This window comes from Neptuniibacter marinus (genome assembly GCF_965223595.1).
Classification (GTDB): domain Bacteria; phylum Pseudomonadota; class Gammaproteobacteria; order Pseudomonadales; family Balneatricaceae; genus Neptuniibacter; species Neptuniibacter marinus.
The window spans coordinates 3,682,804-3,740,474 of record NZ_OZ245004.1; the positions used below are offsets into that span (position 1 = coordinate 3,682,804).

The 57,671-nt window shown below is 43.5% G+C and carries 57 protein-coding genes (2 of these 57 only partly in view); 13 read left to right on the top strand and 44 right to left on the bottom strand.

Annotated features, from left to right (window positions below; all coding sequences use genetic code 11):
- Positions 1 to 163, bottom strand: partial view of an acetolactate synthase small subunit gene (gene ilvN, locus ACOQOE_RS17450; RefSeq protein ID WP_067862709.1) — the start only. Its footprint begins 332 nt before the window's first position; only the first 163 of its 495 coding nucleotides appear in the window; the start codon lies at positions 161 to 163; its stop codon lies beyond the left edge, outside the window.
- A gap of 2 nt (positions 164 to 165) precedes the next feature.
- Entirely contained in the window at positions 166 to 1,887 is a 1,722-nt protein-coding gene (locus ACOQOE_RS17455) for an acetolactate synthase 3 large subunit (RefSeq protein WP_067862711.1), read from the bottom strand.
- Positions 1,888 to 2,346: 459 nt separating this feature from the next.
- Here ACOQOE_RS17455 and ACOQOE_RS17460 point away from each other — a divergent pair, with 459 nt between their 5' ends.
- Positions 2,347 to 2,613, top strand: coding sequence for a hypothetical protein (locus tag ACOQOE_RS17460; RefSeq protein WP_067862713.1), 267 nt, complete (start codon positions 2,347 to 2,349; stop codon positions 2,611 to 2,613).
- Positions 2,614 to 2,696: 83 nt separating this feature from the next.
- Here the strand turns inward: ACOQOE_RS17460 and ACOQOE_RS17465 are convergent, their stop codons facing one another.
- Together ACOQOE_RS17465 and ACOQOE_RS17470 are read right to left on the bottom strand one after the other, a co-directional pair.
- Positions 2,697 to 3,473 (bottom strand): response regulator, encoded by a 777-nt coding sequence (locus tag ACOQOE_RS17465; RefSeq protein ID WP_067862716.1) that lies wholly within the window; start codon positions 3,471 to 3,473, stop codon positions 2,697 to 2,699.
- A 126-nt stretch (positions 3,474 to 3,599) separates the two neighbouring features.
- Entirely contained in the window at positions 3,600 to 4,280 is a 681-nt protein-coding gene (locus ACOQOE_RS17470; protein WP_067862718.1) for a hypothetical protein, read from the bottom strand.
- 424 nt (positions 4,281 to 4,704) lie between these two features.
- Here ACOQOE_RS17470 and ACOQOE_RS17475 point away from each other — a divergent pair, with 424 nt between their 5' ends.
- The 4 genes from ACOQOE_RS17475 to ACOQOE_RS17490 all read left to right on the top strand — a co-directional run bounded on the left by ACOQOE_RS17475 (position 4,705) and on the right by ACOQOE_RS17490 (position 10,635).
- Entirely contained in the window at positions 4,705 to 5,589 is an 885-nt protein-coding gene (locus tag ACOQOE_RS17475; RefSeq protein ID WP_067862720.1) for a helix-turn-helix transcriptional regulator, read from the top strand.
- Between the two features lie 311 nt (positions 5,590 to 5,900).
- On the top strand, positions 5,901 to 7,145 hold the full coding sequence (locus ACOQOE_RS17480) for an MFS transporter (protein ID WP_067862722.1): 1,245 nt from the start codon (positions 5,901 to 5,903) through the stop codon (positions 7,143 to 7,145).
- 158 nt (positions 7,146 to 7,303) lie between these two features.
- Positions 7,304 to 9,385, top strand: a complete 2,082-nt coding sequence (locus tag ACOQOE_RS17485) for a TonB-dependent receptor (protein ID WP_420554576.1) — start codon at positions 7,304 to 7,306, stop codon at positions 9,383 to 9,385.
- Between the two features lie 53 nt (positions 9,386 to 9,438).
- Positions 9,439 to 10,635 (top strand): SIP domain-containing protein, encoded by a 1,197-nt coding sequence (locus tag ACOQOE_RS17490; protein ID WP_420554577.1) that lies wholly within the window; start codon positions 9,439 to 9,441, stop codon positions 10,633 to 10,635.
- A 130-nt stretch (positions 10,636 to 10,765) separates the two neighbouring features.
- On the opposite strand, the gene clpB is transcribed toward ACOQOE_RS17490, so the two are convergent.
- The 8 genes from clpB to rluD form a co-directional block, all read right to left on the bottom strand.
- The gene (gene clpB / locus ACOQOE_RS17495; protein ID WP_067862726.1) at positions 10,766 to 13,345 is read right to left on the bottom strand and encodes an ATP-dependent chaperone ClpB; all 2,580 of its coding nucleotides are present in this window, start codon (positions 13,343 to 13,345) and stop codon (positions 10,766 to 10,768) included.
- 168 nt (positions 13,346 to 13,513) lie between these two features.
- A complete protein-coding gene (locus tag ACOQOE_RS17500; RefSeq protein ID WP_067862728.1) occupies positions 13,514 to 13,840 on the bottom strand; it encodes a hypothetical protein in 327 nt (108 codons plus the stop codon).
- Positions 13,824 to 14,780: a GTP-binding protein gene (locus ACOQOE_RS17505; protein WP_067862730.1), complete on the bottom strand. Its 957-nt coding sequence runs from the start codon at positions 14,778 to 14,780 to the stop codon at positions 13,824 to 13,826. The genes ACOQOE_RS17500 and ACOQOE_RS17505 overlap by 17 nt, the downstream gene beginning before the upstream one ends.
- Before the next feature lie 201 nt (positions 14,781 to 14,981).
- Positions 14,982 to 15,332, bottom strand: coding sequence for a hypothetical protein (locus tag ACOQOE_RS17510; RefSeq protein ID WP_067862732.1), 351 nt, complete (start codon positions 15,330 to 15,332; stop codon positions 14,982 to 14,984).
- The gene (locus ACOQOE_RS17515; protein WP_420554578.1) at positions 15,329 to 16,291 is read right to left on the bottom strand and encodes a GTP-binding protein; all 963 of its coding nucleotides are present in this window, start codon (positions 16,289 to 16,291) and stop codon (positions 15,329 to 15,331) included. Before ACOQOE_RS17515 ends, ACOQOE_RS17510 begins: the two co-directional genes overlap by 4 nt.
- Positions 16,292 to 16,607: 316 nt before the next feature.
- Entirely contained in the window at positions 16,608 to 17,234 is a 627-nt protein-coding gene (locus tag ACOQOE_RS17520; protein WP_420554579.1) for a M15 family metallopeptidase, read from the bottom strand.
- Between the two features lie 47 nt (positions 17,235 to 17,281).
- Complete coding sequence (gene pgeF / locus ACOQOE_RS17525) at positions 17,282 to 18,013, bottom strand: peptidoglycan editing factor PgeF (RefSeq protein WP_420554580.1); 732 nt, start codon at positions 18,011 to 18,013, stop codon at positions 17,282 to 17,284.
- Positions 18,014 to 18,019: 6 nt separating this feature from the next.
- Complete coding sequence (rluD, locus tag ACOQOE_RS17530) at positions 18,020 to 18,988, bottom strand: 23S rRNA pseudouridine(1911/1915/1917) synthase RluD (protein ID WP_067862740.1); 969 nt, start codon at positions 18,986 to 18,988, stop codon at positions 18,020 to 18,022.
- Positions 18,989 to 19,143: 155 nt separating this feature from the next.
- On the opposite strand from rluD, the gene ACOQOE_RS17535 reads away from it, so the two are divergent.
- From ACOQOE_RS17535 to nadE, 3 genes are all read left to right on the top strand, one after another.
- Positions 19,144 to 20,067 (top strand): outer membrane protein assembly factor BamD, encoded by a 924-nt coding sequence (locus ACOQOE_RS17535; RefSeq protein WP_420554581.1) that lies wholly within the window; start codon positions 19,144 to 19,146, stop codon positions 20,065 to 20,067.
- Between the two features lie 147 nt (positions 20,068 to 20,214).
- On the top strand, positions 20,215 to 20,649 hold the full coding sequence (locus ACOQOE_RS17540) for a copper chaperone PCu(A)C (RefSeq protein ID WP_420554582.1): 435 nt from the start codon (positions 20,215 to 20,217) through the stop codon (positions 20,647 to 20,649).
- A 188-nt stretch (positions 20,650 to 20,837) separates the two neighbouring features.
- Positions 20,838 to 21,644: an ammonia-dependent NAD(+) synthetase gene (gene nadE / locus ACOQOE_RS17545; RefSeq protein WP_420555497.1), complete on the top strand. Its 807-nt coding sequence runs from the start codon at positions 20,838 to 20,840 to the stop codon at positions 21,642 to 21,644.
- 104 nt (positions 21,645 to 21,748) lie between these two features.
- On the opposite strand, the gene thiO is transcribed toward nadE, so the two are convergent.
- The 13 genes from thiO to murJ form a co-directional block, all read right to left on the bottom strand.
- On the bottom strand, positions 21,749 to 22,834 hold the full coding sequence (thiO, locus tag ACOQOE_RS17550) for a glycine oxidase ThiO (protein ID WP_420554583.1): 1,086 nt from the start codon (positions 22,832 to 22,834) through the stop codon (positions 21,749 to 21,751).
- An 80-nt stretch (positions 22,835 to 22,914) separates the two neighbouring features.
- Positions 22,915 to 23,460 (bottom strand): GspH/FimT family pseudopilin, encoded by a 546-nt coding sequence (locus ACOQOE_RS17555; RefSeq protein ID WP_420554584.1) that lies wholly within the window; start codon positions 23,458 to 23,460, stop codon positions 22,915 to 22,917.
- Positions 23,461 to 23,519: 59 nt separating this feature from the next.
- Positions 23,520 to 23,930: a type IV pilin protein gene (locus ACOQOE_RS17560; protein ID WP_420554585.1), complete on the bottom strand. Its 411-nt coding sequence runs from the start codon at positions 23,928 to 23,930 to the stop codon at positions 23,520 to 23,522.
- A gap of 11 nt (positions 23,931 to 23,941) precedes the next feature.
- The gene (locus ACOQOE_RS17565; protein WP_420554586.1) at positions 23,942 to 27,400 is read right to left on the bottom strand and encodes a pilus assembly protein; all 3,459 of its coding nucleotides are present in this window, start codon (positions 27,398 to 27,400) and stop codon (positions 23,942 to 23,944) included.
- Between the two features lie 9 nt (positions 27,401 to 27,409).
- A complete protein-coding gene (locus tag ACOQOE_RS17570) occupies positions 27,410 to 27,919 on the bottom strand; it encodes a pilus assembly PilX family protein (RefSeq protein WP_420554587.1) in 510 nt (169 codons plus the stop codon).
- Positions 27,916 to 28,962, bottom strand: a complete 1,047-nt coding sequence (locus tag ACOQOE_RS17575; RefSeq protein ID WP_420554588.1) for a PilW family protein — start codon at positions 28,960 to 28,962, stop codon at positions 27,916 to 27,918. Before ACOQOE_RS17575 ends, ACOQOE_RS17570 begins: the two co-directional genes overlap by 4 nt.
- Positions 28,959 to 29,486, bottom strand: coding sequence for a type IV pilus modification protein PilV (gene pilV, locus ACOQOE_RS17580; protein ID WP_339890639.1), 528 nt, complete (start codon positions 29,484 to 29,486; stop codon positions 28,959 to 28,961). Before pilV ends, ACOQOE_RS17575 begins: the two co-directional genes overlap by 4 nt.
- Entirely contained in the window at positions 29,474 to 30,034 is a 561-nt protein-coding gene (locus ACOQOE_RS17585; protein WP_420554589.1) for a GspH/FimT family pseudopilin, read from the bottom strand. Before ACOQOE_RS17585 ends, pilV begins: the two co-directional genes overlap by 13 nt.
- A 164-nt stretch (positions 30,035 to 30,198) precedes the next feature.
- Positions 30,199 to 30,627, bottom strand: a complete 429-nt coding sequence (locus tag ACOQOE_RS17590) for an FKBP-type peptidyl-prolyl cis-trans isomerase (RefSeq protein ID WP_067862766.1) — start codon at positions 30,625 to 30,627, stop codon at positions 30,199 to 30,201.
- Complete coding sequence (gene lspA / locus ACOQOE_RS17595) at positions 30,628 to 31,170, bottom strand: signal peptidase II (protein ID WP_420554590.1); 543 nt, start codon at positions 31,168 to 31,170, stop codon at positions 30,628 to 30,630.
- Positions 31,170 to 33,989, bottom strand: a complete 2,820-nt coding sequence (ileS, locus tag ACOQOE_RS17600) for an isoleucine--tRNA ligase (RefSeq protein WP_420554591.1) — start codon at positions 33,987 to 33,989, stop codon at positions 31,170 to 31,172. The genes lspA and ileS overlap by 1 nt, the downstream gene beginning before the upstream one ends.
- A gap of 17 nt (positions 33,990 to 34,006) precedes the next feature.
- Positions 34,007 to 34,939, bottom strand: a complete 933-nt coding sequence (gene ribF, locus ACOQOE_RS17605; protein ID WP_067862772.1) for a bifunctional riboflavin kinase/FAD synthetase — start codon at positions 34,937 to 34,939, stop codon at positions 34,007 to 34,009.
- Between the two features lie 121 nt (positions 34,940 to 35,060).
- Positions 35,061 to 36,560 carry a murein biosynthesis integral membrane protein MurJ gene (gene murJ, locus ACOQOE_RS17610; RefSeq protein ID WP_420555498.1) on the bottom strand — a complete coding sequence of 500 codons (1,500 nt, stop codon included), beginning with the start codon at positions 36,558 to 36,560 and terminating at the stop codon, positions 35,061 to 35,063.
- A gap of 254 nt (positions 36,561 to 36,814) precedes the next feature.
- Between murJ and rpsT the strand changes: the two genes are divergently transcribed.
- Positions 36,815 to 37,078 (top strand): 30S ribosomal protein S20, encoded by a 264-nt coding sequence (rpsT, locus tag ACOQOE_RS17615; RefSeq protein WP_067862774.1) that lies wholly within the window; start codon positions 36,815 to 36,817, stop codon positions 37,076 to 37,078.
- A 57-nt stretch (positions 37,079 to 37,135) separates the two neighbouring features.
- On the opposite strand, the gene proB is transcribed toward rpsT, so the two are convergent.
- The 4 genes from proB to rplU all read right to left on the bottom strand — a co-directional run bounded on the left by proB (position 37,136) and on the right by rplU (position 40,265).
- Positions 37,136 to 38,260 (bottom strand): glutamate 5-kinase, encoded by a 1,125-nt coding sequence (proB, locus tag ACOQOE_RS17620; protein WP_420554592.1) that lies wholly within the window; start codon positions 38,258 to 38,260, stop codon positions 37,136 to 37,138.
- Between the two features lie 55 nt (positions 38,261 to 38,315).
- Positions 38,316 to 39,515, bottom strand: coding sequence for an Obg family GTPase CgtA (gene cgtA, locus ACOQOE_RS17625; protein WP_420554593.1), 1,200 nt, complete (start codon positions 39,513 to 39,515; stop codon positions 38,316 to 38,318).
- Positions 39,516 to 39,669: 154 nt separating this feature from the next.
- The gene (gene rpmA, locus ACOQOE_RS17630) at positions 39,670 to 39,927 is read right to left on the bottom strand and encodes a 50S ribosomal protein L27 (protein WP_420554594.1); all 258 of its coding nucleotides are present in this window, start codon (positions 39,925 to 39,927) and stop codon (positions 39,670 to 39,672) included.
- Positions 39,928 to 39,953: 26 nt separating this feature from the next.
- Complete coding sequence (gene rplU / locus ACOQOE_RS17635) at positions 39,954 to 40,265, bottom strand: 50S ribosomal protein L21 (protein ID WP_067862785.1); 312 nt, start codon at positions 40,263 to 40,265, stop codon at positions 39,954 to 39,956.
- A 290-nt stretch (positions 40,266 to 40,555) separates the two neighbouring features.
- Between rplU and ispB the strand changes: the two genes are divergently transcribed.
- Positions 40,556 to 41,524, top strand: a complete 969-nt coding sequence (ispB, locus tag ACOQOE_RS17640; protein WP_420554595.1) for an octaprenyl diphosphate synthase — start codon at positions 40,556 to 40,558, stop codon at positions 41,522 to 41,524.
- Here the strand turns inward: ispB and ACOQOE_RS17645 are convergent.
- The gene (locus ACOQOE_RS17645) at positions 41,521 to 42,159 is read right to left on the bottom strand and encodes a thiopurine S-methyltransferase (protein ID WP_420554596.1); all 639 of its coding nucleotides are present in this window, start codon (positions 42,157 to 42,159) and stop codon (positions 41,521 to 41,523) included. The two genes, ispB and ACOQOE_RS17645, sit on opposite strands and share 4 nt — an antisense overlap.
- A 127-nt stretch (positions 42,160 to 42,286) precedes the next feature.
- On the opposite strand from ACOQOE_RS17645, the gene fabA reads away from it, so the two are divergent.
- Positions 42,287 to 42,802, top strand: coding sequence for a 3-hydroxyacyl-[acyl-carrier-protein] dehydratase FabA (gene fabA / locus ACOQOE_RS17650; protein WP_067862790.1), 516 nt, complete (start codon positions 42,287 to 42,289; stop codon positions 42,800 to 42,802).
- 128 nt (positions 42,803 to 42,930) lie between these two features.
- Entirely contained in the window at positions 42,931 to 44,148 is a 1,218-nt protein-coding gene (gene fabB, locus ACOQOE_RS17655) for a beta-ketoacyl-ACP synthase I (protein ID WP_067862792.1), read from the top strand.
- Positions 44,149 to 44,213: 65 nt separating this feature from the next.
- Here the strand turns inward: fabB and ACOQOE_RS17660 are convergent, their stop codons facing one another.
- The 7 genes from ACOQOE_RS17660 to moaA form a co-directional block, all read right to left on the bottom strand.
- Positions 44,214 to 44,954 carry a lysophospholipid acyltransferase family protein gene (locus ACOQOE_RS17660; protein ID WP_420554597.1) on the bottom strand — a complete coding sequence of 247 codons (741 nt, stop codon included), beginning with the start codon at positions 44,952 to 44,954 and terminating at the stop codon, positions 44,214 to 44,216.
- Position 44,955: 1 nt separating this feature from the next.
- On the bottom strand, positions 44,956 to 45,207 hold the full coding sequence (gene moaD, locus ACOQOE_RS17665) for a molybdopterin converting factor subunit 1 (RefSeq protein ID WP_067862795.1): 252 nt from the start codon (positions 45,205 to 45,207) through the stop codon (positions 44,956 to 44,958).
- Positions 45,208 to 45,209: 2 nt separating this feature from the next.
- Positions 45,210 to 45,689 carry a cyclic pyranopterin monophosphate synthase MoaC gene (moaC, locus tag ACOQOE_RS17670; protein WP_303416113.1) on the bottom strand — a complete coding sequence of 160 codons (480 nt, stop codon included), beginning with the start codon at positions 45,687 to 45,689 and terminating at the stop codon, positions 45,210 to 45,212.
- Between the two features lie 2 nt (positions 45,690 to 45,691).
- Positions 45,692 to 46,801, bottom strand: coding sequence for a 1-acyl-sn-glycerol-3-phosphate acyltransferase (locus tag ACOQOE_RS17675; protein WP_420554598.1), 1,110 nt, complete (start codon positions 46,799 to 46,801; stop codon positions 45,692 to 45,694).
- Between the two features lie 89 nt (positions 46,802 to 46,890).
- Positions 46,891 to 48,108: a gephyrin-like molybdotransferase Glp gene (glp, locus tag ACOQOE_RS17680; RefSeq protein ID WP_067862800.1), complete on the bottom strand. Its 1,218-nt coding sequence runs from the start codon at positions 48,106 to 48,108 to the stop codon at positions 46,891 to 46,893.
- An 11-nt stretch (positions 48,109 to 48,119) separates the two neighbouring features.
- Entirely contained in the window at positions 48,120 to 48,656 is a 537-nt protein-coding gene (moaB, locus tag ACOQOE_RS17685; protein ID WP_067862802.1) for a molybdenum cofactor biosynthesis protein B, read from the bottom strand.
- Between the two features lie 44 nt (positions 48,657 to 48,700).
- On the bottom strand, positions 48,701 to 49,702 hold the full coding sequence (gene moaA / locus ACOQOE_RS17690; protein WP_420554599.1) for a GTP 3',8-cyclase MoaA: 1,002 nt from the start codon (positions 49,700 to 49,702) through the stop codon (positions 48,701 to 48,703).
- A gap of 176 nt (positions 49,703 to 49,878) precedes the next feature.
- On the opposite strand from moaA, the gene ACOQOE_RS17695 reads away from it, so the two are divergent.
- Complete coding sequence (locus ACOQOE_RS17695; protein ID WP_067862804.1) at positions 49,879 to 50,256, top strand: SirB2 family protein; 378 nt, start codon at positions 49,879 to 49,881, stop codon at positions 50,254 to 50,256.
- Positions 50,257 to 50,261: 5 nt separating this feature from the next.
- On the opposite strand, the gene rfbD is transcribed toward ACOQOE_RS17695, so the two are convergent.
- From rfbD to ACOQOE_RS17730, 7 genes are all read right to left on the bottom strand, one after another.
- Complete coding sequence (rfbD, locus tag ACOQOE_RS17700) at positions 50,262 to 51,179, bottom strand: dTDP-4-dehydrorhamnose reductase (protein WP_420554600.1); 918 nt, start codon at positions 51,177 to 51,179, stop codon at positions 50,262 to 50,264.
- Positions 51,180 to 51,662: 483 nt separating this feature from the next.
- Positions 51,663 to 53,117 carry an NAD-dependent succinate-semialdehyde dehydrogenase gene (locus tag ACOQOE_RS17705; RefSeq protein ID WP_420554601.1) on the bottom strand — a complete coding sequence of 485 codons (1,455 nt, stop codon included), beginning with the start codon at positions 53,115 to 53,117 and terminating at the stop codon, positions 51,663 to 51,665.
- A gap of 162 nt (positions 53,118 to 53,279) precedes the next feature.
- Positions 53,280 to 54,440: an iron-containing alcohol dehydrogenase gene (locus tag ACOQOE_RS17710; protein ID WP_067862808.1), complete on the bottom strand. Its 1,161-nt coding sequence runs from the start codon at positions 54,438 to 54,440 to the stop codon at positions 53,280 to 53,282.
- Positions 54,440 to 55,102, bottom strand: coding sequence for an ATP-binding cassette domain-containing protein (locus tag ACOQOE_RS17715; protein ID WP_420554602.1), 663 nt, complete (start codon positions 55,100 to 55,102; stop codon positions 54,440 to 54,442). Before ACOQOE_RS17715 ends, ACOQOE_RS17710 begins: the two co-directional genes overlap by 1 nt.
- Entirely contained in the window at positions 55,095 to 55,877 is a 783-nt protein-coding gene (locus ACOQOE_RS17720; protein ID WP_420554603.1) for an ABC transporter ATP-binding protein, read from the bottom strand. The genes ACOQOE_RS17715 and ACOQOE_RS17720 overlap by 8 nt, the downstream gene beginning before the upstream one ends.
- Positions 55,874 to 56,812, bottom strand: a complete 939-nt coding sequence (locus ACOQOE_RS17725) for a branched-chain amino acid ABC transporter permease (RefSeq protein ID WP_420554604.1) — start codon at positions 56,810 to 56,812, stop codon at positions 55,874 to 55,876. Before ACOQOE_RS17725 ends, ACOQOE_RS17720 begins: the two co-directional genes overlap by 4 nt.
- Position 56,813: 1 nt before the next feature.
- Positions 56,814 to 57,671 carry the 3' portion of a branched-chain amino acid ABC transporter permease gene (locus ACOQOE_RS17730; RefSeq protein ID WP_067862815.1) on the bottom strand. It continues 39 nt past the right edge of the window, so only the last 858 of its 897 coding nucleotides appear in the window; its start codon lies beyond the right edge, outside the window; its stop codon occupies positions 56,814 to 56,816.

A 57,671-nucleotide genomic window follows, 5' to 3' on the forward strand; every position in this document is an offset into this window, starting at 1 on the left:
GATCATCGCCAATCGTTGTTACCGTCAAACGAGACAATGTTTCATCTTCGGTCGGCGCAACGGTTAACGACTCAATATTGAAGTTGCGCTGAGAGAACAATCCAACTACACGGGATAATGCACCCGGTTCGTTTTCCATCAATACAGAAATAATATGACGCATGATTATGTTCTCTCCGTTTTGCTTAGCCACATGTCACGCATAGAACCACGCGGTACCTGCATAGGGTAAACGTGCTCAAACGGATCTACTGCGATATCCATGAATACCATACGATCTTTCATAGCGAATGCTTCACGCATAGCGCCTTCAAGATCCTCATAACGCTCAACCTTAATGCCTACGTGACCGTAAGATTCAACCAGTTTGACGAAATCAGGTAACGACTGCATATAAGATTGCGAGTGACGAGACTCATAATTCATATCCTGCCACTGACGCACCATGCCTAATGACTGGTTATTCAAGCAGATAACCTTAACTGGAATACCATATTGGCTAATGGTAGATAGTTCCTGAATATTCATCTGGATACTACCTTCACCCGTTACGCACACAACTTCCTCTTCAGGGAAATTAAGCTTAACGCCCATTGCAGCAGGTAAACCAAAGCCCATAGTTCCTAAACCACCGGAGTTAATCCAACGGTTAGGTTTATTAAACTTATAATACTGAGCAGCAAACATTTGATGCTGACCTACATCAGAACAAACATAAGCATCACCATTAGTGACTTTGCTTAGCATTTCGATAACCTGCTGAGGCTTCATCTGCTTGGAGTCATCTGTTTTATAACGACCGCCATGACGACCACGCCACTCTTCAATCTGCTCCCACCACGTTTTCAGGCTTTCAGCAGATGGCTTAGTCTTCGCCGCTTGCAGTTGCTCTAACATCTCTTTTAAGACCGCTTGGGCAGGCCCTACGATTGGCACATCAGCTTTGATCGTTTTCGAGATCGATGCAGGGTCAATATCAATATGTACAATTTTTGCTGTCGGGCAGAACTTATCAGTACCATTAGTTACACGGTCATCAAAGCGCGCGCCTACTGCTAAAATCATGTCGCTGTGATGCATTGCCATATTAGCTTCATAGCTACCATGCATACCCAACATACCAATAAACTGAGGGTCCGTGCCTGGGAAACCACCTAAGCCCATCAGTGTATTTGTAACCGGACAACCTAACTCTTTAGCGAGTGCGATCAGTTCATCACTCGCATCACCCATAATGACACCGCCACCAGAATAAATAACGGGGCGTTTAGCCGCCAGTAACATATCCACAGCTTTTTTAATTTGGCCGCTATGTCCTTTAGAGATAGGATTGTAAGAACGCATTTTCACGCTCTTAGGATATTCATACTCATAACGATCTGTGGGTGTTGTCATATCTTTAGGGATATCGACAACAACAGGGCCTGGACGGCCACTCTCAGCAATATGAAATGCTTTCTTAATAATCTCTGGGATATCTTCCGGACGTTGAACACTGAAGCTGTGTTTCACGATAGGACGAGAGACACCGATCATATCGGTTTCTTGGAAAGCATCTTCACCGATCAGGTGTGACATAACCTGACCTGTAATAACAATCATTGGGATTGAGTCCATATAAGCGGTCGCAATACCGGTTACGGCATTGGTCGCCCCTGGACCTGAAGTTACAAGTGCAACGCCCGCTTTACCGGTTGCACGTGCATACGCATCTGCCATATGAGTGGCAGCTTGCTCATGGCGGACCAAAATGTGTTCGACGTCATCCTGAGTAAAGATTGCATCGTAAATGTGCAGTAATGCACCGCCAGGATATCCGTAGATAAATTTAACGCCTTCATCACGAAGTGCGCGAACAACCATTTCTGCGCCTGAAAGTAATTCCACTTTATTCACCCTCTAACGACGTCAGTGTCTCGTTACTGACGAAATTAACAGTTTTTGTTTCTGTAACGTTGAACGTGCCTGTACCAGACAATATTTTTTGACTCTCTAGCGATCTCACTCTGAACCATTCCAGGGGTAGAGCCGAAGGTTCACGTTCGGGTGTGTGCCGGTGTTAGGGATCTCCCAACCGACAGACCTTTGAGAAACGGCTCACAGAAAGCTGTCTCCCTGAGTTTCGGGGTTACCTACACACTCAAGGTCTCAAAATTCGAGGCGGTAATTGTAGCCCATACAGGTTGATTTTTTCAACCCAAAGGAATGAAAACTGAAGCACTGTGCTTGTTTGTAGTAATCTACTACCCAGATTAGCAAGATCGCGTTATAGTTTTGCTATATAAAACTCAGAGGCGGAGCGCTAAAATCCAATTCGCTCCAACTATACGTGTACAGGAGATCCCTATGAGTATTGCTGAGATTAAAAATAAAGAACGCGTTATTAATGAACTGATGTCGTTCATACGAAAAGTACTTGTTGAACCAGAAATTTGTGAAACAGCTCTAAAAATAGCTCGAGAGCACCTAAATGATGAAAATGCCGCCACAGTTATTGCTGATGAACTATCATCTACTACCAATATTAAAATACCTGTAGAGCACAGCGAGGCCGATCGCCTTTTTCTTGAGGTGTTAATCGACGTGATTAAAGATGAGAAAGCATTATATTAGAGAACAGCGGCGCCTCTTAATTGATAGGAAGGCTGCTTAATTGCAGCCTTTACTACGCCAGAACCCCCTCAGCATTAATCCGACTATTTAGTCAAACTCGCAATATAATGCGTTAATACTTCTAGTTTTTCGGGATCATTATCAACAAACTGAATATCAACACTAATAAAGTTTGCCTGTGTGCTTTTTTCGTTTGCCTGTAAACCTGAGATAAAACCATTCATCTGAGCAACACTATTACCATTCACCTGCTCAATATCAACAACTGACTGCTCAAGAAGCAGAGGAATTCCATCCTCCCGCTTGACCACGACTTGCACTGATTGCAATGTCACCTCTTTAATAGCACAACGCAACACACCAGAAGCAACACGTAGCTGAGCTAAGCCTTTAGGTTTTTTCGCCGTCTTTGCTATGGCAGCGGTTTTTCCTGCCGCTAACATTTGAGCTGCCTTTCGACGTGATTCTGCGCTAGTAGTAAAACGCTTACCGATGTATTTCTTAACTTTCTCAACTAACTGCTTATCTTCGAAAGGCTTACCCATATAGTCGTTAACACCAGCTTGAATCGCCTTAAGCACATAATCTCGTTCCCCACGGCTGGTAATCATGATGAACGGTATATCCACATAATTAGCTTGCTGGCGAGCCCATTGCAAAAGATCCAAGCCAGACATACCCGGCATCTCCCAATCACAAAGAATAAGATCGTAATTTTCATTATTCATCTGCTTGCGTCCAGCTTCACCATCGTCAGCAGAATCAATCTGATATTCAGGGAAGTGCTCTTTTACAATCCGTGACACGTGATCACGAATAAAGCGAGCATCATCAACAATCAATACTTTAATTTGACTCATTCTTCCCCTCTACAACATCAACCCATTAACTAATGGCTGAACCATTCACTAGAAACGACCTTTTAGCTTATCAGGTATAACAAACACATTGTTTTCCGTCCAGTTAGGCTGCTTAAAAACAGAAAATCAACGCCCTATGGTCGGCACAAGTAATTGAGGGAATTGATATTTAAGTGCTAGGGCAATCTGCTGTAGTTGACCTCGCGAACGAAAAACCAAAACCGTATCTTTTTCATCAACATAGGGGCCAAGTAGACCCGGCAAGCCTGAGCCTACTTTATAAATACTCTTATTGGTCAATCCAGTACATTCAAAAAAACCGGGGGATTCATTAAATATCCACTGTCCCTGTGTAAACACAGGCAAGCCTTTCGCTTGAGTCGCTAAGCAAAGCTTCGTCTGCTTTAACACTAATGCATAAACGGTCCCAAGAGGGCTATTCTCAATAATAAATCCATTAGCAATAGGTGAGCGACCCACACTCGTTGTTATATAGCCCCATTCTCCACCAGCCTTATTTGTATATGCATAAACCGTTTTCTGTGGGTCATTAGCACTAATTTCATCACTATAGCGGTAGTAATTAACCAGTAACTGGGGATTACTCAAATGATAGAAAGGTTCTTGATTAAAATTGGATAAAAGAGGCAATAGGTAATCAGCATAAGGTGAATAGGCATAGTGTGCGGGTAAACCGATCTCAATGGGCGTAACGGTTATAACCTTTGAAATGGGCGGAGCCTGCTCTTGCGGTTTTTGTGTTGCACATCCAGTCAGGAATAAAAAAGCTATAAACCATAATCGCATCAAAACTCTACCTTATCTCAAAGTAATAACAGACACTTAGCATAACTGATCACCGCCAATAAAAAAGCCTACCAATACAGCACAAAAAACTTTTTAAAATTTTATGCTCTACCGTAAAAGGGCCGAAAACACCCTACCTAGCCTTGTGAGTCTTGGCTAATGTGTAAGTTTTTCAAGCCACATCTAATCGTTAGCTATCCAATCAATACGTTAAGCGATAGTAATGAACAACTGTCTACACCTTCTTGAATCTTGATTAATCAAAATGCAACCGCACTTGCCTTAGTTAGATTAATCAGCATAAGCGGAACATTACTCAAAACTGTTAGTGATAATGATAACTATTCTTAATTGTATATTTTTGTTACTATGCCCCCTAACTTACTTTTATTTAAAGCTTTACACCTATTTAGGAGGTATCCTCGTGTCACAACACTCTCTTGAGAATGTTACTACATTCGAGCATTTTAACCTCGGTTTAGATGCTCAAAGCTCTGTTCGACTCGTTAATCATCGGTTTGCTGAAGATACAGTAGTTGAACATATTTACCCCCCTGGCCTTTATATTTCGATGCTTGGCCAATGCCAATGTGAAACACTCAACGAAGGCATAGGCAAACAGCGTAATTATAATCATCAGTATGTGATTGCCTTAGTTGATCAATCGAGCACTAGTCGAATACACTTTGCTAACAACAGCGTTTGGCAAACATTTGCTATAATGCTACCGCCCAATAAACTTAATGAAAGTTCCATCCTGCCTAAACACCCCAGCAGTGCTTCTCTCGCAATTCCTAATATTCGCTTTGCCGAGCTAGGCCCCATTCCAGCGGATATTCTACGTTGCTGCGAAGCTGTTTGGGATTGTACATTTGAAGGCTTTGAGCGTGAGCTATTTATTAAAGCAAAAGCCCAAGAAGTATTGGCACTCTTTCTCCATAAAAGACACGAACAACATCAAGTATCCACAACCTCACGAATCACCCAGCTATCGAATGTTTTAAGCCACATCCAGACCAACTTAGCCCAAAATTGGTCACTTTCTTCCGTAGCAAATATGGCAGGAAGTAATCGCACCTACGTAAAACAAGATATCAAAGAGTTAATCGGCACCAGCTTTAGAGATTGGCTCAAAAACATAAGACTTGAAGCGGCTCGCAAGCAACTGGCGGGCAACGAATCAATTGCCCAAATTGCCCACAATGTCGGCTTCAAAAGCCAAGCCCATTTTGCCACTTTATTCAAAAGCGAAGTCGGTGTTACCCCTAGTGAGTATCGACAATCTTTATCAATGCAACGCAGTGCTTAGTAAAAAGCTAAAAGCATTGAACTTAACATACTTAGAGATTGAAGGTAGAAAGCTGTACTAAGGGGTTGAGGCTATACCTCCATTACATTTTAAACTAATAACATCACGTAAAAATTATCTATTTTCGAAAGCTCCATGTCCCTATCCGAAAGATATTAAGACTTTTCATCGATAAACTTCAAAGTTATCAATAATTGAAGACTAGTATTTTCTGGCACTGCACTGCATCGCATCGCATCGCACAAAATAAAACGTTAAAAGAAATCAAACTAGCCTTCCGCCCAAACGGAAGGCACGCAGGATAATGAGTAATGACAAACCGCTTTAAGCTAAACACCCAATACCCTTGGGGGATGCTAGCTAGCATATATATCACCCAATATATCGGCGTGGCATTTATTCTGTCAGCGGCTGTAGCTATTTTACGGCAACAAGGTGTTGCTCTAGACAAATTAGCTTTACTCAATCTTGCAGTCTTACCTTTGATGGGAAAAGTACTTTATGCCCCGTTAATTGATAAGTATCGCTTATCGTTTCAAGGCAAGTATCGTAGCTGGTTAATTATAGCTCAAACCGGTATGGCGCTATTATTGGCCGCGGCAGGTTCAATGGATTTTCAACACCAGTTTGTATGGATAATTGCAATCCTAGCACTTTATGCTTTTTGCATGAGCGTACAAGATGTTGCTATCGATGGTTTATCCTGCAAACTATTTGCCCCAGAAGCTCGTAAACTTGCTAGTAGCATTCAATTCTCAGGAAATTTATTGGGAAACATTATTGGGGGTGGCCTGATCCTGATGTTTTACCCTTGGCTTGAGTGGCAGGGTTCATTATGGCTGTTAGCTGGCCTAACCTGCATCTCATTATTACAAATAACCTTGTTTACCGAACCTGAAGATATCCCTGACAGCAAAACCTATTCAACAGAGTCTAGACATCTTTTTCGAGATATAAAACATTTCATCACAGAGCAAAAACATTGGCTTTTCATCTTGGCACTCTACCCCATCGGCTCAACCTGTGGTTTTGCCTTACTCAATCCCTTGTTAATCGACAGTGGTTGGGCACTAGGCGACGTTGGCTTTGCAGTAAAAATATTTGGCTCTGCCGTGGGCCTATGTGCAGCCTTACTCGCAACACCACTTATTACTCGATTTGGCCGTGCTCATGCTTTTATTGGGGTGCTATTTATTCAAGTCCTAGCGTTATTACTCATGATACCACTAACACTCGGATTTACCGGCAAGGTTATCGTGTACACAGCAATCACCTTACACTTTATTAGCTTCCCTGCTCTATTAGTCGTTTCCTCGACAATAATAATGGACAAAGCAGCTGAATCTTTACACAAGGCTACTTTTTTTACACTGCAGTTTAGTTTTGCCTCCCTGCTCGGCTTTATCTACTCCTCAATAAGTATGGCGATAGCAAAACATATTGGTTACAGCGCCGTCGTGATAGCCGGTATTCTTATCAGCTTTAGTATCGCCTTATTTATCAGCGTTACCCTGAAACGCGTCACCACAACGAAAGAAACCTTAAATACATATTAATATCAAATATTCACAATCACTACTCAGTAAAGCGAATAGTTTTTAAATACCTTATCCGTTTCTATAAAAGAGTGAATAGTTATACCTAACAAAATATAAGAATGAGAATTATTAGTCTTTTTAATACTATTTTATTGCACGTACAGGAAATCTAAATTATGCACCCAATTAGAAAAACGAACACCGTTCTCCCTCATAATCCTCCTACACTTTCGTTTATAGCGTTATCCATTTTGGCCATTAACAGCTTATTAACTTCTCCTATGGCAAATGCAGAAGCTGTAGTACTAGACGCCATTGTGGTGACCGGTGAAAAAATTGATAGAAATATTAAAGATACAACAACAGCGGTCACTGTTTTCTCTGAAAAAACTCTAGGAACAGGAGAGGTTAAGCAGGTCAAAGATATTGCGACAAGCGCCCCTAACGTTACTACCGATACCTTTGGTCATATAGCTATTCGCGGTATTTCTGGTGGGGGAGCTGCAACGGGGGGCGTAGCACTAATGACAGGCGCTCGTGCTCGTATCGCTACCGTGGTAGATGGCACCACCCAAGACTGGTCAGGTTACAATTTTTCACCTACTAATTTATGGGATGTCGAGCAAGTAGAGGTTCTCCGTGGTCCACAGTCTACAACGCAAGGGGCAAGTGCCATAGCTGGCGCGCTTGTCGTTAATACCAATGATCCAACATTTGAAAATGAAGCGGCTATTCGAGCGGGATTAGAAAGCTATAAAAATGGCAACCTAAAACACAATTTAGCAGTTATGTCGTCTGGGGCCTTAATTAAAGATGAGCTTGCTTACCGTATCGCAGTTGATCAAACAAAAGGGGAGGGCTGGCTGAATTACGATATATCTGGCTACAGCGGATATCTTCCTAATCTCAGCGAGTCCACAAGCCTGAACGTACGAAGTAAGTTATTGTGGGAACCCAGAGACATACCCGAATTATCAGCTAAACTGACCGTAAATTACCTTAAAAATAAGGGCGAGCATGCTAATTTCGCCAGCAATACCACCGAAGGTATCGCCACACAAACGATGACGATTGCTGACGCAGGTGGTGCCGTCTCCCGCGTACAAGACTCTAAAGAAAAAAGTGTAGCTACAGATATCGAGTACCAGGTCAGCGACAGCATTACTAACTCTTTACATATTAGCCACATAGATTCAGATATATATGCCGACGGTTACGGCTCGGCTAGTGGCACAACCACCCACAGTTATGATATTGAACAAACCACTACATCATTAGAAAACCGTATTATTTTTAATAATCAAAATACCAAGCTATCTGGTGTAATAGGACTCTTTGCTGCTTATAAAGACTCGATCATCGATGCATCCCAAGGAGTAATTAATATTGATACAAGTTATAACACCACCACAACAGCCCTTTATGGTGAAGGTACTTATGCACTATCTCCTGAGACAAAACTAACGACGGGGTTGCGTATTGAGAATGAAGAAACCGAGAAGGTCGGTTCGTTTTTTTCGAGCACTGAAGTGGTTCAAAACACAGATTCGACCTATTACTTACCGAAACTCGCCATTACGCATGATATCTCTAACACCACCACATTCGGGGCAGCCATTCGCAAAGGCTACAGCCCAAGTGGAACCTATATCAATACGACAGGTGATGTTTTTGCCTTTGATAGTGAGGAAGTGTCCTCCTTTGAACTAAGCAGCAAAAGCGATTTTGGTAAAGGCACAACATTAAGCGCCAATCTATTTTATAACGATTATTCTGACTACCAAGCTCTATCCGGTTTTAGTTTAGTCAATGTAGATTCAGCACATACAATAGGCTTTGAATTAGAAGCCTCTACATGGCTTTCCGACAACCTTGAGCTGCAGGGCTCTATTGGTTTCTTACGCAGTGAAATCGATGAGTACACATCAAACACCGCAAATAAAGGAAACCAACTTTCTGGCGCACCCGAAACGAATTTAGGTTTAGGTTTTACCCAGCACATTGGCAACAAATGGTCTTTCGGTGCCGACATAACTTATGTTGGCGAATATTATTCTGATCTGAATAACACTAATAATGATATGGCCGGTGATTATTTACTTACTAATGCACGTTTCCAATACGTAAACGGTGACTTAACTATTAACGGTTTTATTAAAAATCTAACCGATGAAAATATTTTGTATTACAGAGCAGACTCCTTAGCAGCAGTGGGTCAAGACCTATCTGTAGGTATTAGCGCGACTTACCGCATGTAATAAGGCTATTGTCTCTCAATATCTTAATGATAGAGGCAGCATTGCGCCTCTATATGACTCCTTTCCTATCGAATGAAATACCGAGACCTATGGACACCTACACGCCTATACCGGACATAGATAAAAAAATAGATATTATTGATCATGTTAATCAAGATCATACGGAAGAGCTTTTAGCAATTGCAAAAAGTCACCTATCTCAAATAAAGTCCCTACACGAGGCTACTATTGTATCAGCAAGCGTTTTAGACGTTTTTCAAGAAGGCATGGACATTATCGTTCACTTAAATACGACTCTTCAGAGCACAAAAATTTTTGTGCCTTTCGAAATTGAAGGGGAATTAGAGGATAAAATTCTCTATCAAGCCTATGCCTCTATCGTTCAACAAGGGCGTGATTTTAGCGGCGCGGGCAAACACTTTTTTAAGATCATAGATAAACAAAAAATCACCACAAACATGGTACGTTTAACCATTGAAAGTACGACCGAACTTCCTGCATATTATCCGGGTTACGCTTATGCTTTTTTGCTAAAAACGCTTAAAAAACGCCCTCACTCGGGTACTCTAAAAGCGAATAAAAAACATTGGAGCAAAAAACTTTTCGATCATATTTTTGTCTCATTGATGAAGCACTTATCCAGTAAGAATCGTCAAAAGCTCTTACAAAGCGCGAACAAGGATGTTCGCCTTTATACGCTCCGAAAATCATGGAAAAAAGATAAAAATGCTCGTTTTCATAACCAAGGATATATAGACATCTTCACACATGGAAAAACCCCAGGCAGTCAATGGGCTAACGAACTCAGCGCTGGCGATATTATTATGAGCCGCTCTGAAGCAAAAGATAAGCACCCCCACTTATCGAATGGACAAGCCCTACTGATTGCCGATGAAACCGCTTATCCTGCAATGGCAGGTATACTTGAGCATTGGCTGAATCCATTACCACCCTACATAATTATCATTAGCGAATCCGAAGATGAACAAAGTTATTTTGAGAATAAAGACCTATTAGTTGCCGACCAAGTACATAGAGTAATATGCCCGCCGGAGATTCAATCTACCCGAATATTAGCCATAATAAGACAGATAACTGACATAGATGTCGTGTGGGCCGCTTTCGAATCAGAGTCCGCAAAAACGGTGAGACATTACCTACGAAATCAGCGACAGATAGCCGGAAAAAACAATCACACCAAAGCGTATTGGAACTTAAAATCGAAAAGAGGCACAGCCGACGACCTATAGGGTGGTAAATAAATAACAGCTCTAGACAAACCTACGCGATAACAAATAAAAGGTATAAAAATGCCCGATGCAATACATCGAGCATTTTTATAGAAGCAAGTATCAGCCTTCGTATCGAAGCTGATACAACCTATCTAAAAACAAACTCCCCTTGCTCTACATCTACAGCAATCTCTGTGCCCGGGAGATACTTACCCGCTAATATCTCCTGCGCCAGCGGATTTTCTATCCACTGCTGAATCGCTCGTTTTAACGGCCTTGCCCCATACACAGGCTCAAAGCCTACATCCACCAGCTTATCTAATGCTGTACTTGTTAATGTGAGACTTAGATCCCGCTCAGCCAAACGGTCTTGTAAACGTTGCAACTGAATAGTAGCAATACCTGCCACCTGGCTTTTTTTCAAGCTATGGAACACGACGACTTCGTCAATACGGTTAATCACTTCTGGACGGAAGTGCATACCCACTGACTCCATTACCGCGTTATGCATGAGCTGATAATCATCGTCATCACTGAAGTTTTGAATAAGGTCAGACCCTAAATTAGAGGTCATCACTACGATGGTATTGCGGAAATCGACTGTACGCCCTTGACCATCAGTTAAGCGGCCATCTTCCAATACCTGTAGAAGAATATTAAAAACATCAGGATGGGCTTTTTCGACTTCATCCAACAGTAAAACAGAGTAAGGCTTACGCCGCACTGCCTCAGTCAGGTACCCCCCTTCTTCATAACCGACATAACCGGGAGGCGCACCGATCAAACGTGCAACGGAGTGTTTTTCCATAAACTCTGACATGTCGATACGCACCATCGCATCTTCAGTATCAAATAAAAAGCTAGCTAACGCTTTGCAAAGCTCGGTTTTACCTACACCTGTTGGGCCTAAAAATAAAAATGAACCATTAGGACGATTAGGATCTGACAATCCCGCACGAGAACGGCGTACCGCATTAGAGACAGCAATCACAGCCTCATCTTGCCCGATCACACGGCTATGCAGCTCTGATTCCATACGTAATAGTTTTTCTCGCTCACCTTCCAGCATGCGATTGACTGGAATACCCGTCCAACGAGAAACCACTTCAGCGACCTCTTCCTCAGTCACTTTATTACGCAGTAGTTTAGTTTCCTGTTGCCCCTGTTCTTCTGCTTGGGCAGTAGCGGCAAGCTCCTTCTCAAGCTCTGGAATAAGACCATACTGTAGCTCAGACATCTTCTGAAGATCACCCGCACGGGTATGCTTTTCAAGTTCGATACGTGCTAAATCTAACTCCTCTTTCACTTTTTGAGAGCCTTGCAATGCTAACTTTTCGGCTTTCCAAATTTCGTCCAGATCAGAGAACTCTTTTTCGATATTGCCTATAGTTTCTTCAAGCTCTTTTAAACGCTGTTTCGCTGCAGCGTCTTTCTCTTTTTTTAGCGCCTCTCGTTCCATTTTCAACTGAATTAAACGACGCTCTAAGCGATCCATATCTTCCGGTTTAGAATCCATCTCCATACGAATACGGGAAGCGGCTTCGTCGATTAGATCTATCGCTTTGTCGGGAAGTTGGCGATCTGTGATATATCGCTGGGACAATTTAGCCGCAGCAATAATTGCAGAGTCTGTAATATCAACCGCATGATGAATCTCATACCGCTCTTTTAAACCACGCAAAATGGCAATAGTGGATTCTTCATCGGGCTCATCAACAATAACTTTCTGGAAACGACGTTCAAGAGCTGCATCTTTTTCTACATATTGACGGTATTCGTCCAGCGTTGTGGCACCCACACAATGTAGTTCACCACGAGCCAAAGCCGGTTTTAACATGTTACCGGCATCCATTGAGCCTTCGCCCTTGCCTGCGCCCACCATAGTATGTAGCTCATCGATAAACAGAATAACCTGCCCTTCCTGTTTAGATAGCTCATTCAATACAGCTTTTAGACGCTCTTCAAATTCACCTCGGAATTTCGCACCAGCAATGAGCGATCCCATATCAAGCGAGAGCACTTTTTTACGCTTAAGCCCCTCAGGAACTTCACCATTAACAATACGCTGTGCAAGCCCTTCCACAATGGCGGTTTTACCAACACCAGGCTCCCCTATAAGTACAGGGTTGTTTTTAGTACGGCGCTGTAACACCTGAATTGTTCGACGAATCTCATCATCACGTCCTATTACAGGATCGAGCTTGCCCGATTCAGCACGTTCAGTCAGATCAATACAATACTTATCTAAAGCTTGACGATTACTTTCTGCATTAGGATCTTGCACCGATTCCCCTCCACGAATTTGATTGATAACAGCTTCTAATCTGTCTTTGCTTATACCTGATTCGCGCAGCGCTTTACCTGCATCAGATTTATCATCTAGCAAAGCTAAAAGAATCAGTTCACTGGCAATATATTGATCGCCCCGTTGCTGGGCGATCTTATCTGTTTTGTTAAAGACGCGTGCAACATCTTGAGAGAAACGAATCTCACCATCAGGGTTTTGTACACTTGGTAAACGGTCGATGTACTGTGTCGTTTGATTTTTTAAGCGCTGCATATCAGCACCCGCTTGCGCCAATAGCTGCACAGAACTACCCTGCTGCTGTTCTAATAAGGCTTGTAAAATATGAACAGGTTCAATGTAGTTATGGTCTCGGCCTACAGCTAAAGATTGAGCGTCTGCCAGAGCTTCTTGCAGTTGAGATGTAAATTTATCTGGACGCATATGCCCTCCGCTGATTAATCCAATACACCTCTATCCTCGTGTTATGTAAGGCTAGGGCAATTAAATAATGAATCGTATATCAGAGATATGAGGGTGAAAGTCGTTCGCTTCAAGAGGAAAATAAACAAAAATTAGAGAACTCTTATATTAAAACAAAATGAGCCAACGCTATAATGCTAGAAAGCGCTCTTTGTTTTTACTCACAAACTGTCGAATCTGCAATGTATCGTTATCGTGTTCACTTAAAAAGATAAGTAGCGTATTAGGATCTAGCTGAAAGCCGCTAAATAAGCAGTCTCCAATTTCTAAGTGAGCTTCATCGTGACTTTCAGCGCTTTTTTCAACAGAGCGAAAGATATATGCCAATGCTTGTTTAGCAACAGAGAGCTGTTTTTTAGCTTCAGGAGGGAAGCTAGATGCCTGCACATCCCCATTTTGTAATACACAACCGTAGAGTATTAACCCTTTATCCTGCATCTCATGCCAAATAGTCATTGTCGATACTCCATTGCAGCAAATCACCTGCCTGCTGCTTCAATACAGGCAGCGATATATCCTTATCTGATTTTAAACATAAAGACTGATTTTGATCATTAAAGACCGATAAGGTGTCGACCTTAGGGCCAGCAATAACAACATTATTAACCGCACCTAAAAAACTCGCCTTTTCCGATATAGCATCAGTTAAACGATTAATATTGAGCAACAATGATTTAATAGAGGCATCATCAATATTAGAACACAGTAGATCTTGCCCTTCTCCAATATGCATAGCGCCTAAAACCCCTCGCTTATTCATCGCTGCATCTAAAAGGGTTTCTTCATATAAAGGCTTATAAAAATCAAGGGAGAAACCATTAATATCCAGTAATCGATCCCGAACCTGGTCCCAATCTATATCTCTTTCTACCGCTGAAATTAACTCCTCAATAACACCTAAAATTGCTCGAGGGTCTCTAGCATCGACAAACATAACCGTACTCATAACCCCGAGATCTTTTAACTCGCTTAAGTAACGATTGTAATCTGGGTTAGGTTCCACATCTGAATGAGTAACAGCAATAATTAATCTACGTTTACGCAGGTAATCACCAAACGCTTTCGCATAAAAACGTATATCTCGAAAAGGGTCTTTGCGCGTATTGTCTACTAAAAGGACCATCCCAATAGCATCGTGGGCAAACTCACTGGTTAGCATATCCCACATAAAACGAAATCGTTCTTGCCCTGGTGTTCCATAAAGATGAACACGCGTCTCAGTATTTAAGTCTAAAACGCCGTAATCCATAACTATCGTAGTATTTTTTTTACGCCTAACCGTTACATCACTGGCCTGAGCATCCGTATCAAGTGTTTCAATATCACTGACTGAGCGAATCGCTGTTGTCTTTCCTGAGCAAACTGACCCTGTGAATAGGATCTTATAATCCTTCATTCATGCATTCCTTATTTCAGGGGAACATTAGTAGTATCAGTGTAGCGATACTCAGCTGAACGAAAACTAAAACACCTCAAAAAATATTCAAATTTTCATCTAATAAGGTGATATTTATCGCATGCTTAACACTGGATTGATATGACGAATAAGTCGAACACCTTAGACAGGACGTAATAGATAGAATCTTTTAGCTCCTATCTAGGCGAGCATGCGCTCAACTTCAGCTTTTGCAATAAGATGCTGAACCTGCTGAATATGAGCCCTTACATCGGAGATGTTAGTTTCTTTCTCCGACAAACAAACGAGTACTCTATTTGCTTTTAACAGAAAGCCACTTAAACGTTTATCACCTATTTCTAGGTGAGCCTCGTTATGTTTGCTTTTATGCTTACCAACATTTAAAAATATATAGCTAAACGTCTGCCTTGCAACTGTCTCATAATGTCGATTTGCTTTAGTAAAAGAAGATGTGGTCACCTCTTTCCCTTCAAGAAAACAACTACTTTCAACAACATTAGGTTTATCTATTGTTCCAAGTAATTCATTCATCGCCGACTCCACTGCAAAAGATCCACAGCTTGCTGTTTAACCACATTGATACTTAAATCTTTATGGGAACACAATCCAAGTGCCTGTTCCTCTTCAACAAATACAGAGAGGGTTTCTTGCTGCGGGCCATATAAAACCAAATCATCTATATGCCCTAGAAAAGAAGCCTTAGCTTCTAATGCAGTCACTAAATTAATCATTGAACGTAGTAATTCTTTATTTTGTTTACTACTAACATTAGAGCTCAAAACTTTGCGATCAGCCCCAAGGTGAATTGCGCCTGTAATGCCTCGTGTATTCATCGCCGCTTCAAGTAATGTGACCTCTTCATTAACCCCAATTGCAGGAGAGTCGCCTTCTCCACTTGCCTGAGGCATTGTGCTATTGACGGCCAAACGTTGCTCTAGTTCAGGCCAAGCAATATCTTTTTCTCGTTGCCCCACCAACTCTTTTACTATTTTAAGTACCGAGGAAGGGTCTCGTGCATCAATAAAAATAACGGTTGTAAACAAGCCCATAGCTTTGAGCTCTTGCATATAATAATCATGGTCAGGGTCTGCTTTTTCATCGGAATGAGTGACTGCAATAATCAGGCGGCGACGAACAATAAAATCTCGGAACTCTTCCACATAAAAGCGGATATCTTTAAAAGGATCATTACGCGTATTATCCACCAACAAAACAAGCCCCTCAGCGTCATGCACTAAGTCACTCATCATTACTTCCCACATAAACTTAAAACGTTCTTGTCCCGGCGTCCCATAAAGATGCAGACGGGCGCTATCGGATAGATCAAGAACGCCATAATCCATGGCGATTGTGGTTTTTTGCTTACGGCGAATAGCAGAATCACTTACGCGGGCATCAGTATCAACCGTCTCAATATCACTCAATGAGCGAATAGCTGTGGTTTTACCTGAACACACTGAGCCTGTGAATAAAACTTTATAATCTGTCATTATTAATCCCTTATAGCTTCAAAATAACCAACATGAAGCAATAGACACTGTCACACAGAACAGATTAACTATACCTGAGCCATATCAGTGATAGCCACTTTCACAGCAATTTAGGCGGGAAGTACGTTAGAAGTAAGCTAATTCTTAGCCTAAATAAGAAAAATTGTAAGTTAATCACTTAAGGTTTTAACAGATATCAGCCTAAATAAAAAACAATTATCTAATATTACGAATATAGTAAAAAATCATCTACTCTTCCCGCAAAACATTAGGAAGCCCGATTCATATATCTCGTATTCTTTTAAATAAAACAAACTTATTCAATTATAAAGTCAAAATAAGTATCTGTATAAAGCTCACCCTGCAAGGTAAAGTGCCACCATTCATGGTGATAAGGAACAAAACCATGCTGCATCATTAACCCTTGTAGCAACATACGATTAGCTCGAGCTTGAGAAGAGATCGTCTGACTATCAATCCATGATTCAACCCCAAAGAAATCAAACTCAGTTCCCATTTCCAGCTCTTCTCCGCTAGACAGGTCAATTAATGTCAAATCAACAGTACTGCCGCGGCTATGGCTAGAGTGACGAACTAAATAACCCTTACTGAATAGCTCACTTCTATCTAAATCAGGAAAGAAACGCGCTTGAGTCACACATTCGTTTTCCTCCTCACACCACTGAATAAAATGGTTAACAGCTCGTTGAGGACGGTAAGCATCGAATACTTTAAGACCTAGCCCAAAATGAGCGAGTTCATTCTGAACGCGGAGTAACGCCTGAGCCGCTGGGTTTGTTATCAAACCGACATTTCGTTCATAACCATTGATAGGAACGCCTACAAAGTTATCCCCAGTAAAATATTTGAGATCTATTAATAGGTTCGGAATTACTGTGAGCAGGTCCACAAATGATGCAGGCTTTATAGTTACCTCAGGCAAACTTGTCTCCTAATAAAGATTCATAAGATAAAGTTAGAAAACTTGAATTATTCAATCCAAATCAAACTGGCTAATCGTCCTGTTTCACCATCTCGACGATAGGAATAAAAACGTTCTGCATCTGAATAAGTGCAAAGAGAAGAGCTGGTGATATTAACAACACCTGCTTTTTTTAATCGCTGTGAAGCTAAAGAATAAATATCTGCTAAATACTTGTTATGGGTATCATCAATTTTAGAAAACGCAGATTCAGCTTCTAAACTAGAATCACAGAACTGCTCATACACCTCAGAACCTACCTCAAAGGCCTTAGGGCCAATAGCGGGCCCAAACCAAACATGCAGATCGGATGGATCTTGGAAAACTTTTAACGTATTTTCCAATACCCCATTTAGCAAACCTCTCCAACCTGCATGGGCAACAGCTACTTTACTGCCTGCTGAATTGGTAAAAAAAACCGGCAAACAATCCGCAGTCATAACAATACAAGCTAAGCCTAGCTCATCCGTCCAACAACCATCAGCTTCACGTCGCACCCCATCCCCACACGCTTGAATCAAATCGGTACCATGTACTTGTGATAACCACTGCGGGGGGATCGTTAAGTTCAGTTCAGCTATCAGTTTTTGACGATTGTCCTGTACATCAACAATCCGATCAGACACATGATCACCAAGATTCAATCCTTGATAAACGCCCTGACTAACACCACCTAAACGTGTTGTAGTTAGCGCATGAACCTTGGAGGGAGCTTGCCACTTAGCCGGTATAAATTTCACGTCCTATCAAATCTCATCATTCGATGCTTCTGCGTCAACGGTAAGCACATCCAGCAAATGTTTAAAGTCATCAGGAAGGTCCACCTCCCAAGAAACCAACTCACCACTATGTGGATGCCAAAGCTCCAGTTTTTTAGCATGTAAAGCTTGGCGTTTAAAATTCCGCAAGGTTTGCAGCATATCCTCACTACAACCTTTTGGGAGTCGAAAGCGACCACCATAAAGCTGATCACCCACAAGCGGGTAATTAATATGCGCCATATGCACACGGATCTGATGGGTACGCCCCGTTTCAAGTTTTAAACGAATATGTGTATGGGCACGTAACTTTTTCAATACGCGATAGTGAGTAACCGCTTCCTTACCTACACCGACCACCGCCATCTTCTGACGATGTTTAGAGTGGCGCCCCATAGGTTCATCAACCATACCACCACCCGTCATTACACCATTAACAACTGCTTCGTATTCACGCCCCATAGAGCGCTCTTGTAGCTGCGTAACTAATTCCGTTTGTGCCACGATTGTTTTAGCAACCACCATCAATCCTGTTGTATCCATATCAAGTCGATGAACAATACCTGCTCTAGGGACTTGAGCTATCTCTGGACAATGGTAGAGCAATGCATTTAATAACGTACCGTCTCGATGTCCAACGGCAGGGTGAACCACTAAACCTGCAGGCTTATTGACGATCAGAATATGCTCATCTTCATAAACAATATCAAGCGGTATATTTTGCGGTTTATGATCTTCGATCATCTCAAGTTCAGCATCAATAGCGACAATTTCGCCACCAAACAATTTATCACGAGGGCGCTTTACGTCCCCATCAACAGTTAGCGAGCCGTCTTTAATCCAGCCTTGTAGGCGAGAACGAGAGTAATCTGGGAATAGCTGGGCTACAGCTTGATCAAGTCGCTTACCAACGAGATCATTTCCCACTTGTGCTTGGAGTTGTATTTGATCAGACATCAGAACCTAGCAGAACTTTCTTAATTGTTAGGCCTGAGTGTGTTAACAGGCCCAACCAGTTGTGGTTAAATAGGCCGTTGAATTGCTTATAGCCTCTTTGTGCCCAGTATAACCGTTCGGGCCCGAGACTACACTGGGATTAATAAAAGATGCGAATGACCAAATTACTTATTATTGCTTTGTTCTGTTTTATGACAACGGCATGCTCATGGTTTGAAGATATCCAAGAGATACCGGATATCCCCGAACAACAGCTTTATAAAGAAGCTATGTCTGCTATGGATCAACAGAACTACGATCTAGCAATTGAGAAACTGCAACTGCTGGAAGCTCGCTATCCCTTCGGACGGTTTTCAGAACAAGCTCAGCTAGAATTGATCTACGCTTACCATAACAGCTACGAACCTGAAGCTGCACGCGCTGCCGCGGATCGATTTATTCGCTTACATCCAAACCATGAAAATATTGATTACGCTTACTACCTCAAAGGCCTGACTTCCTTTGAACAAGACATCTCATGGATCACACAATATTTACCTATCGATGAGACACAACGAGACCCAGGCGCCGCGCTTGATTCTTTTGAAAGCTTCTCAACGCTGGTTAACCGCTACCCTGATAGCCAATATGCTCCTGACTCACAGAAACGTATGGTCTATCTAAAAAACCGTTTGGCCGCCTATGAGGTGCATGTAGCTCGTTACTATATCCAACGTGAAGCCTTTGTCGCTGCAATCAATCGTGGCCGCTATGTTATTGAGAACATGCAAGAAACCCCTGCGGTTCCTGACGCTCTCGCAGTAATGATTGAAGGCTACACCCATCTAGGTCAGCAAGATTTAGCAGCCGATACCCAATCGGTCTTAGCTAAAAACTTCCCAGAATATCAATACACTCCTGTCTACAAAGGAGAAAAAACCTTATTTGATGCCGCAACCTTCGACCTTTTCAGTGACGCTAAAGAAGCCCCTGTAGCTACACCTATTAGAATGAGCCAAGAGGCACCAAAGCCTGAACGTGGTATTTTTAGCACTATCACATTTGGCGTCTTCGATGATGATGAAGAGCAATCAAAGTAAATAAATACCTAAAGGCGCGACAGCGCCTTTAAATCTAAAAGCCCATCTTGCCGCGTTCAAAATAACGAATAGATTGACAATACAAACAAACAAACTAAAGTTATCTGCACTACTACTATCACCAATTAAACTGAGCAGAAAACCCTTATGAACACTAAGTACTTTTTACATGCCTGTTTATTCCTATGTACTAGCTTCTCACTTAATGCTTATGCAGAGATAGTAATAAAAAAAGCCTACGTACAAGTAGTTCCTGAAGGATATGAAGAAACAGCAGTATTTCTAACCATTAAAAACAGTGACCGACACCCTGTATATTTAACGAAGGTTTCCTCTCCCGCGTCTGATACTGCCGAAATTCAGCACTATAGAAACAACGATGGCATCATGATGCTACAAAAAACTGACAGCGTAACTGTTTTGGGTAATTCAACATTGAAAATGCAGCCCGGCAGCGAACAAATCACCTTGATAAACTTACGTAAAAAATTAACTGTTGGAAAACATATAAACCTATCTCTAACATTTAGTAATGGTGATCGACTAAAAACTAAAGCACTGGTGACTGATCTAGAAAATTAAAAGAGCCTATCTACATGGCTTATCCTACCAACCCAATGATTTTTTCTCTTGAAGAGACTTGGTAGTGTTCGTTTCTCAATTACCTCTTACCTCTCTAATAAACAATTGCTAAACTGTTTAACTACAGATATTCCATAGCCAAAAAATAGAGAGATCAGAGCGTGCAGGCAGACTTAATTATTAAAGAGATGCGAGTATCACCTGAAATCGACCCAACTCTAGAAATCGAGCAACGAATCAATTTCATCAAGCAGCAAATAAAAAAATCAGGATTAAAAACACTCGTTTTAGGCATCAGTGGTGGTGTGGATTCATCCACCTGTGGCCGACTTGCCCAACTTGCAGTAGATGAACTCAACGCAGAAAGTAACAGCAATGAATATAGTTTTATTGCTATGCGCTTACCATTTGGCAGTCAACATGACGAAGATGATGCTCAGATGGCTCTCGACTTTATTCAGCCCACACAGCGCATTACTGTCAACGTAAAACCTGGCGTTGAAGGTATTCATAGCGAAGTATGCACGTCCCTTAATGCTGTCGGTTTAAATAGAGCCTCAGAAGCTGCAGTAGATTTTGCGAAAGGCAATGTAAAAGCCCGAGCACGTATGGTTGCCCAGTATGAAGTAGCCGGCATAGTAGGTGCCTTAGTACTTGGTACAGATCATTCGGCCGAGAATCTAACTGGCTTTTATACAAAATGGGGTGATGGTGCCTGCGATTTAGCTCCGCTCTTTGGACTGAGCAAACGTCAAGTCCGTTTATTGGCAAAAACACTCGGCGCACCAATGGAATTGGTAGACAAAACACCAACAGCAGACCTAGAGTGCTTAACGCCACAAAAAGCAGATGAACACGCGCTAGGTCTTAGTTACGAAGAGATTGATGACTTTTTAGAAGGCAAAGGCGTCTCTAAAGAAGTCGAACAACGTATTATCGATATCTATATAAAAACTGAACACAAACGCGCACCCATTCCAACCATCTACGATTAAGCTGACAACAGGGTAAGCTCTCTTTAACAAGAGCTCACCCGTGAACAGAATGGTACTGGTTCTCTATCAGAGGTAAACCTTCTTCCAAAGCCTTATCTTAGAATTTATCGATCCACTCGATAAGGGTTGGCGGGGATGATCGTCTCCTGCCCCAATAAAATATCCACAAGCAAACGTGTAGATGCTGGCGCCAACACTAAACCATTTCTATATTGGCCGGCATTTAGATACAGGTTTTCAAATTCAGGAACTAAACCTATATAAGGTATTCCTTCTGGCGATCCCGGACGCAGGCCTGACCAATGGTGTTCCACGTTATAATTTTCTAACTCAGGAATAATACCTAAAGCGGTTTCATAAAGTGAGCTAGCCGCCTCTTCGGTGGTCTGCTTATTAAATCCAAAATGTTCAAGCGTACTACCCACCAATACTCGCCCATCATTCCTCGGAATAACATAACGCCCACCTTTAAGAACGACGCGATTAACTAAGCCAGGAACCGCTTTAAACAACATCATCTGCCCATGAACAGGTTCAATGGGAAGACTTTTCCCTACCAGCTGGAGCAGATCAGCACTCCAAGCTCCCCCAGCTATAATTACATTATCGCCACGAACTTCTCCCTGATTTGTTTTAATACCTAAAACTCGATTTCCAGCGGTTAAGAAGCTTTCCACCTCATGATGCTCAAGCACAGTTACTTTAGGATTTTTCACCAAACTTTCTCGTAGCGAACGACCTAATCGAGGATTTCTAATACTACAAACTTCAGGCATCCATAAGGCATTATCAACGTCTTTAGCTACATGGGGCTCTTTTTGATAAACAAAAGAGGCATCCACTTCCCGAAGTGGGCGATGGAACTTTTTCGCCCAAACAAGGGCCTCTTCATGATCTTCAACATCAACCATAAACATCCCTTTCTGACGAAGCTCAGGGTCACAACCAGTTTCTTCAAGTAGATCTTGAGATAGATGTATATAACTACTTTGCGACCATGTAGCGAGCTGAGTAACAGCATCGGGATATCGCCAAGGGTACAGCGGAGAAACAATTCCTCCTCCCGCCCAAGAAGCTTCTTTTGCACAGGCTTTACGATCTACGATGGTTACTTCCGCACCTGACTGCGCCAACTCACGCGCCAACATCATGCCGATCACACCACCACCAATAATCAGGAAATCAGACATTATTACACCTTAGCAAACAGTTAAGGCTGCTATTTTGCCTGTTCAAAAGAAAGCTTTCCATGACCTTAATTAAATATTACCTAAGCACCACGTCGAACCCGCCCCGTTAATGAAACCACTAACGTCAAGATTTGGTCCCCCTGAATAATAGAAAAGGTACCATTTGAACCACCTAGAGCACTACCATCACTCTCGTAAACTAACAATTCACCTCGATTCCACGTAATCTGGTTTTGTGTTGAGAATTCAATAATTCGCAACACAGTATCCGAAGAGGGATCTAATTGACGGTTGTTATTTTTATCTGAAAAGACAAGCGCACCTTTCTCCCAAACTAACGTATTGGCACTGTCAAAGCCAGTACAACTGCTAACACCGTCCCAACGGCAGACAACAGCATAGTTACCCTCCGTCACGGCCTGCATCCTAGCCAAAGACAATAGACTTTGAAGCTTATGCTGATCAGAAGTAAGCTGACTTTGAGTGAGAAAGCTCGAAAACGACGGCGTAATAACCGTTATAAGAAGTGTGAGGATACTTAAGGTAAAGAGTAACTCAAAGAGTGTAAAACCTTTGCCCCAAGTAAGAGCCTCTTTCTCCATCCTTGGAGATAGAAACACGTCCATGTTTATCAATCCTCCTGCAGTCCTTTGCAGGCTAAGTTAACTCATTAATTTATAAATCATTACCAACAATCGGTAGCCGTGCCTGACGCAGATTTAGCGCCCGTTTGTGTAATAGATAAATTACCACAATCATCCCCAGCTTGCGGTCCTCCAGCAGCTGGAGTTGCTGTCAACGTAAAGGTATTTGAAGTGGCTACAACACCTAGGTTATACACCACATCAGTACCATCTTTAGGTGATTTAACGACAGGCAATGATGGCGCTGCATTGCTTGCATTAGTATATCGGCCATTGACCGTATACTCGCGTTCCATCCACTGAGACATTTCAATCAAAACCGCTTTCGCATCGGATCGACGTGCCTCCCGTACATACTCTTGGTAAGCTGGGTACGCGATAGACGCAATAATACCCACAATTGCAACCGCAATCATTAACTCAAGTAGTGAAAAACCTTTATTACGCTTCATTATGATTAGCCTTACTGAATCTGTATCCATGATTGGCGCCCTAACTTATCCCCAGAGGATTCGGTGGTAACTTCAATATCCCCAGAAGACCCTGAAGTATATTTAAGTTCATTATCTCCCGTAGAAATTACCCCTGGAGTCTTAATAATACCAACATTAGACTGTTTTCCTGACACAGGGACTTTAATCGTAGTCGTATTCCCGTCGCTATCAGTTACTTCGATTTCAACCCAATCATTCTGATCAATAACCCCATCCCCGTTAAGATCAAATGGAGAGACATCTAAACGAGAACCTGACTGGGCATCAATTTCCATCAAATAACTAGTACCACCAAAAGAGCACGGACTTGTTTCTGGTATTAAGGTTGTAAAAATAACCCTTCCGTTACGAACAAGAGGATCGGCAACCACACGTTCACCTGGATGATCATTGACACTATTACTATTCTCATCGTAAAACAGATCCATATACCATCCCATATCGGAAGATAAATCTACTTCATTATCACTGGTTACTCGAACATTTGAGTCAAAACCCGTTTCAGCGATTAAAAGCTCATCCATTATGGTCTGCAGCTGTAATGAATTACGACCAGAAACAGCCGTACTAGAGCCATCATCAAGTATAGAATAGAAAGACTGCGTCTGGGATACAGACGTATTATCACCTATTTCGAAATACTTACCTGTACCAAACAACACCAACACTCCTCCACTACTGGCTTTCACCACTTGGGGTTTTGACGTAATAGCTTGGCGATTACTTGTTGTACATGGGTCCGCGGTACATGCGGTAAACAACGGATCGTATACCGTTGTACCACTATCATCATGTGATTTAGCAATCTCCCAATTGGCGACACTGGAATCAGAAATATCAAACGCCCACATATTCCCTTTTAGATCACCCGCATAAACCGCATCAGCAATACTGTCATTGTCCGTATCTACCGCAATAGGGGTTGATAAACCATTACTCCCTGTAGTCTCTACCTCTTTTTTCCAAATAATTTCGCCGGTTCTTAAGCCGATAATATATAAGATTGCCTTACCGTTAGTGCTGTTATAACCATTACCGACAACAACACCCCAATCATTATTATTTGTACCATTATCATCATTAAGCTTCACAATGGAGGCTTTAGCAAAGGTATATCCTAAGTCAGCAAACCCAGTGTCCGTTGAATCAATATCCCATAGTACATCAGATGCGCTAAAGTTCATCGGATCAGAAACATCAAGTGCAAATAAACCTTTACCGCCCGCACCGAGCGTGCCTACAAGTGCAGTTCCCCAGCGGCCTGTGCTATCACTCGCTGCACCATCAAAATTGACATAGGCATCCCCTATAGCAACCGTATTATCAATAAAATACTTATGGGTATAACTAGGCGAGGTTAAATCAATCAAATTTGAATGTACGGCCTTAGGAACATAGGCAAAAATTTCTTCCCCTTCGCAATCTTGAGTACTTGTATTACAAACAGCAGAGACATCACCTTCACCAAGTAAACCATGTAACATGCCATCATTCGCTCCGACGTAAATCATGCCTGTTCGATTACCTTTTTCTGTCGCCGAAGATCCCGCAAGATAATCATCATAGGTAGCTAAACCTGATGCAGTCTCTAATGCATAATAACCAAAATTATCGTCTCCAGAAAAAACGGGGTCAGAATTGACTACATCACCAAAAAGGCTAGAGCGTGAACGATATATGGAGCCTTCATTAGCTTGGCTACCGCGTAGATACTGAACATCATTTGCAGTCAGCCCTACTGAACTTAAAGCAGAAGAAGCGCTACTCCAGGTAAAAGCCACTCCGCTATCCGCGACCCCTGTCGACATGTATATATTACGATCAGCTTCTGAAGGTAGTAGATCTGCGGCATTCCAAGCTAATGTAGTCACTTCACCAGTCGTCGCATTAAGGTTATAAGCTAGGATATCACCCGCCCACTCCGTGGTAGTAAACCGCGCTTGGTATATTTTTGAGTTAGTTTGTAAGCGCGTTGAGTTAGTCGCTACCGATGACGCGGAAGAGGTTCGCCCTGAGATACTGGCGATGGCATTATTAAACGCCTGAATCAATGATGCTGGTGAATCTGCAGATAAGAAATCCCCTCGACCATTCCACGCCGCATGGCGCATATCATCAACAGTTGTCGTTGTGTCACTAGACACATTAGGCCAATTAAATGACGTATCAGTCGAAGTCGGGTTCGCGGTCAACGACCCATTCACCCCAAAAGCCACTGTATAGGTCACTAAGTGTTGTTGATTATTACCATCCAGCGGTGAAGTTGGTACTTCATCAACGAGAGATGTTTTAAGATCTCTCTCGTAGTAATGCATAGCAACATCCGCCAACGTATTATAACGACCATTATTCTGATCCGCATAAACGCCGCCATCAAAAGCAGTGTCGTTCCAATCCCCATCCGAGGTACTGCCACTATCTGCGTTACCTACATTTGGATTCGATCCGTTCCAATAGCCATCAGACATCACTACTGCAAAATTTTGCTGACAACTCCCCCCATTAGCGTAACTTAAAATAGGCGAACTTTTACTACTCCCAAACAAACTTGAGGAGTTAGTTCCCTCAAAATAAGCCCCAGTCTGAGCAAGCTTTGTCCTTAAAGGAGTACCATGGTCAGAATTAATTGCTGAAATTGCAGCCTGTAAATTAGCCTTATTAGACCCTACTGTAACATCAGCAACAGGAAAGCCATTCCCTCCATTACGATGGAGCGTACTAAAGCCCAGCCTTACAGTGGAGTTATCCACTATATTTAACATCGCGGCTTTCATTACATATTCGCGCTTCCTGTAGTAAGTATACCAATTGGCAAAATTCGTTTGCTCGGCCGCGGTCATTACCTGAGCTGTCGCAGACCCTGCTGTTGCAACAAATTGATTATAATAATCGTAACCAGATCGCCCAGGATCGGGGCACTCGTCTAGCTCAAAAACACCATCACCATCATCATTCCAAACCATATAACCTGGAGGATCTCCATAACCCTCATCACTGGTTAAATTTACAGATCCTGAAGCAGGATAGTAAGGGTTTCTACGAGCAGAAGTAATGCTCTGATCGACGTAAGTATTCCCATTAACATCTTTACCCTTCCAAGGGACATAAGTCTCATTGGGATCATAATAAAGGACGTTATAGCCAGCACAGGACTCGAGTATTTCATCTCTATCATTTCGAGTTGGGGTAATATCTAAATCCCCAGAATCAGGGTAACTGCTGCCTGTATAAACACTTCGAGCCCCATCGGATTTCAGCACCTCCCAGTCCATACTGCCCGAATCGTCCACCATAAAGAAAATATTAGGCTTAACGCCAGTATTAACAAACAGCGGAGCTGGCGCGATAGCTGCACTAGAAAAGGAAGGCCAAATTAAAAAAGATGGCAGCAAAAAGGTAAGTATTTTCACACTAAAACGATAATGCATGAGTGCCTCCTAGCGCTTATACACTGTTTGTAAGATGACGGATGTAGTGTTCGATAGACCGGTCGCTCGCGCCGTTACCCTATAATATCGCTTATTATCTACAGGCACCCCCACCTCTAGACTGTCACTAGCTGATGCAGCGGCCAAATCTTCAATGATATAAGCAGCAGAAGAGCTAAGCTCATCGAAACCCGCCCCTGAATAACTAATAACGGCAGAAGAGCTAGACCACGTTACAACTTCCCAGTTTTTATCTCCATTCGTCGGCAGGCTATACAAACCATTACTACCATCAAACGCCGGAAGAATGACTTGAGTTTCTAAATAATTTTCTCCCTCCAGAACAGCCGCTTCCGCTGCTTGGAAAGCAATATTACGATCACGCATGTTGCCTGCCATCCGCTCTTCTAAACCGGTAACATCCATTCCCGCAAGACCAATAATCGTCAAAATCAAAAGGAACACCATAGTAATAACTAAGGTTGCTCCCCGTTCAACTCGGTCGACATAAATGCTCATAATCGATTCCTCAAAGCAATAGTCGAGGTAAAGACCTTGCGTAAACGGCCATCGGGGGGAGGGATCATTATAGCGCCATTAAAACGCAAAGATTGATTCCCTTTCACTAAAGTGTCTTCAATACTACGAATTAACAGGCTTACCCGTACACTAATAATGTCATCACTTATGCCTGAAGAAAAAGGAGCGTAATAGTTCACCATGCCATCATTATCGGAATCTACACCGTACAAAATCTGCATATCTTCAACACCTTCAACCAACTCTTGGGCAACAGTGCCTGAAGCACCAGAGGCGGAAGTGGAAATAGTTTCACGATAAAGAGAAGGCTCGCCACGACTCGTATTAGCCACATAATAGCGATACGCTCTCATTCGCATCACCGACCCATTCCTGTATTCATAATCAATACCTGCAGAATTAGAGCAATCTACCAGATCCCCCAAACCATCTGTACAATTTCCAGGTAACACAGAGTTATCCACACCATGAAAAATTTGATCTGATGCGCCAACAGTAGCAAACTGAAAAACAGCAGTATGGGAACAATCAGTAGCGACTAAAATTTCACCCTGCTGAAAAGTATGATCCAATGCACAACTAATGCGCTCGGAACCCTTATCATGATTGTCGATATCGCACGCACCCACCGGATCAGCGAACCTTACCTCAACAACATCAGTACCCGCTAAAGGAACCTGAGCATAAGATTCACTACCATCCATATCATTACGACCCGAAAGCACATTATTCATATCTAAAAAGGACGGCACAGCACCACTCGCATCTCGTGTAAGTGTATTCACAAGAGTGGCATTTCTACTGCAACCAGTGAAGCCTGCCTGCCTAATATCCCGCGAAAGAAAAGATATGGCAAATCGCCCATTTTCTTGGATTTTAGACAGTCCAGATTGCATGGAATAAGTAATTGAACTTCCCACAAATACCTGCAAAACCCCAGCGACAAGAATAAGCCCTATCACTAAGGCAATCATTAATTCGATTAATGAGAAACCGGCTTGCTTAGATCTAACACTACTCATAATTCAGCACTCACACTAAACTGAGTTGTTGCGCCAGAGGCGCTTTTCTCATCATTCCACCAGACATAAACAACCACGGGGTTATTAGAATTATTAGCGGCACAAGGTGGGTTAGATATTTCAGCATCGAGTACCACTAAATTTGGATCTACATCGCTTCGACACACTCGCCCTCCTCCCTGAGGTAATTCAGTTGCTATGGAAGCCTGCCATTCATCCAGATCGTTAGCAGCCATCTCAGCAGGCGTACACCCTGCAGCAGCCCCTGTATAATTAATACAATCACTTGTCGGTGTGCCACTTGCCGCAAAATAACTCCCTGCATCAACTTCATCCATATTAGCTCTCATACGGTCAGTAATATCATAGGCAAGCAAAGTCGCTTGACTCCGATAATATGCACTTTGATTTTGTTGTAATGAGGTCATCTGTAATATAGCAAGCCCTAGCAGGCCTATAGAAACAACAACCAATGCAATCATTACTTCAATTAAGTTAAAACCCGACTCTTTTAATCTCCGCATGTTGCCCCACTCACTGTCCAATTTACACAAGTGCGAATTCTTCCTGTAGGCCTGATGGAAAGTCCCGCACCAATTGTCGACTCACCTGTATCGCCGATAGCAAACTCTTCCTCATTGGAAGAAATGGTATTTAACAAACCAAATCCATCGAACACAATCACATCACCTAACGAATACTGGATGGTAGATGTATCATCTATATCGGCATAGACTTTAATAATTTCATTCGCCGCAGCAATTTGATTATCATCTTCGTCCAAAAAAACAAGCCAGCCATCTGACCAATCTTTACTGCCAACAACAGCGGTACCAACACAAGTTAAAGCGGGATCAGGGTTTTTCCTACAAACAGCAACAGCAACGCCACGCTTAATCGCCTCGGAGCGGGCTAAAGCAATGCTGGAAACAAGTTTATTCTTTACAGAATCAACCCGAGACTGGGCAACAAAACTGCCAAAATTAGGGACAGCCACTAGCAGTAAAATACCGACAACAACTAGTGAAACCATGAGTTCGATCAGCGTAAAACCTTTTTCCCGCTCTGACATTACCTACATCCAGTAAATAAAAATTCTCTTATATACCTAAGATTAGTCGTTTAGGGAAACATACGCCATACAAACATGAGAGGGGGTCTTTAAAGAAGCATAGACCTAAGATTATCAAAATACAAAAAAACCGAATAATTTTATTCGGGCGGCATGTTTATCGCTTAGCTCACTTGGAGTATTTCTACTTCAAAATCGAGCTGTTTCCCTGCTAATGGATGATTAAAATCAACCGCTACCATCTTATCGTCAAATTCCGATATTACTCCAGGTAGTTCTCCGTTTCCAGCATCTGAAAAAGAGATAACTAGACCTAGCTCAAGTTCCACATCCTTAAACTGCGAACGGGGAACATTATGAATATTACTAGGGTTTGGCATACCAAAACCATTTTCTGGCAAAATCTTTAATGTTTGCTTAGTGCCTTCTTCTAAGCCAAACAAAGCTTTTTCGAAGCCTTCAAGCAAATTACCATCACCTACAGTAAATGTGGCAGGCTCTTTATCAAACGTGGAGTCCACAATCTGCCCATCTGCCAACTTAATAGCAAAGTTCAAGGTAACGGTTTTTCCAGGGCCTATTAATTTACTCATTTATGTCGTCTCTTTTGAGGAGGTGCGTTTAGCTTCTAGAAAAAGCATATCGATTATCAAGACAACAGCACCTAAAGTGATAGCTGAGTCCGCTAAGTTAAACGCAGGAAAATAATAACTCTGATAGTGCAACGAGATAAAATCGATCACATACCCTTGTACAACGCGATCATAAAGATTCCCAAGTGCACCACCTAAAATCATAGATAAGGCAAAACCCAACCACCACTGCTTACGCTCAATACGACGTAACCAGATCACAATTACGATGCTGACAAGCACAGCAATAAATGCGAATAACCAGCGCTGCCAACCACCCGCATCGGACAAAAAACTAAACGCCGCTCCTTTGTTATATAGCAAGGTCAAATCAAATACTGGCAGTAGAAAATTAGGGTCTGCATAATCGAGATAACGCTCCGCCAACTGCTTAGTGCCCAGATCAAGCACAATCACCAATAATGCTAGCCACCCCCATATGAGACAGCTTTTTTGAGCACGGTTTGACGATGCAGCCGGCACATCCGCTTTAGAGTCAGTCATTAAGCAAAACTACGGCGTTCGCCGTCACCGTGAACATTTTCAACACAGCGACCACACAATTCAGGTTCATCTGCATTCTGACCAACATCTTCACGATAGTGCCAGCAACGAGGGCACTTATCAGCGCTACTTTTAACCACCTTAAGCTGCAAACCAGACAGCTCTGTTTGCTGAGCATCAACCGCATCAGCCAGTGGCGCTATATGAGCTTGTGAAGTAATCAAGACAAAACGCAATTCATCTTCTAACTTAGCGAGTGTTTGCAGTAGATTATCATCACAATACAATGTCACTTCTGCCTCTAGGCTACCACCAACATTACCAGCATTACGCTGCTCTTCTAGCTGTTTATTCACCGCATCTTTAACCGCCATAACCTGTTCCCAGTACGCGCTATCGAATGGGCTGCTATCAGGTAGCTTAGTCAAACCTTGGTACCAAGTATCCAAATGCACTGATTCTGCTCGATCACCAGCCAAGGTTGTCCAGATCTCTTCTGCAGTAAAACTACAGATAGGGGCAATCCAACGTACTAGCGCTTCAACTATGTGATACAGCGCAGTTTGTGCTGATTTACGTGCAGCAGAATTTGTCGCAGCAGTATATTGGCGGTCTTTAATAATATCGAGATAGAACCCACCCATGTCCTGAGAACAAAAATGAGAGATCTTCTGAAATACGAGCAAAAACTCATATTGATCATAATGACCTAACAGCTCGTCCTGTAAACGTGCTGCACGATCTACAGCCCATGCATCTAAAGCCACCATCTTTTCAGTTGGCACCATATCTGTTTCGGGATTGAAACCGTTCAGGTTAGCAAGGAAAAAGCGCGCAGTGTTACGAATGCGACGATAGGCATCAGCGGCACGTTTCAAAATATCATCGGAACAGGTCATCTCGCCACTATAGTCAGTGGAAGCAACCCAAAGACGAAGAATATCAGCACCGTATTTATTCATCACTTCCTGAGGCGCAACAACGTTACCTACAGATTTTGACATCTTACGGCCTTGCCCATCCACAGTAAAACCGTGAGTAAGTACTTGCTTATAGGGAGCACAACCTTTGATTGCAATGCCGGTTTTCAAAGAAGATTGGAACCAACCACGATGCTGATCGGAGCCCTCCAAGTACATATCAGCGGGAAAAGTAAGCTCATCCCGTTGATCGATAACTGAGTAGTGGGTAACGCCCGAGTCAAACCAAACATCTAGGGTATCGGTTACTTTCTCATACTGATCCGCCTCATCACCTAACAGCTCAGCTGCATCGAGATCAAACCAGGCATCAATACCTTCCTGCTCTACACGAAGAGCAACTTGTTCAATTAGCTCAGCTGTATTTGGATGTAACTGCTGTGTTTCCTTGTGTATAAACAAAGCAATTGGCACGCCCCAAGTACGCTGACGTGAAACACACCAATCAGGGCTTTGCTCTACCATAGACTCTATACGATTTTGTCCCCACTCTGGGAACCACTCAACACCTTTAATCGCATCTAACGCAGCGGCTTTAAGACCATTTTTTTCCATGCTGATAAACCACTGGGGAGTTGCACGGTAGATCAACGGTGTTTTTGTACGCCAGCAGTGTGGATAACTATGTTGGAATTTATGCTCAAGTACCAACTTGCCTTTCTCTTGCAGAAGCGCAACAACCTTATCATCAACTTTGTAAACATGTTCACCAGCAAAGACGCCCGCACCTTCACCTAAAACACCAGCAGCATTGACTAGGTTTAATGTACCTATGCCATATTTACGACCTACTTCAAAATCTTCTACACCATGATCTGGTGCGGTATGCACTGCACCCGCACCCGCATCAAGAGTGACATGCTCACCTAAGATGATCGGCACTTGGCGGCCAGCGAATGGATGTTCCAATGCTATATTTTCGAGTGCAGCGCCCTGGCAGCGGCCGACAATTGCGTAATCATCCACCCCATAACGAACCATCACGTCTTTCACTAGGCCTTCAGCTAGAAGAATACGTTCCTGCCCCTGACCTAGATCCAATTGAACAAGGACATAATCTAATTCAGCATTTAAGGAGACTGCCTGGTTAGACGGCAAAGTCCAAGGTGTCGTTGTCCAGATCACAACCGATACATCACCCGCACCTGACTCAGCATCATTAAACCTGGCAACAAACGCAGCTTGATCGACTGGCGAAAAGCGTACATCGATCGCGGTAGACGTTTTATCTTGGTATTCCACTTCAGCCTCAGCCAATGCAGAACCACCTACCACACTCCAGTAAACCGGTTTAAAACCTTTAACAAGATGTCCATTTTCAACAATTTTACCTAGCGCACGGATAATGTTCGCTTCAGTATCAAAATTCATTGTTAAATAAGGATTATCCCAATCGCCCTGCACTCCCAAGCGAATAAAGTCTTTCTTCTGACCTTCAACTTGCTTACGCGCATATTCACGACATTTCTGACGGAACTCTTTATGGGAAACTTTTACACCCGCCTTACCAACTTTGGTTTCTACCTTGTGTTCTATCGGTAGACCATGACAATCCCAACCAGGGATATAAGGCGCATCAAAGCCACTCATTGTTTTGGATTTGATAATAATATCTTTAAGGATCTTATTAACCGAATGACCAATATGGATATTACCATTTGCGTACGGAGGTCCATCATGCAGGATAAATTTATTACGGCCTGCACTAGCCTCACGAATTTTCTGGTACAGATCCATTTTCTGCCAACCCTTGAGCATTTCAGGCTCGCGTTGAGCTAAATTGCCACGCATAGGGAAAGGAGTTTCAGGAAGGTTTAGCGTTGCTTTGTAATCGGTCATGGTTAGTAAGTTCCGAATTAACTGCAAGTACGGGCAAAAAAAGCCCGCACTTCATCAATATCTGCAAAAATCTGTTGTTTGAGCTGCTCTAATCCATCAAATTTTTGTTCAGCACGAATAAACTGCTTAAATTCAACGGTTAACAGCCGCCCATAAATATCTTCTTCAAAATCAAACAAGTGCGCTTCTAATACAGGCTGCCGACCACCTACTGTTGGCCTCATTCCTACATTACAAACCCCTTGAGATTTAATGCCCTCCCCTGTTACCTCTACGGCATAAACACCCCTTAAAGGGCAAGGAAAGCGATGCATTCTCACATTAGCTGTAGGCACACCTAGCTGGCGTCCAAGCTTCTGTCCATGCATAACTCGCCCAGCAACCGTATAAGGCCTACCTAGTAATAGGGCGGCTTCATCAAATCGGTTTTTTTCAAGCGCTTGGCGAATGCGCGAACTACTCACACGCTCATCAGCGCTAAGAAACGTCTCGGTATTTACCACAGAGAAGCCATGCTTTTCACCGGCTACTCGTAGCATGTTGTAATCACCTAATCGGTCACAACCAAAACGAAAGTCATCCCCGACAACAAAATGCTCAACTGCAAGCCCTCTCAGCAACAACTCTTCAACAAAAGCATCTGCCGTCATCGAACGCAAACGCTCATTGAAAGTAAGGCAAAGGTGACGATCAATCTCTTCTGCGGCCAACAAACGATGTTTTTCACTAAATCGTGTTAACCGTGGCGGAGCTTCACTGCCAGCAAAGAACTCTCGTGGCTGGGGCTCAAACGTTATTACAACTGAAGGTAAACCCAGCTCATCCGCTTTTGCTTTAACCTGCCTCAAAACCTGACGATGACCAAGATGCACACCATCAAAGTTGCCGATTGTCGCGACGCACCCTCGGTGTTTCTCCCGCAGGTTATGTAATCCGCGAATTAATTCCATTAAGAACTCTTAATTGCCGCCTAAACATTATTGGCTAAAAATAAACGCGGCATTATAGCCCAGATAATGACCAACGAGTACCACTGAGCAAAGTTGTTTTCAACAAAGCTAAAAGTTAAGGCTAACTATGTTTCAAATGCCGAGGCCTTAAACCAAAAACAATCAAGACCAAGACGTAAACAGCAATACCAACAACAACCAAAATCCCCATCTCAACAACTCGCTGCCACAACCCCAATTCCAACCACAGAGATGGCGACTTCATCAGCCACACAAGTACAATAGCCATCACTAAATTAGCCATCAGCATCCGAATAATAGACATCCCCCAACCCGGACTCCAAGAGAATACATCAGACTTAATCAACCCATACAGCAAAAGCCCTGCATTCATAAATGCAGATACTGCCGTTGCAGCAGCCAAGCCCACATGATCAAACGGCCCTATCAACAACAGATTAAAAATCATATTGGCGACCGCCGCTTGAATACCAATTTTTACCGGTGTTTTTGTATCCTGTCGGGAGAAGTAACCAGTCGCCAACACTTTGATCAGCATAAACGCTAACAGCCCACAAGCATAAGCCCGCAAGCTCATAGCAGCCATAATCACATCACGATCACTAAGCGCGCCATAGTGAAACAGCGTGATAAGCATAGGTTCAGCAAGAATAAACAGAGCTACAGCAGCAGGAATGCCGATCAACATAACCGTCTGCATAGCCCAGTTCAAAGTAGAGGAAAAAGACTTTTTAGAGTCCCCTGCATGCCGTCGAGAAAGGCTCGGTAAAATCACTGTAGCTATAGCGATACCAAAAACGCCTAAAGGCAATTCAGCCAATCGATCAGAGTAATACAACCACGAGACACTACCAGTTTGTAAAAAAGAAGCCAGCACAGTATCTAATAAAAGATTAATCTGAGTAACCGACACACCAAACAGCGCGGGTACCATAAGAGTCATTACTCGACGAACACCCGGATCATTCCAGCCCCAACGAGGCTTTGGAAGCAAACGCATCTGAGCCATAAAAGGTAATTGAAAAATCAACTGTGCACAGCCAGCGATCATAACCCCCCACGCCAAAGCTAACACTGGAGGATCAAACAGCGGGCTTAAAAAAATAGCCGAGCCGATTAAAGAGATATTCAACAACACCGGCGTAAAAGCAGGAATAGCAAAACGCCCATAACTATTCAACACCGCCCCTGCAAATGCTGTTAAGGAGATCAGCAAAAGATAAGGAAAGGTAATCCGTAACATCTGCGCCGCCAATTCAAACTTACCACCATCTTCAACATAAAAGCCTGGAGCAAACAGCGCCGCCAACATAGGGGCACCCACAACCCCAAGTACCACAATAGCGACAAGTACACTGCCTAAAGTACCCGCGACATAGTTTACAAGCTGTTGAACTGATTGCAGGTCGCGCTGCGAACGATATTCTGACAAAACAGGCACGAAAGCTTGAGAAAAAGCACCTTCAGCAAAGAGGCGGCGCATAAAATTTGGAATTTTAAAGGCCACAAAAAATGCATCCGCACTACTACTCGCACCAAAATAATTAGCAACCACCACATCCCGCGCCAAACCTAATACGCGAGACAACATAGTCATCATCCCAACAACCGCGCTAGAACGTAGCAAACCGCTCGCTTTTTGAGGTGCAATCTCTTTTTGTGGTTTATCTTGCTGCACTGACAAATTCCGTTATTAAATGAATTTCACTCATGAGAATGAGCATATTACTGCTTCAACAAGAAAATTTCTGTAGTTTTATTGACAGCAGGCCAACAAATATGAATAATCTCGCCTCTTATTTTTCGGCGCTAAGCCGATATATTGCACACTAACTAATTTTAAGGAGCCGAACTGTGGCAAATTCCGCAGGATCTCGTAAACGTGCTCGCCAGGCAGAGAAGCGTCGCCAGCATAACGCTAGCCTGCGTTCCATGGTACGTACCTATATCAAAAAAGTTCAAGTAGCTATTGAAGCTGGCGACAAAGCAGCAGCAGAAGCAGCATTTAAAACTGCACAGCCTATCTTGGACGGTTCTGTAAACAAAGGCATCTTCCATAAAAACAAGATCGCCCGCACTAAGAGCCGCATGGTAAAACAGATCGTTGGCATCGCTTAATTTAAGCAATCCAACATTAAAAAAACCGGCACATGCCGGTTTTTTTATATCTAAAATTTAAGCCAACACCAAATTATCGCGATGCACTAACTCCTCTTCACCCATAAACCCTAAAACCGATTCGATTTCACGACTAGGTTTACCGATAATCCTCTCAGCATCCTCTAAACCATAGTTAACTAAGCCACGCGCTATAATTCTGCCCAGCTCATCACTAATAATAACCATCTCTCCACGAGAAAAATCACCACTGACACTACGCACCCCCGCAGGCAACAAGCTCTTACCACGCTCTTTTAATGCTTTTACAGCCCCCTCATCCAACACAAGAGTACCTCGCGCCTGAAGATGGCCCGCAATCCACTGCTTACGAGCCACAACTGGACTTTGCTCTGGCACCAACAAGGTCCCTATAGATTCAGCATCCCGTATTCGCAATAGAACATTTTCTTCACGACCACTTGCAATAACTGTTACCGCCCCTGAGCGCGCTGCAAGCTTCGCTGCACGCACTTTGGTTGCCATACCACCACGACCCAGCTTTCCGCCATCACCAGCCATAGCCACCAATGCGTCATCCTCAGTGCGAGCCTCCGCAATCAATGTCGCAGCTGGATCCTGACGTGGATCAGCAGTAAACAAACCCTGCTGATCCGTCAAAAGAATCAACGCATCCGCTTCAACCAAATTAGCAACCAACGCACCTAAGGTATCATTGTCACCAAAACGTATTTCTTTGGTGACAACCGTGTCATTCTCATTAACAACCGGAACAACCCCCATACCTAACAAGGCACGCAACGTGGCCTGCGCGTTAAGGTAGCGCTTGCGATTTGAATGGTCTTCATGGGTTAGGAGTATTTGTGCTGTATGGGTGTTATGGCGACGAAAATTAGTCTCATAGGCCTGCACCAACCCCATCTGACCCACCGCCGCTGCCGCCTGCAGTTTGTACACCTCCTGCGGCCGATCACTCCAGCCCAAGCGTGTCATCCCTTCAGCAACAGAGCCAGATGAAACTAAAACAACCTCTATACCTGATCGTTTCAACGCAGCAATCTGATCAACCCAGCGTGCGATAGCCGCAAGATCAAGGCCTTGACCATCATTCGTTAGTAGCGCACTACCAATTTTTACAACCCAGCGCTTACTGCGCTTAAGCTTTTCCCTACCCAACGACACTTAACCACCCCGACTTTTATCTACAGCCGCAAAAACACCGAGCATTTAGGTTCTTCTACTCACGCACATATTCAACTTCGACATCGTAATCATCATCGTCAAAGTCGTCATCATCCAGATTATCCGCTTCTCTACGCGCTCGCATTTCAGCACGCATCCGCTCAACACGCTCACGCGCCTCTGTGTCAACTTTTTCGCGGATCACTTGCTCCTGCTCGATAATGCTTGGATCTTCTTCTATCGCCTCAAGGCGTTTATCAAGGAACATCTGTATATCACGCATCATCTCGTCAGTACCCTGCTTACTCAACGCAGATATACGATAAACAGGTCCTTTCCAATCTAAGGCATCAATGACCGCCTGACAGCGCTCTTCACGCTCCTCTTCGGTTACCATATCAAGCTTATTTAACACCAACCAACGGGGCTGCTCTGATAACGTCGCACTAAATTTAGTTAACTCATTCACCGCAACTTCTGCAGCTTGTGCGGGCGTTACATCATCCCAAGGCGCCATATCAACCAGATGCAATAACAAACGGTTACGGGCAAGATGCTTAAGGAAACGAATCCCTAAACCTGCACCTTCAGCCGCGCCTTCGATAATGCCGGGAATATCAGCAATAACAAAGCTACGCTCTTGCTCAATACGAACCACACCGAGATTAGGCACTAAGGTGGTAAAAGGATAATTCGCCACTTTAGGCTTTGCCGCAGAGACAGCACGAATCAATGTAGACTTACCCGCATTAGGCAAGCCTAACAAACCGACATCGGCTAACACTTTAAGCTCTAACTTAAGGTTACGAATTTCACCCGTCGACCCTTTCGTTGTCTGACGAGGAGCGCGATTCACACTACTTTTAAAGCGAGTATTACCTAAACCATGAAAACCGCCCTGAGCAACCTTTTCTAGCTGACCAATCTCAGTCATATCAGCCAAGATCTCTTCAGTATCCGTATCAATAATAGTCGTACCTACAGGAACCTTTAAAACGAGGTCTTCACCTTTAGGGCCGGTGCAATTTCGGCTTGTTCCATTTTTACCATTATCCGAACTGTAATGCCGGGTAAAACGGAAATCTATCAGCGTATTTAAGTTCTCATCTGCCTCAAAAAAAATAGAACCGCCATCACCGCCATCACCGCCATCAGGGCCTCCTCGGGGGATATACTTCTCACGCCGAAAGCTCATGCAACCGTTGCCGCCCTTACCGGCTTCCACCGTAATGACCGCTTCATCGACAAATTTCATTTCATCTCCCAAAAGTTATCACTAGGATAATCTACAATTAAGCCCTGCCTTTATTCTCAAGACTCAGCGGTAGATACCCTAAATTTCATAAAAAAACATCATAAACAAAAAAGCTCCGCCATAGCGGAGCTTTTTAAAAAGCAAAAACCCTTACTTACGCATCTACAACAGAGATGTATTTGCGTTTTTGTGGGCCTTTAACTTCAAATTTAACAACGCCATCTGCTTTCGCAAACAATGTGTGGTCTTTACCACAACCTACGTTCGCACCTGCATGGAATTTAGTTCCACGCTGACGAATAAGGATGTTTCCAGCAATTACAGCTTGTCCGCCGAAACGCTTGACACCAAGTCGTTTCGACTCGGAATCGCGACCGTTCTTAGTAGAACCACCAGCTTTCTTATGAGCCATCTATCTGTCTCCCAGATCGGTTATAGTTAGGCAGAAATGCCAGTAATTTTAACTTCAGTAAACCACTGACGGTGGCCCTGACGTTTCATGTGATGCTTACGACGCTTGAACTTGATGATCTCAACTTTCTTAGCGCGGCCATGCTGAACAACTTCAGCAGTCACTTTAGCACCTTCTACAACAGGCGCGCCGATTTTTAAATCGTCGCCATTGCCTACTAATAGAACACGATCAAAATCTACATTTGATCCTGCATCTACTGGCAGCTTTTCCAGTTTAAGGGTTTCACCTTCCTGGACACGGTACTGTTTACCACCGCTTACGATTACTGCGTACATGTCTTTCTCCGTTTATTGCCCAACCAGCTACTATGAAAAAGGCCTACTTCTAATGGATACACCATATGGTAGGGAGCCATTTTGGATGGGTCAGGGCGCGCGATTATAATTCAAACAGAAAACAGACACAAGCAGGAATCTACCGTAAAAGCCAATCCATACCGCAAACACCATGTCGTCAAAATCAATACAGCAAAGGTTTACTGGAGCATTTCTTGACAGTATCCGGCCCGCCCCCTAGCATTCGCGCTATAATTCCAATATTCGCCAAGTAAGTAGCAGCCAATATTATGCAGCCACACCAACTCAATCCAGCCATTGAACCACAATTTGAAGCCGTTAATGATTTTATTATCAACCACTTAGGTTCCAATGTGCCGTTGGTGGAAAAAATTGGCCACTATATAGTCGAAAGTGGCGGAAAAAGAATTCGCCCACTGCTCGTTTTGTTAGCCGCTAATGCTGCAGGCTATCAAGGCACGGCTCACATATCTCTGGCCGCGATAATTGAATTTATCCACACTGCAACACTACTCCATGATGATGTTGTAGATAATTCTGATTTACGCCGAGGCAAAGACACCGCAAACGCAAAATGGGGCAACGCTCCTAGCGTTTTAGTGGGTGACTTTCTTTACTCTCGCGCTTTTCAAATACTGGTTGATATAGGCTCAATGGAGATCATGTCAGTTATCTCTAATGCAACCAACGTCATTGCTGAAGGCGAAGTATTACAGTTACTCAACACTAAAAATCCTGACACAACCGAAGAAGCCTACATGCAAGTCATCCTCGGAAAAACTGCCATGCTATTTGAGGCAGCAACTGAAGCGGGTGCCATTCTAGCCGAAAGCACGACTGATGAACGTGAAGCATTACGCTTATATGGGCTCCATTTAGGCATAGCCTTCCAGCTTATTGATGATGTCATGGATTACCTATCCACAGCAGAAGAGATGGGAAAAAATGTTGGGGATGATCTAGCCGAGGGAAAAGCAACTCTACCTCTTATTCATGCCATGCGTACAGGAACGGAAGAGCAGCGGCTTTTAGTACGCCAAGCGATCCGCAAAGGCGGCCTAGACGATTTACAACCCATCATGAATATCGTCAAAGAGACGGGCGCCATAGAATACACTCAAGAAAAAGCTCAAACTGAAGCAGACGCCGCAATTGACGCCTTATCAGCTTTGCCTGACAGCTCATTTAAGGAAACGCTTATTCAATTAGCTAATATAGCTGTTAAGCGGAAAAACTAATTAGTTGCCTTATCGGATAACAACCAAACCACCTCGGTACGCCCAGCATCCTTAGGATCAGTTGGGCGCTCTTCATGCAACCGATTTATATGAAATCGAGGAGCAAAGAGCTCATTTATCTCGTTCGCAGGCACATTAAAAGGCGGGCCTTGTTCACCCTCAAACTCCAAAGTAATTAGTAAGATTTTTACCCCAGCCGGCAAAATATCCAATAACCGTTGCACATAGCGTAATCGCATCTCTTTTGGCAACGCAATTAAAGCAGCCCGATCATAAACAGCAGAAACTTTCGCCAATTCATCTGCAGTTAGTCTAAAAAAATCACCACATAACAGTCTGATGCTATCCACTTCTCTAACTGAAAAAGCCCCATGAGGGTAAGCTTCAATATCAATACCGTTTTCTGAAAAAAAACCAGTACAGGCAGTCTCACTGATTTCAACACCTAAAACACTGCAATCTTGCTCTCGCAACCACAGCATATCTAAACTTTTTCCGCATAAAGGCACAAAAACCTGCTCAAAATCGGCCAAATTCAGCCTTTCAAAAAACGTTTGTAGATATTTATTTACCTCTGGCTGATGAAAGCCAATACGCTGTTCAGCCCAGCGCTCATGCCAAAATTCGTGTTCCATAGCTACTTTTACACCTTAAGTCGCAAGCTTTTTACTCAATTAATATGACACAGATCGTGCCTCAAGCCGATCAAGTCTGTATAATCACGCGATATTTTTACTATAACTTCCGGATAAACAGAAGCTAATGACAAGACCTTCCTCTTTTAATCGCGACGAGCTGCTCTCTTGCGGCCACGGCGAGATGTTTGGACCAGGTAATGCACGCCTTCCTGTTGGCAACATGCTAATGATGGATCGCATCCTGGAAATCACCGAAGATGGTGGAGAGTTCGGCAAAGGCGAAATTATCGCTGAACTGGATATAAACCCTGACCTTTGGTTCTTCGGCTGTCATTTTGAAGAAGATCCGGTTATGCCTGGTTGTCTAGGGCTAGACGCCATGTGGCAGATCGTTGGCTTTTTCCTAGGCTGGAAAGGCAACCCTGGTCGCGGTCGAGCACTAGGTTCAGGTGAAGTAAAATTCTTCGGCCAAGTGCTACCAACAGCGAAAAAGGTTACTTATCGCATCCAACTGAAGCGTGTTATCGAACGTAAGTTGGTTATGGGTATTGCTGACGGCAGCATGTCAGTTGATGGCCGTGAAATCTACACCGCACAAAACCTGCGGGTAGGTCTATTCACCTCTACTGACAATTTCTGATCAGAATAGACCCTTAAATATAAGGGTCTTCTCCTATTTTTCGTCGAGTTTTTTAATAAATCCGCTAGCCAAACGCTGCCGATTCACGGAAAATAAGTACCTCAATTTAGAATAAGAGAGAGAAGCATATGCGTCGCGTTGTTGTTACCGGTATGGGAATTGTTTCTTGTCTGGGTACAGACAAAGAAACTGTTCTGGAATCACTGCAGCAGGGTCGTTCTGGCATCAAGTTCCAGGAAGATTACAAAGAGCGCGGTTTCCGTAGCCAAGTGGCCGGCAGCATCGATATCGATTTCACTGATAAAATCGATCGCAAACTGCTACGCTTTATGGGTGATGCTGCAGCATACACTTACATTGCTATGCAAGAAGCTATAGCTGATGCAGACCTAAGCGAAGATCAAGTTTCCAATGAACGCACAGGCTTAATTGTAGGTTCTGGTGGTGCATCCGCTGACAACATTGTAGAGACAGCAGATATTACCCGCACTAAAGGCGTAAAACGTGTTGGCCCTTACCGTGTTACTCGCACAATGGGTTCAACCGTTTCAGCTTGCCTAGCAACACCTTTTAAAATTAAAGGCGTTAACTATTCAATTACCTCTGCATGCGCAACAAGCGCTCACTGTATAGGGAATGCCGTAGAGCAGATCCAACTAGGCAAACAAGATATGGTTTTTGCTGGCGGTGGTGAAGAACTACATTGGGTACAAACAGCAATGTTTGACGCAATGGGGGCTCTATCTAACAAATATAATGAAACACCTGAAAAAGCATCACGCGCATACGACGCAAACCGTGATGGGTTTGTTATCTCTGGCGGCGCCGGCGTCCTCGTGGTTGAAGAGCTAGAACACGCTAAAGCACGCGGCGCTAAAATCTACGCTGAAATTGTTGGCTACGGTGCAACGTCTGACGGCTACGATATGGTTGCCCCTTCAGGTGAAGGTGCTGCACGCTGCATGAAGCAAGCTATGGCTACAGTTGATGGTGGCATTGATTACATCAATGCACATGGTACATCAACACCTGCAGGCGACATGCAAGAACTCAAAGCGATGAAGGAAGCCTTTGGCAACAACATGCCAACAGTCACTTCAACTAAATCACTTTCCGGTCATTCTTTAGGTGCAGCTGGCGTTCAAGAAGCGATATACTCTCTGCTTATGCAAGAAAATAACTTTATCGCTGCATCCGCCAATATTGACGAGTTAGATGATGAAGCAAAAGGTCTACCGATTGCTGTTGAGAAACAGGATAATGTTGACCTTAAGCGAGTAATGTCTAACAGCTTCGGCTTCGGTGGTACTAACGCTACATTGGTATTTGAAAAACTTGATAGCTAATTACATCAAGCATAAAAAAACCGCCATATGGCGGTTTTTTTATGCTTTAAAAACAGATGCACGGATTAAACTAAATCTAACTCTTTCATATGCTTTTCAAGCCAATTCACTACATCAGTATGCACTTCATCAACTGTCCGTCCTTCAACAGGAATAGGTTCACCTACATGCACCTGTACAACCCCTGGAGTTTTAGTGAAACTTTTGCCTGGCCAATAAATACCTGCATTATGAATTATAGGTACGACAGGAACCCCTGCACTTAAGGCCAGCATAGCGCCACCTTTATTAAATTTTCCCATTTTCCCTACTGGAACTCGTGTTCCTTGCGGAAAGATTACAACGGGAATACCTTCTTCTAGGCGGGATTTACCTTCAGTAAGCAGCTGTTTAAGCGCGCCTCTACGTTGTTTACGATCAATCGCGATAGGCTTTAGCAACCCGAGAGCCCAACCAAAAAAGGGTATACTCAGGAGCTCTTTCTTTAACACTGCACACTGAGGTCGTACAAATGTTTGTAAAAACAGGGTTTCCCATTCACTAGAATGATTAGCTACAGCGACATAAGCTCCATCTTTAGGTAAGTGCTCACGACCTGTTATTTTTACATCTACACCGCAGCAAATTCTCAACCAAAAGATATAAAAGTAGTTAATTAAGGTAATAAATTTAAAGCGCTGCTGAAAGTTAAGCACTGGACTAACAATTAGACTCAACGAGGAGTGAATAATCGTTAGCGGATAAAAACCTAAATAGTAGATAGAGGCACGTATATATTGCAATACACTCGTTTTTTGCTCTGACATGTTAGCCCCCCGTTACCGGTGGGAAAAAGGCCACCTCATCATTATCTGAGACAGGCTGCAGAAGATTACACATCTCTAAATTAACCGCAGTCAATACCTGACCCTCTTTTAGTATTTTTTTCCATTGATCGCCATGTCGGTCCACCAACCTATCAATTACGCCGGCAACTGTAGCCTCCGCAGGTAGCTCTAACAGCTCCTGCTCAATACCTAAACGTTCTCGCAAACTAGCAAAGTATAGAATTTTTATCATTTCTACTTCTCTACCTTCCAATCACCGCTTTTACCACCCGACTTTGCAAGCACTTTTACAGAGCCAATAACCATCTCTTTATCAACAGCCTTGCACATATCATAGATCGTCAAACCCGCAACCGAAGCAGCAGTTAGTGCCTCCATCTCAACACCAGTTTGCCCTGACAGCTTACAAGTTGCAGTGATTTCTACTAAATTACGTTCATAATTAGGTTGCAAATCCACAGCAACTTTACTCAACATCAAAGGGTGACAGAGAGGTATAAGATCACTGGTTCTTTTCGCTGCCTGAATACCCGCGATACGTGCAACAGCTAACACATCGCCCTTTTTATGCCCTTTATCAACAATAAGTGCCAAAGTCTCTGGACGCATCTGGATTTCTGCATAAGCGACAGCTTCACGGAATGTAACCTGCTTTTCTGAGACGTCCACCATATTTGCATGACCTTGATCATCCAAATGACTCAGCTTACTCATGTTTACTCCTGGATTTTTCTTTGATTAAACACGGGGTTAGCGTACATTTTTCGCAAAATATCTTCCGCGCCTTTAGCTGTATTATTCAATCGCTCCTCCAACCCTTGTCGCGCCTCTTCTGTCACTTCACAATCTTCGCCCGCCGCTAACAAATTAGACGGATGCAAATAATAATTAGAGATAATTTGGCGATCGATCTCTTCAGCTAATGCTTCAGGTGTTTCAAAGTCTCCCTCTATTGGATCACCAAACGCCACATGAACATGTCCTTTGTGGCCGGTAATCCCTCTCACAATGCTTTCAATATCTTCAAACTTAGATTTTTCATAATTTCCTTCCGCTTCTTTGGCATATAATTCATTTGCCTTCAGCGAATCACAAGGATCATATTCATAAGAGATTGAGACTGGAATAATATTTAAGCGTTTAGCCTGTTCAGAGAAGCTTCTAACTTTACGGTGCGCCATATATAGCATTTTTAAAATGGCGGGATCAGTTGTATCGTTACCATCTTTTGCGCGCCCCTCCCTCTGAGCCAGCCAAATAGAGTGACCGCTTTGAATACTGTGATCAATATAAGAGGATAACTGAGTTAAAGCCTTCATCATCTCACGGCCTGTTGCTGAGCGATTAACAATGAAGCTTTTGTTCAGGCGCATAATATCAGAGACATAAGGCTTACTGAGTAAGTTATCGCCTATTGCGATACGTACAGTATCCATTCCATACTGATAACGCACCCAGTTAACAAACGCTGGATCCATTGCGATATCACGATGATTAGAGATAAAGAGATAGGAGTCTTCGGGATCAAATTGGTCAATCCCACTACAGGTTAGCTTAGTCGTACTACGAGCGATCATCTTTTTCATATAATCACCCACCAGTGCCTGAAAATCAGCAACACTTTCCACATCACCCACTTTACGGGCAAGGGCAATTCGCACAAATGGCTTAAGTAACCAGCCTAAACGCTTAGACAGATTAGGAAACTGGTATCGCGTAACCGCTGAGATGAACTCATCATCATGTAATATATGAGTGAGGGCACCGGCTACTTCAGTATCGTTAAATGGTCTTATATCTTTATACGGATCCTGCTGGTCTGTCATGTGTTCCTCAGCACTGCGCTTAATGAAGCGCCATATTTTACAGTTTTCCCATCGACTCTGCAGGAAAATTAAGTAATGCCCACAATAAACTAAGTCAGTAATTCTGAGAAAGAAATAAAACCAATACTATCGTCTATTTGAACCCGTGTATTCGGCGGTACAACCGCTAAACCGTGAGCCCAGCTTGCTGACGCTAAAACGCCTGAGCTCTGATTCACGTGCGGGATCAGTTTTCCATCCTCGAAACGCACTCGGAGATATTCTTGACGCTGAATCGCTCTATCCCGGACAAAACCGGAGGGCACAGAAAGCATTATAGGTGATTGATAAGCCGCTCCCTGTAATCCAAGTAGACAGGGCCTAGCTAATAGACAGAATGTAATTAAGGTAGAGGTAGGATTACCCGGTAACCCTATAAAGGGAGTGTCTTTTACTCGGCCATAAGCAACCGGCTTACCGGGCTTGATACGTATTTTCCACATATCAAGTTCACCTAAGGCTTCAATACAACCTTTAACATGATCCTCTTCACCAACAGAGACGCCTCCCGTACTTACAATGGCATCCGCTATATTTGCTGCTCGTTCGAGTGCTTCTAATGTCGCTTCTCGTGTGTCCGCAATACAGCCTAAATCGACCACGTCCATACCTAGGCTTTGCAGCAAGCCGGTAAGAATATATCGATTAGAGTTATAAATTTGCCCTGAAGCTAAAGGCGAACCAGGCTCTACCAACTCATCTCCGGTGGACAAAATAGCCACTTTTAAGCGCTTATAAACATTAACCTCGGCTAAACCCACTGAGGCTAAAACACCGAGATCAGCAGGTTGTAAACGAACACCCTCTGCCAAAATAGAATCGCCAGTTTTTATATCTTGCCCTTCTCGGCGAATATTACTCCCAACAGAGACCCCTTCAGGAAACACCGCAACATCACCGTCGAGCGTAACATTCTCTTGCATCACAACAGTATTGGCTCCAGCAGGTATTTCCGCACCCGTAAAAATGCGAGCACAACTTCCCGGCTTTATAGGCTGAGGAGATGAACCAGCAGGAATCCGTTGGCTGACCACCAGCCGAGTAACCCCATCTGTGAGATCTGCCGTATTCAGTGCATAACCATCCATGCCACTATTGTCTGCAGGTGGTACTGATACTGAAGCTATAGGTGATTCTGCAAGTACACGGCCCAATGCTTCCGTGATGGTAATAGTTTCAACGCCCGCTATTGGTTTGGAATTTTCAATCAAGCGCTCTAATGCGGTTTCAATAGGTAGTAAACCTGATTGTGTATCACAACTATTCATACCCTCACCACCTACTGATTATCCGCACGGTGCTTCATGAGCATAGTAACAAAGTTACAGGGTCTATGGCGGCTATCCAGTTGATCAGAAATAACATCATCCCAACCCGTCCGACAAGCGCCAGTGGAACCCGGCAGACAGAAGATAACAGTACCATTGGCCAAGCCACCTAGTGCTCGTGACTGAATAGTAGATGTGCCGATTTGTTGGGCTGAGATCTGACGGAATAATTCACCAAATCCCTCAATCGTTTTATCAAATAATGGCTGCATCGCTTCTGGTGTAGAGTCACGTCCAGCGAATCCCGTTCCTCCAGTTGAAATAATGACATGTATCTCAGGATCTACGATCCACTTGGAAGCAATCGCCCGCATCTCATAAACGTCATCAATAACAATCTGGCGTGCTGCCAATTGATGGCCCGCGCTCTCTAAGCGTTCAATTAAAGCCTGCCCTGATGTATCTGTATCAATCGTTCTTGTATCAGAGACAGTCAGTACCGCTATATTTAACGGTGTAAATTCAGCATCTTTAGGTGTATGTGACATTCGGGAATAATCCTAAAACTAAATTATTAAAAATAGGGGACGGTCTAACCGCCCGTCATATTCATAAAACGGACAATTTGGGGCTCTTCATCCAGATCAAACTCATGTTTCTCCGGTTTTAAATCCATCGCCTTCACCATAACCTGCTGCAAACGCTCTATATCATCCGGGTATTGACGTAGGGTTTCACGCAGATCAACTGAGTGTTCATTACCTAAACAAAGTAACAATCGACCTTCAACCGTCACTCTAACGCGATTACATTCTGAACAAAAATTATGGCTATGGGGGGAGATAAAACCAACTCGACTTTCCGAGTCTTGCATACGGTAATAACGGGATGGACCAGCGGTTCGCTCAGTGGTTAGCTCTAGCTGATAACGCTCACTAATAAGTGCGCTTACCTCATCACTTGAGCAATACACTTTGGCACGATCATGCTCAGAGATATTACCTAGCGGCATCTCTTCAATAAAGCTGATATCAACTCCAGCGTCGCGCGCATATTCAACAAGATCCAGCACCTCGTCGTCATTGCGACCTTTCATCACGACTGTATTCAGTTTTATACGGTCGAAGCCAATTTTTACAGCAGCATCAATACCCGCCAATACTTGAGCTAACTTGCCGGTACGGGTCATCTCTTTAAAGCGGTCGGCTCTAAGGCTATCGATACTAATATTTAAGCGATTCACACCTGCACTTTTCAGATCCGTTGCCATATCTAATAATTGCGAGCCATTAGTGGTGATGGATAACTCCGCATCGAGCTGCCCAACCCCACGAATCAGTTTTATAACATCCCTACGTACAAGCGGTTCACCTCCTGTCAGGCGAATTTTCTTTACACCTAACCCGACAAAAGCTGCGGCAACTTGCTCAATCTCTTCTAAAGATAAAACCTGAGCATGGGGTAAAAATGTCATATTCTCAGCCATACAATACACGCACCGAAAATCACACCTATCGGTAACCGATAAGCGGATATAATCAACAGTGCGTCCAAAACGATCGACGAGAGTAGTGTGTTTTGAAGTATTAGGCATGAATCTCTTGCATACGCAGTATAAAGCTTTATTTTAGAGGCCTAAAATAGCATAGAATGCAGGAAAGCTGTGAATAAGTCAGGCACTACGCCTATTTATTCAAATAAGGCGCGAACAGAAAGCTTTCCCTTGTAAACTTTGTTATACAAAACACTACAGAGAAGATAAACACTATTATGTACATAGCAATAAAACATATACACCTAACAGCCGTAGTATTAAGTATTAGCTTTTTTCTATTAAGAGCTTTTTGGGTTTTTCTAAAACCTAAAATGATGGAAAAACGTTGGGTAAAAGTTGCGCCCCATATTATTGACTCTGTATTGCTTATTAGTGCAATAACGCTAACCATTTTACTACAACAATATCCCTTTGTGGATCACTGGCTAACCGCAAAATTACTCGCTTTAGTCTTATATATAGTCTTAGGCACAATCGCATTAAAAAGAGGGAAAACAGCACTCATCAAACTAGGGGCCTTCTGTGCTGCTGTTGCGACATTTGCGTACATACTGACAGTCGCTTTTACACATTCAGCAATACCTTGGAGCTAAAAGCTCTAAGGCTTTGATGAACTGTAGATAATACGCATCAGCCATTTCAACTCTTGTCGCCATGGCCGTTGCCGTATACCAAAAACGCTCAAAAGCTTTTTACAAGTCAGCACTGACGTATTAGGCCTTTGAGCTTCAGTTACATAATCTTTACTTGAGATCGGCACAAGCGTTTCAACTTTGAAATTTTCATAGCTACCCGCGGTGATCAAAATTTCTTTGCAAAAGTCATAACGGTTTGTGATCTCTGCGCCACAGTAATGATAAGTGCCCCAAGCCTCAGCTCCACTATGAACCTGTTTCAGCATAGCCAAAATAACTCTAGCGACATCAGATGCTGATGTTGGGCAGCCCCGACGATCACTTACCGCCTCAAGGGCATCCTGTGTTCTAGCCGCATCTAAGGTTCTTAGTACAAAGTTATTCCCTTGCTCACTAAACAACCAGCTCACCCGCAAAATAAGATGCTTTGGTAATACCTGTCGCAGAAGCTCTTCACCTTGCCACTTACTATCACCATAGATACCTAGCGGCGCAACCTCATCATCTTCTGTATAGCCACTCGCATAGTGGCCATCAAACACATAATCGGTTGAGAGGTGAAACATTGGAATGGAAAGATCACCACAGGCCAAGGCTAACTTCTCTACACCTTTTGCATTAACCGCATAACATAAATCAGCTTTATGCTCCGCCTCATCAACATGATCGAATGCAGCACAATTAATAACGTAATCAGGTAGATAATGCGCTAACTGATCTCTGATCTGCTCTTCGTTGGTGATATCCAAAGCAGACTTATCTAACGCAATAATTTCAAAAAATGAATCCGTTTCCCCTAAGCGAGTAAGACCCGTGCCAACTTGTCCTTTAGCACCGATGATTAAAATTTTGACAGGTTTAAGAAGTAATTCCAGATCCATTCGTTTATTTAGACAATACCTACTTGTTAGGTAAGTACTGCTGCACTGTAGATTGAAGACAAAAAGCTATTCCATAAGATCGCTAGGGAATAAGTAAAAGATATACCTTAATCCGCTCATTAGGCTAGCGAAACTTTCCACATTGACCAATAAGGAATTAAAAGATCTTATACATATACAGTAACAGCCCCTAGAAAAAGAAAACCTCGCAATGCGAGGCATTCAATCTAAAACTGATTTATGAGTTTCGAGTTTATGGAAAACAATTAATGAAAGCAACGAAGTAAACCACTCAATCGCGCGTTACTGAATAATCATACTTTCAAACAAACAGATCCAACCCAAAAGTCCATGACCTATACCACAGCCCCACTAATCGGTAGAGCAAAAAACGGTTTATACTTAACCTTTTTATATTGAATAAAAAAGCCCCTATTAAGGGGCAAATATAGCAATACGGACGGCACAAGCTATAAAATTAAATCAACTAATCCCCATGCAGAGATACTTAATCTCAACATAGTCATCGATACCATACTTAGAACCTTCACGGCCTAAACCTGATTCTTTAATACCACCAAATGGCGCGACTTCTGTAGAAATAATACCTTCGTTAATACCCACCATACCGTATTCCAGTGCTTCAGAGACGCGCCAAATACGTCCAATATCACGGGAATAGAAATACGCAGCCAGCCCAAATGGTGTGTCATTAGCCATCTGTACTACATCTTGTTCTTCAGTAAATGGGATCAAAGTCGCCACTGGGCCAAAAATCTCTTCCTGAGCAATACGCATATTATTATCAACGTTACTTAAGATCGTTGGACGATAGCCGTTTATTACGGTCGTAAAGCGTTCACCACCACTCAGCAATGTTGCGCCATTATCCAACGCATCATTAACTAGGCTTTCAACTTTATTCAACGCACGGTCATCAATAAGTGGGCCTATTGCAACACCTTCATCAAATCCATTACCTACCGCTAGCGCTTGTACCGCTGTCTTTAATTTCTCAGCAAAAGTGTCGTAAACCGCTTCATGAACAAAGATCCGATTAGTACAAACACAAGTCTGCCCCGCATTACGGAATTTTGAAGCAATCACTCCGCTAATCGCTGCATCTAAGTCAGCATCATCAAAGACAATAAAAGGTGCATTACCTCCCAACTCCAACGAAACCTTCTTAACATTGCTAGCGCACTGCTCCGCTAATAACTTACCTACAGGTGTAGAGCCGGTAAACGATAGCTTACGTACACGAGAGTCCGCACACAGTACTTTGCCCACTTCCGGTGCATTCGTGGATGTAACAACATTAAACACCCCTTTAGGGAATCCCGCTTCGAGTGCAAGCTGAGCAAGTGCCAGCGCTGACAAGGGTGTAAGCTCCGATGGTTTAATGACTACCGGACAGCCCGCCGCTAGGGCCGGAGCCACTTTACGAGTAATCATCGCTATAGGGAAGTTCCACGGCGTGATGGCTGCAGCAACACCAATCGGCTGCTTAAGTACTAGCAGACGCTTATCACGACCATGTGGCGGAATAATATCCCCATAGACACGCTTCGCTTCTTCGGCAAACCATTCAACAAACGATGCGCCATACAGCACTTCACCACGTGCTTCATTAACCGGTTTACCTTGCTCTGACGTCATCAAAACAGCAAGATCATCTTGCGCTTCAATAATCAGATCAAACCATCGACGTAGCAATGCGCTGCGCTCTTTACCGGTATAAGCACTCCAATCGGAACGAGCCGCTTCAGCAGCGGTAATCGCACGACGAGTATCATCAGCACCTAAGTCCGCGACTTCTGCAAGAACATCCCCTGTCGCTGGATTCTTAACGACAAAAACATCGCCGTTACTTGCATCACACCACTGCCCATCAATAAAGGATTGCTGTTGTAATAAAGTAGAATTATTTAATTGCATTTAAAGGCCTCATACGGCAATTTTCTGTAACTTTGAACCTAACACGAACAAAGTTACTGGCATTTAGTTGGCTCTATCAATATAAACATGAATAAGCTGTTTTTAAGACGAAGTTTTTACCCCCTCAAAAAAAGCACTCCAATTTCATATCAAAATGAGCTATCACCACGCCGCTTGATAGATAGCTGTTGCATCCTCAAGGCTAACTTCACGTGGATTATTGACTAATAAACGAGTCTGCTTCATGGCATCCCGGGCTAAAGTAGGTATTGCCGACTCTTCGATATCGTAATCACGTAGTTGCGGTAATATTCCTAGGGAGCGGTTTAACTTATCTAGCGCTTCGATGAATGCATTGCTTCGCTCTACAACATCAGCAATTTCTGCTAACTGAGGAAAAACCAACGGCGCTAACTCAGCATATTGCTCAGCACACTCAGACTGGTTAAAACGCATCACATGCGGTAACACTAGCGCATTGGTCAAACCATGAGGCAGATGATAGATACCACCCAATGGATAAGCCAATGCATGGACAGCAGCCACTGGGGAGTTAGCAAACGCTTGCCCAGCTAGCATTGATCCCAATAACATATTTGAGCGTACTTGAAGATCCGTACCATCATGAACCGCCGACTCAATGTTAGCACCTAAGAGCAGTAAGGCCTCTTTGGCGGAAGCATCAGAAATCAAATTATGGTTAGGACTTGCAGAGGTATAAGCTTCAATAGCATGCACCATCGCATCAACACCAGTTGTAGCAGTCACCATCGCCGGTAAGCCTAAGGTCAATTCAGCATCCAACAGAGCCAGATCAGGTAGTAATTGAGAGGAGACAACCCCTTTTTTCTCCCCTTCCCCAACCGTAATGATAGATACAGCAGTCACTTCAGAACCAGTACCAGCCGTCGTAGGGATCTGAATCAGTGGAAGGCGCTGACCTTTCACCATATTAACCCCATAAATATCAGCTAATGATTCTTCGCCTTTTGCGAGTAATGCAACAAGCTTAGCAACGTCCATCGAGGAACCACCACCTAAACCGATCACACCCTCAACACCGGCATCTACAGCTTGCTGAGTTGCGGCTAGTACAATCTGTTCCGCTGGATCCGCTAGAACCTGATCAAAAACTAAAGCTTCAACATCTGCAGCTTTAAGCGTGTCCAATATAGGTGCTAGCAAACCAGCATTAACAATTCCTTGGTCAGTAACCACCATCACCCGCTGACCTATAGTACGCAGGCAAATCTCACCCAGCTCTTTTGCTGCACCTGGTTTACAAATCAGTTGCTTAGGAAAATTAAAAACAAAATCAGTCATTACTCTTCTCCTACCTGCTTCTGTGCAGATACTGCGCCACGCTCTATAGTGTAAATTTTATCGACCAAATCAGCCGAGTGACTATAATCCGATTCAGACAGTAATACCGTTAGACCTTCATCTTTTAAGGTATGTAAAACACTCGCCAATCGACGGGATAACGCCGGCGCTACACCTTCAAAAGGCTCATCTAATAGTAATAAGTGGCTACCCGTCATCAACGCCCTAGCAAGAGCTACCAATTTTTGCTGGCCACCGGACAACTGCAGTGCTTTTCGGTCTGCAAATGCTTCTACTTCTGGCATCAACTCATAAACCCAAGCCAAACGCGCTTCAGCGCCTGGTAAAGTATTAGCCCAAGCAGGAATAAGAATATTTTCCTCTACCGTTAGCGTTGGCACGAGCTGTCGATCTTCAGGCATGTAGCCCACTTTCGCCTGCGATCTGAAATGAGGCGCTAACGTCGTCATATCTTGACCGTGGATCGTAATACCGCCCGACTCTGGCGCAAGCAAGCCCATTACGGTCCGCATCAGTGTCGTTTTACCTGCACCATTGCGGCCAATCAGACCCACAAGCACACCAGGCTCAATGGATAAATTAACGTCACGCAGTATTGGCGTACCGGCAATATTCGTGTTGATCGAGGACAGCTTAAGCATGTTCCACCTCTCGTTCGTAATCGATATCTAGGTGATGCCCAGTAACCAGTTCTTTTACCTTTTCATCACCCATAACTTCACTTACTGCGCCATCGGCTAATACTCGGCCGTCATAAAAAGCAATAAGGCGGGTTGAATAACGCGCAATCACTTCCATATCATGTTCAACGAACAACACAGCCGCCCCTGACTTACGTACAGCACGCATCACGGTGTCCATCAACTCAAACTTATCATCAATGGCCACACCTGAAGTCGGCTCATCAAGTAGCAAGATTTCAGGTTTACGCAACATCGCTAAAGCAATATCAAGTAACTTCCTAACACCCTGAGGCAAGGTCACAACCGTTTCAGCCATATAGCTGGTAATACCATACTCTTCCAATAGCTGTTCAGCCTGCTGAATATTGGCTTTTGTTGCTAAGGGACTCATCAACGGTAAAACCTTGTGCTTCATGATGCCGTAAGCGATCAAGACATTATCGAGTACCGTCAATTCAGGAAATAGTTGTGCAACCTGAAACGAACGGCAGATACCCGCACGCATCACTTGCCGAGGGTTTTTCCCAACGATGCTTTTTCCTTTAAACAATATTTCACCGCTACTAGGTGCAAGATAGCCAGTTACCATATTGATAAAGGTTGTTTTACCCGCGCCATTTGAGCCAATGACACCGACTATTTCACCCGCATTAATCGTGACATCGATATCTGCAGCTGCTGTAACAGCGCCAAAATTACGCGCTAATGAACGTGTTTCTAATAAAGCACTCATAATGGCTTACCTTTCGTTACGCGCTCGACCAGAGACCAAACACCTTTAGGTAGATAAAGAATGATGACCAGTAACGCTATACCTAAAATCATCTGCCATGTGTAAGGGGATATTTGGAATGCATAAGTTCGCAACAACTCAAATAGCACCGCGCCAATAACGGGACCCGCAGCATGACCAACGCCACCCATTAAGGCAATAAAGACAAACTCACCGGAAGTCGTCCAATACGCCATTTCAGGATCTATATGACCCGCTGCTAGCGCTGTAATACCACCACCAAGTCCAGCCATTGCAGCAGCTAACAGGTATTTCGTATAGATAATTCTACGCACTGAAGCACCTAGATATTCGACACGAATTTCATTCTCACGAACCGCCTCACCAGCATAACCCATTGGAGAACGAAGATAGCGCCACACAAAGATACCCACCCCAACAAGCGCAACTACGGCTAAACCGTAAGCGAGGAAGGGGCCGCTTTCACCTGTAGGCGTCCAACCGAATAACAATGGAGGCTTAACATTAAAGCCATCGGATGAACCAAAGGCAGAGCTTTTAACCAGCACACCATAAAGGATCATCGAGAAAGCCATAGAAAACATGGCGAAGAATATATCCCTGTAACGGCATAGCAGCAGCCCAATAACTGCCGCTAAAGCGACACAAACCACAACCGCAAGTAAGAGTAGGAGCAGTGCATTTTGGGTTTCAAAATAATCGCCCGCGATACCAACACAGTAAGCACCTAAGCAGTAATACAAACCTTGCCCGAAAGAGACAAGCCCCGCACGCATCAGTAGCAAGAGCCCCATCACAACAAGCCCTTTAGCGAATGCCAAGGTCAATAAAAAGGTCAACCATCCAGGCATAAAGAGGCCAGCCGCTAGTAACGCGATACCTGCCCCTACAATCATCGTCGTTGCATATTTCATGTTAAATTTTCCTCGCGGTAGCAATGGCAAAGAGACCCTGAGGACGGAACGCAAGTACTAAGCCCATCACACCATAAATAACAAACAACTCAGCATCAGGATAAAGATGTACCGCCGCAGAACGGGCCAGCCCAACAATTAAGGCACCCAGTAACGCGCCCCCTACACTGCCCAAGCCGCCAATTACCACAACAGCAAACGCCAAAATAATTACTTCAACACCTATGCCCGGCATGACAGAGATACCTGGAGCCGTCAATGCACCCGCCAAGGCACCTAAAACAGCGCCAATAACAAAGGTGACAGTAAACATACGTGTGACGTTAATACCGAGGAAAGCAGCAGTATCACGGTCATGAATAACCGCTTGTAATAACTTACCTTTGCGGGTTCTATTTAGGCCCCACCAAAGTACAAAACAGATCAGTGCTGATACAAAAATCAGCAATATGTCATAATTTGCAAACGACAAGCCCGCCAGCTTTGTTCGTCCTAAAAGGGTATATGGCTGATAAGCGAAATACGCATCAACGCCCCAGATCAGCTTAATAACATCTTCCAGTATTAATAAAATCGCATAGGTCACTAGAATCATGACCACTTCGTCACGACCGTACATCATCCTTAACAGACCGCGCTCGATCAGAAGTCCTACTACGGTTCCGCCGATGAGGGCAGCCCCTAGCAGCATAAAATAAGCTCCCCAAGGTGGATAACCACCCGCTAAATAAAACCCCACCAGCGAGGCACCGCCGTAGGCACCAATGGCATAAAAACTACCATGGGCCATATTAAGAATTCTCATCACACCGTAGATGAGAGTTAGGCCAGCTGCGATTACAAAAAGCCAGGAGGCGTA

Excerpts from the sequence above, each read along its gene's own strand:
- ACOQOE_RS17460 (WP_067862713.1), top strand. The coding sequence starts at position 2,347 with ATGAGTATTGCTGAGATTAAAAATAAAGAACGCGTTATTAATGAACTG.
- ACOQOE_RS17465 (WP_067862716.1), bottom strand. The coding sequence starts at position 3,473 with ATGAGTCAAATTAAAGTATTGATTGTTGATGATGCTCGCTTTATTCGT.
- ACOQOE_RS17470 (WP_067862718.1), bottom strand. The coding sequence starts at position 4,280 with ATGCGATTATGGTTTATAGCTTTTTTATTCCTGACTGGATGTGCAACA.
- ACOQOE_RS17480 (WP_067862722.1), top strand. The coding sequence starts at position 5,901 with ATGACAAACCGCTTTAAGCTAAACACCCAATACCCTTGGGGGATGCTA.
- ACOQOE_RS17485 (WP_420554576.1), top strand. The coding sequence starts at position 7,304 with ATGCACCCAATTAGAAAAACGAACACCGTTCTCCCTCATAATCCTCCT.
- ACOQOE_RS17490 (WP_420554577.1), top strand. The coding sequence starts at position 9,439 with ATGACTCCTTTCCTATCGAATGAAATACCGAGACCTATGGACACCTAC.
- clpB (WP_067862726.1), bottom strand. The coding sequence starts at position 13,345 with ATGCGTCCAGATAAATTTACATCTCAACTGCAAGAAGCTCTGGCAGAC.
- ACOQOE_RS17500 (WP_067862728.1), bottom strand. The coding sequence starts at position 13,840 with ATGACTATTTGGCATGAGATGCAGGATAAAGGGTTAATACTCTACGGT.
- ACOQOE_RS17505 (WP_067862730.1), bottom strand. The coding sequence starts at position 14,780 with ATGAAGGATTATAAGATCCTATTCACAGGGTCAGTTTGCTCAGGAAAG.
- ACOQOE_RS17510 (WP_067862732.1), bottom strand. The coding sequence starts at position 15,332 with ATGAATGAATTACTTGGAACAATAGATAAACCTAATGTTGTTGAAAGT.
- ACOQOE_RS17515 (WP_420554578.1), bottom strand. The coding sequence starts at position 16,291 with ATGACAGATTATAAAGTTTTATTCACAGGCTCAGTGTGTTCAGGTAAA.
- rluD (WP_067862740.1), bottom strand. The coding sequence starts at position 18,988 with ATGTCTGATCAAATACAACTCCAAGCACAAGTGGGAAATGATCTCGTT.
- ACOQOE_RS17535 (WP_420554581.1), top strand. The coding sequence starts at position 19,144 with ATGACCAAATTACTTATTATTGCTTTGTTCTGTTTTATGACAACGGCA.
- ACOQOE_RS17540 (WP_420554582.1), top strand. The coding sequence starts at position 20,215 with ATGAACACTAAGTACTTTTTACATGCCTGTTTATTCCTATGTACTAGC.
- nadE (WP_420555497.1), top strand. The coding sequence starts at position 20,838 with ATGCGAGTATCACCTGAAATCGACCCAACTCTAGAAATCGAGCAACGA.
- thiO (WP_420554583.1), bottom strand. The coding sequence starts at position 22,834 with ATGTCTGATTTCCTGATTATTGGTGGTGGTGTGATCGGCATGATGTTG.
- ACOQOE_RS17555 (WP_420554584.1), bottom strand. The coding sequence starts at position 23,460 with ATGGACGTGTTTCTATCTCCAAGGATGGAGAAAGAGGCTCTTACTTGG.
- ACOQOE_RS17560 (WP_420554585.1), bottom strand. The coding sequence starts at position 23,930 with ATGAAGCGTAATAAAGGTTTTTCACTACTTGAGTTAATGATTGCGGTT.
- ACOQOE_RS17565 (WP_420554586.1), bottom strand. The coding sequence starts at position 27,400 with ATGCATTATCGTTTTAGTGTGAAAATACTTACCTTTTTGCTGCCATCT.
- ACOQOE_RS17570 (WP_420554587.1), bottom strand. The coding sequence starts at position 27,919 with ATGAGCATTTATGTCGACCGAGTTGAACGGGGAGCAACCTTAGTTATT.
- ACOQOE_RS17575 (WP_420554588.1), bottom strand. The coding sequence starts at position 28,962 with ATGAGTAGTGTTAGATCTAAGCAAGCCGGTTTCTCATTAATCGAATTA.
- pilV (WP_339890639.1), bottom strand. The coding sequence starts at position 29,486 with ATGCGGAGATTAAAAGAGTCGGGTTTTAACTTAATTGAAGTAATGATT.
- ACOQOE_RS17585 (WP_420554589.1), bottom strand. The coding sequence starts at position 30,034 with ATGTCAGAGCGGGAAAAAGGTTTTACGCTGATCGAACTCATGGTTTCA.
- ACOQOE_RS17590 (WP_067862766.1), bottom strand. The coding sequence starts at position 30,627 with ATGAGTAAATTAATAGGCCCTGGAAAAACCGTTACCTTGAACTTTGCT.
- lspA (WP_420554590.1), bottom strand. The coding sequence starts at position 31,170 with ATGACTGACTCTAAAGCGGATGTGCCGGCTGCATCGTCAAACCGTGCT.
- ileS (WP_420554591.1), bottom strand. The coding sequence starts at position 33,989 with ATGACCGATTACAAAGCAACGCTAAACCTTCCTGAAACTCCTTTCCCT.
- ribF (WP_067862772.1), bottom strand. The coding sequence starts at position 34,939 with ATGGAATTAATTCGCGGATTACATAACCTGCGGGAGAAACACCGAGGG.
- murJ (WP_420555498.1), bottom strand. The coding sequence starts at position 36,560 with ATGATGACTATGTTGTCTCGCGTATTAGGTTTGGCGCGGGATGTGGTG.
- cgtA (WP_420554593.1), bottom strand. The coding sequence starts at position 39,515 with ATGAAATTTGTCGATGAAGCGGTCATTACGGTGGAAGCCGGTAAGGGC.
- rpmA (WP_420554594.1), bottom strand. The coding sequence starts at position 39,927 with ATGGCTCATAAGAAAGCTGGTGGTTCTACTAAGAACGGTCGCGATTCC.
- rplU (WP_067862785.1), bottom strand. The coding sequence starts at position 40,265 with ATGTACGCAGTAATCGTAAGCGGTGGTAAACAGTACCGTGTCCAGGAA.
- ispB (WP_420554595.1), top strand. The coding sequence starts at position 40,556 with ATGCAGCCACACCAACTCAATCCAGCCATTGAACCACAATTTGAAGCC.
- ACOQOE_RS17645 (WP_420554596.1), bottom strand. The coding sequence starts at position 42,159 with ATGGAACACGAATTTTGGCATGAGCGCTGGGCTGAACAGCGTATTGGC.
- fabA (WP_067862790.1), top strand. The coding sequence starts at position 42,287 with ATGACAAGACCTTCCTCTTTTAATCGCGACGAGCTGCTCTCTTGCGGC.
- fabB (WP_067862792.1), top strand. The coding sequence starts at position 42,931 with ATGCGTCGCGTTGTTGTTACCGGTATGGGAATTGTTTCTTGTCTGGGT.
- ACOQOE_RS17660 (WP_420554597.1), bottom strand. The coding sequence starts at position 44,954 with ATGTCAGAGCAAAAAACGAGTGTATTGCAATATATACGTGCCTCTATC.
- moaD (WP_067862795.1), bottom strand. The coding sequence starts at position 45,207 with ATGATAAAAATTCTATACTTTGCTAGTTTGCGAGAACGTTTAGGTATT.
- moaC (WP_303416113.1), bottom strand. The coding sequence starts at position 45,689 with ATGAGTAAGCTGAGTCATTTGGATGATCAAGGTCATGCAAATATGGTG.
- ACOQOE_RS17675 (WP_420554598.1), bottom strand. The coding sequence starts at position 46,801 with ATGACAGACCAGCAGGATCCGTATAAAGATATAAGACCATTTAACGAT.
- glp (WP_067862800.1), bottom strand. The coding sequence starts at position 48,108 with ATGAATAGTTGTGATACACAATCAGGTTTACTACCTATTGAAACCGCA.
- moaB (WP_067862802.1), bottom strand. The coding sequence starts at position 48,656 with ATGTCACATACACCTAAAGATGCTGAATTTACACCGTTAAATATAGCG.
- moaA (WP_420554599.1), bottom strand. The coding sequence starts at position 49,702 with ATGCCTAATACTTCAAAACACACTACTCTCGTCGATCGTTTTGGACGC.
- ACOQOE_RS17695 (WP_067862804.1), top strand. The coding sequence starts at position 49,879 with ATGTACATAGCAATAAAACATATACACCTAACAGCCGTAGTATTAAGT.
- rfbD (WP_420554600.1), bottom strand. The coding sequence starts at position 51,179 with ATGGATCTGGAATTACTTCTTAAACCTGTCAAAATTTTAATCATCGGT.
- ACOQOE_RS17705 (WP_420554601.1), bottom strand. The coding sequence starts at position 53,117 with ATGCAATTAAATAATTCTACTTTATTACAACAGCAATCCTTTATTGAT.
- ACOQOE_RS17710 (WP_067862808.1), bottom strand. The coding sequence starts at position 54,440 with ATGACTGATTTTGTTTTTAATTTTCCTAAGCAACTGATTTGTAAACCA.
- ACOQOE_RS17715 (WP_420554602.1), bottom strand. The coding sequence starts at position 55,102 with ATGCTTAAGCTGTCCTCGATCAACACGAATATTGCCGGTACGCCAATA.
- ACOQOE_RS17720 (WP_420554603.1), bottom strand. The coding sequence starts at position 55,877 with ATGAGTGCTTTATTAGAAACACGTTCATTAGCGCGTAATTTTGGCGCT.
- ACOQOE_RS17725 (WP_420554604.1), bottom strand. The coding sequence starts at position 56,812 with ATGAAATATGCAACGACGATGATTGTAGGGGCAGGTATCGCGTTACTA.